Here is a 46,403-nt window from a genome sequence, read left to right on the forward strand (position 1 = left end):
GTGCGTGGCGTCCAGCCAGACGTGGTCCAGGCCGTGCTTTTTCATCTCGAAGTCGATCGCACGGGCCACGATGTCACGTGGGGCCAGCTCGCCGCGCTCGTCATGCGAAGGCATGAAGCGCGTGCCATCGGGCAGGCGCAGGATGGCGCCCTCGCCGCGCATGGCTTCGGTGATCAAAAAGCTGCGCTCTTGCGGGTGATACAGACAGGTCGGGTGGAACTGAATGAATTCCATGTTGCCGACGCGGCATCCCGCGCGCCAGGCCATGGCGATGCCATCGCCGGTGGCCGTGTCGGGGTTGCTGGTGTAGCGGTAGACCTTGCCGACGCCGCCAGTGGCCAGCACCACGGCCGAGGCCGCCAGGGTTTCAACGCGGTGGGTTTCAATGTCGAGCGCGTAGACGCCGTGGCAGCGCTGGGTGTTGGCCGAGGTGGCGCCGCCCTTGCGCAAATGACGGTCGGTGATCAGGTCCACGGCCATCCAGCGCTCGCGCATGCTGATGTTGGGGTGGCGCTTGACCTCGTCCAGCAGCACATCGTGGATGGCTTTGCCGGTGGCGTCGGCCGCATGGGCGATGCGCCGCACAGCGTGGCCGCCTTCACGGGTGAGGTGCAAACCGAGCGGGCCATCAGGATCGGGCGAGAAAGGCACACCACGCTCGACCAACCATTGCACCGCGCGGGCGCTGTGGCGGGCAATGAACTCGGCCGTGTGCTCATCGACCAAACCCGCACCCGCTTCCTGGGTATCGCGCACGTGGGACCCGATGCTGTCATCGTTGCCCAGCACGCCGACGATGCCGCCCTGTGCCCAGGCGGTGGCGGCTTCTTCCAGCTGGCGCTTGGCCAGCACGATGACGGGTTGTGTCTCGGCCAGGTGCAGCGCCACCGTGAGACCGGCCAGGCCCGCGCCGATGATGACGACGGGGAGTTGTGAGGCCGAAAGTTGGTCTGGCATGCAAATGGGCGACGGGGTCGCAAAGGCGGGCAATCAGCCATTTTAGTCACTGCTACCATTCCCCCGCACCGTCCTTCCTGACGGCTTCACTTTCGGAGTTCACCATGCGCTGGAAAGGCAACCGCCAAAGCGACAACGTCGAAGACGCACGAGATGAAGCCTCGGGCGGTGGTGGAGGCCGGCAAGGCTTCTCGCTGGGTGGCGGCGGCCTGAGCCTGGGCACCGTGGCCATCGCGCTGGTGGCCAGCTACTTTCTGGGCATCAACCCCATGACGGTGCTCAACATGCTGAGTGGTGGCGGCGGTGTGGTGAGCAGCCCCGCCCCCTCGCAAGTCAGCGACCCCACGGCCTCCACCCAGCCGCCGCAGCCCAGCCAGGATCCGCAAGTGCAGTTCGTGGCCACCGTGCTGGCCGACACCGAAGACGTCTGGGGCGAGATTTTCAAACAGGCTGGCGGCACCTATGAGAACCCCAAGCTGAAGATTTTTCGCGGGGCCACCAGCACGGCATGCGGCCGAGGTGAATCGGCCATGGGCCCCTTCTACTGCCCGGCCGACCACAAGGTCTACGTCGACCTGGCGTTTTACGACACGCTGCGCGACCGCCTTGGGGCGCCCGGCGACTTTGCCCAAGCCTACGTGATCGCCCATGAAGTGGGCCACCACGTGCAGAACTTGCTGGGCACCTCGGCCAAGCTGGACGAGGCGCGTGGCCGCATCAGCAAGGCGCAGTACAACGCCTTGAGCGTGCGCCTCGAGCTGCAAGCCGATTGCTTTGCCGGCGTGTGGGCCAACCACGCGCAGCGCTCGCGCCAGATCATTGAAGCCGGCGACATCGAGGAAGCGCTGAATGCCGCCTCGCAGATTGGCGACGACACGCTGCAACGCAAATCGCAAGGCCAGGTGGTGCCCGAGAGCTTCACCCATGGCAGCAGCCAACAGCGCGTGAGCTGGTTCAAACGCGGCTTTGAAAGCGGCGACATCAACCAGTGCAACACTTTCACCAAACAGCCTGTTTGAGCAGGCATTGACCGAGGAGACACCCCAAATGCAAGCCTGGATCTGCGACAACCCCACCGGCATCGATGCCCTGACCTGGAAAGAAACCCCCACGCCCGAGCCTGGCAAAGGCGAAGTGCGCGTGGCCATCAAGGCCGCCAGCCTGAACTTTCCCGACATCTTGATCGTGCAGGGCAAGTACCAGATGAAGCCCAACCCGCCTTTCGTGCCTGGCGCCGAGTTCGCGGGCGTGGTGGAGGCGGTGGGCGAAGGCGTCAAGCACCTGGCGGTGGGCACCTCGGTGGCGGGCTTCGCAGGCACGGGCGGTTTTGGCACCCACACCGTGGCACCTGCCGCCATGCTGATGCCGCTGCCCCCAGCGTTTTCATTTGAAGATGGCGCAGCGTTTCTGTGCACCTATGGCACGTCGTACCACGCGCTGATGGACCGCGCTGCCCTCAAGGCTGGCGAGACCGTGCTGGTGCTGGGCGCTGCCGGAGGCGTGGGCACGGCGGCGATCCAGATCGCCAAAGCGGCTGGTGCCAAGGTGATCGCGGCCGCGTCCAGCGACGACAAGTGCGCGCTGTGCAAGCAGTTGGGGGCCGACGAGACCATCAACTACAGCACGGGCAACCTGCGCGAGGAGCTGAAGACCTTGACTGGTGGCAAAGGCCCGGACGTGGTCTATGACCCGGTGGGTGGCGATCTGACCGAGGCGGCCTTCCGTTCGATCGGCTGGCGCGGCCGCTACCTGGTCATCGGCTTTGCCAACGGCACCATCCCGGCCCTGCCCTTGAACCTGGCCTTGCTGAAGGGCGCGTCGATCATGGGCGTGTTCTGGGGCGAGTTCGCCAAGCGCGAACCGCAGAACAACGCGGCTTGCTTGATGCAACTGGCGGCCTGGTACATGGAGGGCAAGATCAAGCCCTTGATCGAGCACAAGCTGCCGATGTCGCAACTCAAGGAAGCGTTCGCGCTGATGGGTGCACGCCAGGTGCGCGGCAAGGTTGTGCTGGTGAACAGCTGAACCCAGATCGCAGGCAAAGAAAAGCCCACCCCCGCCTCTCAGGACAACCAGCCGCATGCGCGGGGGAGTGCGCATGAGAGAGAGCGGCTGCCGCGTCAAGCGGGGCCCTGAGTTTGGTGGGTCCGTCGGGGGTGGGAAGAAACGTGATCAACTTCGCAACACCCACCAATCGACGAGTGGATTGAGGTCTTCGCAGCGCACTTCTTTTTTGACGATGCGCTCGATCGCCGGGCAGTGTTCGGCCGGGACGACCGGGGCCTTCGTCATCCAGTAGTGCACATGCGCCTGGGTGATGCCTCCACCGATTTCGCGGGCCAAGCGGCTTTGGGAGCCGACGATGGTCACGGCCTTTTTGAGAGCTTCCTGAGGTGTCATTGATTAATTTCCAGTCTGCAGATGTATTTGTAGCTCATTCAAGATATTTTTGCAATGAATGCCACAAAGAGCTTTGTAGCATTCGCGCATGAATGAATGGAAAACCTTCACTGGTCGCCTGTTGTGGGCCATGAACCGCGCGGGCAAGACCAACCAGAGCGAGTTGGCGCGGGCCGTGGGAGTCAAACCGCAATCCATCCAGTACCTGTGCCGGCCCGATTCGGGGGCGCAAGGCAGCACGCACACGCCCGCCCTGGCGCATGAATTGCGCGTGGCGGCCCATTGGCTGGCCAGTGGCGAAGGCCAACCCGCCAGCCTCGAACACACCGGGTGGCGGCTGGACGAGTCGGCATCGCCAGCCTACACATCAAGCCCTGCCACGCGGGCCCTGGTCACCTGCACCTACCGGCTCACGGGCACCGGGGACATCGAAGTGCTGGCGCTGGACACCGGGCTGGACGCGGGCCATGTGCTCACCCCCATCGTGGCCGCAGGGGTGCATGCCGTGCGGGTCAAAGGCAATGCCTTGTCGCCGTACGTGAAAGACGGCCAGTACCTGCTGCTGCAATCGGCGCCCGACAAGCTGCCTGTGGAAGAAAACATCGTCATCACCCTGGTCGGCGGACGAAGGCTGCTCAGGGAGTTGATGCACCAGCGCGATGGCAGCCTGGTGGTCTTGCCGGTGCAGGGTGGTCAGCCGGAGGCCATTGAGGTCAGCGACATCGGTCAGATTGAATCGGTGGTGTGCGTGGTCAGCCGCCGCTTTTGGCAGGCCGACACGATGTCTTGAGGGCGTTGCTTGGCGCCCTCAGAAAGCTGACTCAACGCTGCTGCAAAGCCCAGCGCACGTGCTCGCCCACCAGGTCCAGGTCCGTGCCTTGGGGTGGTCGCTCAAGCCACTGCTGCAAGGCCGCGCTGACGGCCTCATCGCCCGTGTCGCGCCAGGCATTGCCCAGCGCCACCGCGATGTTGCGCTGCCACTTGGCAAAGCCGATGCGGCGGATGGGGCTGCCCTCCATGGTCCGCAGAAAGGTGGCTTCATCCCAGGCCCACAGTTGCAGCAAGGTGGGCGCGTCGAACACGGTGCGGGCATCGAAATCGGGCACCTGCGCGCGTTGGGCAAACTTGTTCCAGGGGCAGATCAGCTGGCAATCGTCACACCCGTAGATGCGGTTGCCCATCAAGGCCCGCAGCTCCAGCGGGATCGGGCCGCCATGCTCAATCGTCAGGTAAGAGATGCAGCGGCGGGCATCCACCTGGCGCTCGCCGACGATGGCCTGCGTGGGGCACACATCCATGCAGGCCTGGCAAGCGCCGCAATGCGCGGTCTCCGGTGCCGTCAAAGGCAAAGCCAGGTCCACGTAAATCTCACCCAGGAAGAAGGTCGAGCCCGCATCGCGTGACAACAGCAGCGTGTGCTTGCCCCGCCAACCCAGGCCGCTGCGGCTGGCCAGCTCCACCTCCATCACCGGCGCCGAATCGGTGAACACGCGGTGACCAAAGGGCCCCAGGTGCACAGCCAACTGGTCGGACAGGCTTTGCAGCCGTGCGCGCAGCACCTTGTGATAGTCGCGGCCCCGCGCATAGACCGACACGGTGGCATCCAGAGGCCGTTCCATGCGCGCCCATTCGATGGCCTGCCAACCATCAAGCGTGCCCTGCGGCAGGTAATCCATGCGCGCCGTGATCACCCGCACGGTGCCCGGCACCAGCTCGGCAGGACGCGCCCTTTTGAGGCCATGGGCGGCCATGTAGTGCATCTCACCGTGGAAACCACGCGCCAACCAGGCTAATAAACCGGCCTCGGCACTTGACAAGTCCACGTCCGCGACCCCAATCTGCGAAAATCCCAACTCCGAGGCCCAACCCCGCAAGCGTGTCAGCACCTCATCCAGGTCCAAAACCGATGATGAAGTGCCTTCCGACAAGCTTGGCCGCAGTTCCTGACGCATGTGACGATCCTAACAAGCACCCTGCCCCAACCCACGAGTCCATCGGTGACGCGCGGCGACTTTGTCTGGCCTGACGAAGACGCGTGCAGCGCCATGGCGGGCCAATGGGCAGACCTCTTGAAGCCGTCGCTGCAGGAAGGCGAGTCCGCGATCATCGAATTGCGGGGCACCTTGGGCGCTGGCAAAACCACCTTCACGCGCCACCTGCTGCGCGCCCTGGGCGTGGAAGGCCGCATCAAGAGCCCCAGCTACGCGGTGGTTGAACCGCACGAAGCGCCGGGCATGGCCATCTGGCATTTTGATTTCTACCGCTTCAACGACCCGCAGGAATGGGAAGACGCGGGCTTTCGCGACCTGTTCGCCAGTGCAGGCCTCAAGCTGGTGGAATGGCCCGACAAGGCCGCTGGCCTGCTGCCCGTGGCCGACCTGCTGCTGAACCTGACCCCGCTGGATGAAGACCGGCGCCAGGTGCGCGTGGAAGCAGGCACGGCGCAAGGTGCGCAATGGTTGTCGCGGTTGATTCAGGAGGGCGTGCCCCATGGATGACCTGAACCGACGTCAATTGCTGACACGCGGTGCGCAGGGCGCGCTGGTGTTGCTGCTCGGCCCGATGGAGCTGGCGCACGGCGCGCAGCTCATGGCCGTGCGCGTGTGGCCCGCCTCCGACTACACCCGCGTCACGCTGGAATCCGACACGCCCCTGCAGGCCAAGCACTTCCTGGTGGTCAACCCCATGCGCCTGGTGGTCGACATCGAAGGCCTGGAGTTGAACATGCAGCTGCGCGAGCTGGTCAGCAAGGTGCGCGCCGACGATCCCTACATCGCCAAAGTGCGCGTCGGCCAGTTCAAGCCCAACATCGTGCGTTTGGTGTTCGACCTGAAACAAGCAGCCAAGCCGCAGGTGTTCAGCCTGCAGCCGGTGGCCGCTTATCAGCACCGCCTGGTGTTCGATCTGTATTCTGTGGTGGATGCCGACCCGCGCCTGGCCTTGCAATCCGCCGCAGCGCAGAACGCGGCCAGCGCGCCCACGGCCGCCAGCCAGGCCGGTGCCTCGGCGCCTGCCAGCACGCCCTTGCCAGGCAGCAGCGCTTCCGCCCCCATCAACCTGGCGGGCGTGGGCAAGGGCAGCGCGTCGGACCAGGCCGCCAACGCCGTCAATGACGCACTGGGCGACTTCATTGGTGACTTGCGGCAACGCAGCACCGACAAGGCCGTGGTCCGCGCCACACCCCCGTCCAAAAGCATTGACAAAAACGCCGACAAGGCGGCCGAGAGCTCAGCCCCCGAGCTGGCGAGCCTGGATGCCCGCAAATCCACCCAGCGCCTGGTCATCATCGCGCTGGACGCGGGCCATGGCGGCGAAGACCCGGGCGCCGTCGGCCCCAGCGGCCTGTATGAAAAAGACGTGGTCCTGTCGATCGCCAAGTTGCTGCGCGCGCGCATCAATGCCCAACCCGGCATGCGCGCCATGCTCACGCGCGAGTCCGACTACTTCGTGCCCTTGAACGAGCGCGTGACCAAGGCCCGGCGCGTGCAGGCCGACCTGTTCATGTCCATCCACGCCGATGCCTTCTTGAACCCACAGGCCCGGGGTGCTTCGGTGTTCGCCTTGTCAGAGAACGGCGCCTCGAGCGCCGCCGCGCGCTGGATGGCCAAGAAGGAGAACTCGTCCGACCTGGTCGGCGGGGTCAACATCAAGGCCAAGGACGCCACGGTGATGCGCGCCTTGCTGGACATGTCCACCACCGCGCAGATCAAGGACAGCCTGAAGCTGGGCAGCGTCATTTTGGGCAACCTGGGCAAGATCGGGCGTCTGCACAAGGGCAAGGTCGAACAGGCCGGCTTCGCCGTGCTGAAGGCCCCTGACATCCCTTCCGTGCTGGTGGAAACCGGCTTCATCTCCAACCCGGAAGAAGAAGCCAAGCTGCGCGACGAGGACTACCAGGCCAAGATGGCCGATGCCCTGCTGGCCGGCATTCAGCGCTACTTCGCCAAGAACCCGCCCATGGCGCGCAACCGGGCCCTGTGACGCTTCTTCAATCGTGCTTGCGCTCGCGTTCGCGCTGCCGCAGCACGTCGATCAGCACATTGAAGGTGCGCGCCAGGTGGCCGATCTCGTCCTGGGTTTTGACCGTGAGGTTGGCGGCCTCGTAGTCGCCGTTCTTCAGGGCATGGGCGGCGCGCGTCAGGGCGCGGATGGGCTGCACGATGGTGCGGGCGAACATCAAGGCCAGGGCCGTGAACAGCAGGCCCACCAGGCCCACGCTCCACAGCAACTGCGTGAACAGGCGCTTGAGCGGCGCCTCGAACAAGGCCTGTGATTCGCCCACGCCCACCACCCAGTTGTGCCCCTTGACCGGCGCGTAGCCCGCGATCTCCTGGCTGTTCGACACGGTGGAGTGGTAATCCACGTGGCCCACGTCTTGCGCGCCCACCATCACCTTGGCCAACTCGGGCATGTTCAGGCTGTCGATGTGGTCCCGCGCAAAGCGTTGGTCGGCGCGGATCTCGGCGGCCTTGGCGGCGGGCAAGGTGTCCAGACTGCTGTACAGCAAGGTGGCGTTGGGGTGGTACAGCAAGATGCCATCGCCATCGACCAGGAAGGGCTCGCGCACCGAATCCTCTTGCGCCTCGTTGAGGATGGACACCACCGAGGTGGCCTTCAGGCGCAACACCACCGCGCCGATCACCTCGCGGCTTTCGTCAAACACCGGGTAGGCGAAGAACATGCCCGCCGTGCCCGTCACCGCGCCGACGACGATGCCGGTGATGTGTGGGCGCCCCGCCATGGCCGCCTTGAAGTACTCGCGGAACTTGAAGTTCTTGCCCATGACCGTGGCGTCGCTGGACACCACAGCCGTGCCCGCGGTGTCCATCACCATGATCAGGTGGATGTCGGGGTTGGAGCGCACCAGCGAATCCACCTTGGCCTTGATGGCGGGTTGGCGGGCCTCCAGCGGCTGGGCCAGGAAATCGACAAAGTCGGCGTCGTTGCCCATGGCACGCGCCTGGTTCTGGCTGTCGGTGATCAACTGCGACAAGCGCCCGGCCGTGCTTCGGGCCAGGTGCTCCAGGTTCTGCAGTTCACTGGCAGACACCGTGGCCAGGCTGGCGTGGTGGTTGTAGTAGGCCGTGATCATCATCGGCATGAGCGCGGTCAGCACCATGGCCAGCGTCATCTTGAGCGCCAGGGGCCACGACGAGGGCGAGGCCGCCCCACGCAGGTACACGCCCAGCCGCGCTTTCAAAAGATGGGGGGATTTCTTGATCAGGGCCCAGCCGGGCAGGTCCAGGTGATGCGCAGCGTCACCGGCGCGCAAGGCCTCCTGCAGGCCCATGCTGGACGCGTGGGCGGCGAACAGGGCACGGCGCCACGATTGGATATCTTGTGGCCGCTGCGTCGGGTCCATTTGCAGCGCCCAATCGATGGCGCCCAGGAACTGCGGGCTGAAGCGCCCCTCGCCGGCTTGCACCGCAGGCACCAGTGGATCTTGCGGCGCCATCTGGCGGTCCAGCGCATCGGGCGGCTTCTTGCCCGTGACCAGCCAGTACAGCGTGGCTCCGAAGGCGTAGATGTCGGTCCAGGCACCCTGGTGGCCATCTTCGTATTGCTCGATGGGCGCGTAGCCGGGCGTGACGGCGATGTCGGACTGATCGGACGCGCCCACCGCCTGCCGGGCCGAGCCGAAATCCAGCAGCACCAGCGAGCCGTCGCCACGGCGGACCTGGATGTTGTCGGGCTTGATGTCGCGGTGCAGGAAGCCCGCCGCGTGCACCACCGACAGGCCGTCCAGCAAAGGCTGCAGCAGGAGCGACAGGGCCTTCTCGCCTTTGTTGGCGTGCTTGGGCCACCAGGCCTTGAGCGGGCTGCCGCGCTCGTATTCCAGCACCATGTAGGCGGTCTGGTGGGCCTCAAAAAAGCGGGCCACACGCACGATGTTGGGGTGGCGGAAGGTGGCCAGGGTGCGGCCTTCGATCAGGAAGCTGTCGAGCCCATTCTGGTAGCGCTCGCGGTGGCGCGTGGAGTGGGCGGACACGGTTTTGCCCGAGGTGCGAAAGGCGATCTCCTCAGGCAGGTACTCCTTGATGGCCACGCGCGAGTTCAGGTTGACGTCGGTGGCCAGGTAGGTGATGCCGAAGCCGCCTTGGCCCAGCACCCGGTCGATGCGGTATTCGTGCAGGCGAAAGCCTGCTGGCAAGGCCAGGGCGGTGCTCCCGGTCTGCGCGGGGCGTGGTGGGGCGGGTGCTTGGGCTTGAACCGCTGGCGCGGTGTTGCCCTGGGGCCAATGGGGATCAATGATGGTCTGGTCATCGTCCTTCGGGCAGGCTGGCGCCACGACTGTCTTGTCGGGATCGTCCAGTTGGCTGTCCGCCGTGTTCATGCCGTGCCGTGCTCCAAATCGCCAAGCAGGCAGTGTCCCTCAGTTCGTGCGCCTGCATCCGCGCCAGCGTGGTTGCATCTGCGATTCAGCAGCAAAGATGCACACGAAACCTGATCCCCGACAATGGCCCATGCCCATCACTTTTGCATTGCTCGCCTGCGCCATCGCTTCGGCATGGTGGCCCACCAAGGCATTTCCTGGCAGCAAGGGATTGCTGCTTGCGCCCTGGATGATCTTGTTCGCGGCCGCCATGGTGGCGGCTTGCTTCGCTGGGGTGTTGACCGCCACTGCCGTCGTGGCGCTCCTTGTGATGACAGGCATTTGCTTGAAGGCCGCGAGCCTGGAGACGCGCCAGCAGCAAGCCGGGGCATGGACTTGGGCTGCAGGAGGGCTGGGCTTGGCCTTGGCAGTGCATGCGCTGCCCGGCTTTCACAACCCCTTGCTGGTCAACGCCGTGCGCACGACCCCGGATGCGGTGCCATTCACGCTGTACGCCAATTTCGACAAGGGCAGCGTCGGCCTGTTGCTACTGGCCTGTTTGGCGCCCCGCCTGGCCTCCTGGCAAGATGCGCGCGCTGCCGTGGCGCCGACGCTTGTCGCCGTCTTGGCCACCGCAGCCGCGGCGATTGGGGCGGCTTGGCTGGCCGGCCATGTGCGCTTCGAACCCAAGCTGGGCGCCGCACTGCCGCCGTTTGCGCCGACCTTCCTGTTCGTCAACTTGTTCTTCACCTGCGTGGCTGAAGAGGCGTTCTTTCGTGGGCTGATTCAGGAGCGGCTGACGCGCGCCCTGGCGCACCGACCCGGGCTGATTTTCTTGCCCATCCTCTTGTCTGCCGCCTTGTTCGGATTGGCGCATCTGGGGGGCGGGCCGCTTTACATGGCGTTTGCCACACTCGCCGGGCTGGGTTATGCGGGGGTGTACGCCAAGACCCGTCGCGTGGAGGCTGCGGTGGTGACGCACTTTGCGGTCAATGCGACGCACTTCATTTTCTTTACTTATCCTGCTTTGGGCAGATGACAGTGTTGGGGAGGGTGACTGGTACCTCATGACATTCGTCGGCCGCTTGAGCCTGCGAGCATGATCTCTGCAGGCGCGCGCGCTCATACCTTGGCGAGGAAGGACGCCGCATCACCCGCTTCACATTTCCAGTCTGCGAAGACCCCAACCAGATTGCATTCCACGCAGTGGCAAGCAATGTAGTACCAGCGCACGTCATGTGTGCCCTCGTACACGGAGACGCCGGACATCAGCTCGAACACCTCGTTCTCGCACACGCACTCGTGCGCCTCGGGGGCGGCCTCATCAACGTAGTCCGCGCTGTCGCCCATCAGGTGTTCCTGCCCGCAGTCGGTGCAGGTGCGGATTGCCACGCCGGCTTCTTCATCGGTCTGCAGCGCAAAAGTCCGGCACCCGCAATCGCATTTGGACGAGGCAAACCGGACGGCCTCATGGCGATTCGCAACGCTGTAGCTGCGCAGCTCGGCTTGGGTGTCGCCGGACGTCGTCCCGTACCAGAACTCGCCCTTCTTCGTCAGTGCCATTGATGCTGTTCCATTCTTCAAGGTGGGCTTCCCGGCAGAATGACGCCAGGCTTGCCCCGATCATCTGGATTTTGCCTGGAGGCACGGTGAATCGTCGTCAAGGGCCCGGGTCGGGGTGATCGCCGACAAGGGCTGCGGACATCCTTGAATGCCGATTCTTGGAGGTCGCAACCATCCGGCGGCCTCTCCGGTTCGAATGGCTCCTATCGGCCTGGAGCCGAAACGCATAGGCGACCGGCAGGTGTGCAGCGGTTGCTGGCAGTGGTGGCCACACGCTGAACTCACGGCCTAAGCAACATTGCAGTCAATGGGCCAACGCGCCTGAAGCCACAGGAATGACCGGTTTCGACGGCACTGCTGACATGGTCACTGTCGTCACTTAGGCAGCGTCACTTCGGCATAGATCATGCAGCCTCTCAAGGTACCGAACTCACCCGCCCGACTCAGAGGAGTCTGGGGCACTTGTGGGCGCCTCTTCGCTTGCCGCTGAATCTCCGTTGAAGAAGCGCGCGAAGCCACTGATTGGCGGCAATGGCTTGTACACCAATGCAACGGACTCCTCCGGCGAGATCCCGAGTACACGCAGAATCAGTGCGGTTGTCCGCCTTGGCAGGTCCATGTCGTCTTTCGCAGCCGCTCTATCGGCAGCGTGGCCCTGCGCGAGGTTACCCAGCGCCATCTGCAGCTCCCCGCGCTCGACGCGGAGCATGGCATGAAGCGTGCCGACAATCGCCACCACGCTCATCGGCACGTCGTCTACCTTGAAGCGCTTTTGCGCGAGCCCGTCAAAAACGTCCCGCAAAAAGAATTTGCCCAGACCGTTGGCGGCAGATGCCGGCCGCATCAACGAGCTGGACAAGAACTTGCCCCATAGCGGATCCGCACGCGCCTGAAGCAAGGTGTATTGCAGGCCCGCACTCAATCGCTCAGCAGGGTCGATCAGGTGCCGGGTTGCGGCGTCCACGACCTTGCCTGATGCCTCCAGCACCTCTTCGACCAAGGCGTTGTAGATCGCCTCCTTCGAAGCGAAATAAGTATAGAAGGTCCCAAAACCGACATCTGCCGCCGTGGTGATTTCTTGAATCGAAACCTCGGGGCCGCCGGTCTCCGCCATCAAGGCATAGGCCGCTTCCATCAGGCGCAGACGGGTAGCCTGCTTGCGCTTTTCTACGCGGGGACGTCTGGTGGCAGTCACGGTTACTCCTAGTCGCACCCATTCTAACCGCCGCCCTCATGGAAATCGATTAACTGTCATACTCGATTTGAAATCGACTTGTGTTTATACTGCGTCCATTTCACCCATTCATCACGATGACGGAGCCATCACATGGCAAAACCTTCCGATCAAAGCGGCGCTGCCGCGAAGCCCATTCCGCAGTACATCGCACATTGGGTGTGCAAGACCGCCCGGCGCGAGGAGGTGATCGCGTGGTACCAGCAAGCGTTCGATGCGGAGATCGTTCACATCGACAAGACCATCGCCTTCCTGACGTGGGATGGCGAGAGCCATCGACTCGCTTTGGTGAACTTGCCATCGTGGCTGCGGTTTCTCTTTCCCTTGTCGAAGATTCGCCGCAAGCTCTATGGCTTTGACCACATCGCGCTGGCCTTTCGTTCACTGGAAGACCTGCTTGGCACCTATGTGCGCATGCGTGATAGAGGCATCCAGCCGGTCTGGTGCATCAACCACGGCCTGACGACGTCCATCTATTACGAAGATCCGGATGGCATCAGGCTGGAGTTCCAAGTCGAAAACTTCGATACCCCCGAGGAGACAAAACGCTACTTCAGCAGCGAGGCCTTCGCCAAGAACCCCATCGGCGTGAACTTCGATCCCGAGTACCTGCTCAAGCAATTCCGCGCCGGCGTACCGGTCAAGGAACTCATGCGGCAAGGGGCGGGCACGCCGCCGGGCCAAAAGCAAGTGGGCAACATGAAGGCCATCAACTGGAGGACACTGTGATGAGCACGCAAAAGGCAAGCGCGCCCGTGATCATCGTTGGCGCAGGCGCCACGGGCTGCACCTTGGCACTCCTGCTGGCTGGCTACGGCATCCCAAGCATCCTGCTTGAGCGACGCAAGGCGCCCATGCAACATCCGGCTGCGCATGTCGTCAATGGCCGCAGCTTTGAAATTTGGGCCGGCTACTCCGAGGACATGGCCCAAGACCTCTTGGCGCTGTGCCCACCCATCGAAGACATCGGCGAGATTCGCTGGTGCACCAGCTTGGCCGAGCCATCGCTGGGCGGCTTGAACGTCCTGGGTGACCAGAAGCGGGTCGACGAGGTCTTGACGCACTGCCACTATCACATCTCCCACATCGGCCAGCATCAACTCATGCCCGCCTTGTGGGCTTGGGTGGAGAAAGAACCGCTCATTTCGTTTGTCAAGGGCGCGAACGTTCAGGCGTTCACGACCAGCCACGTTGGCGTGACAGTGAAGGTCGATCAGCAGGATGGCAGCGCATCAACACTTGAGGCCGACTGGCTGGTCGGTGCGGATGGTGCCAACAGCGCCGTCCGGGAAGCGCTTGGCATTGAGTTGAAAGGGCCTGTCCTGGCACACATGGCCAGCGTCTTCTTCAGGGCCAACCTGGATGCGATCCTGCCCAAGCCTTACCCGCTTTTGACGTGGCTCTACAACCCCGACTTCTGCGGCGTGTTGATCAAACATGCCGATGACCACTACATCCTGATGGGACCGTTCGTCTGCCGAGATCAGGAAATGGTCCGCGATCCGCAAGCCTACTGGGCACGAATCATTCCAACGGTCATTGGTGAGCAAACGCCCTTTGAGATCAAGACGCAAGGCAACTGGAGCATGACCGCCCAGCAAGCGAGCCGCTATCGAGATGGTCGAGCCTTGCTCGCGGGTGACGCCGCGCACCGCTTTCCACACACCGGTGGCTTTGGCCTCAATGGCGGCGTGCAGGATGCCCAGAACATCGCATGGAAGCTGGCTGCAGTCCTTGAAGGGCGCGCGAAGGACACCTTGCTGGACTCGTATGAAGTCGAGCGAAAGGCTGTCATTCAGCTCTTCCTGGCGCAAAGTGTTGGCAATCACTTCAAGCTTGACGAAGTGACCACCTACCTCAACATCACCAATCGGAGCCTGATGGGGGTCACCCGGGCTTTTGCATCCGCGCCGCTCAAGTGGTTGCCAGGACGACTCAAGGGGCGCTTGGCCGATGGGATGATGAAGCTGGCATTCAGCAAGACCAAGCTGCTTAGCCGAAAGACCAAGCAGGCTGACAAGCTGCGCAAGCAGATCGCCGATGCGATCCCAGGCCAAATCGAGCACTTTGTGTCGACGGGCCTGGAGTTTGGCTACGCCTACAAAGCTGGCTTGGTGATCCCGGAAGCTTTGCCTCAACCCAAAATTGGCGCCGGTGTGGTGGACTACAAGCCCACGACATGGCCTGGCGCTCGTCTGCCCCATGTCCCTGTCCTTCATGAAGGGCAGACCAAGCCGCTGATCCATCTGGTGGACAAGCGCAAGTTCACCCTGATCGTGCACGATGCCGATGCGTGGACACAGGCCTTGAGCCAGTCGACAGGTCTGGCGCGCTGCCGTCACTTAACGGTCGTGTTGGCCCAATCGAGCCTGTCTTCTGATCCGCAATGGCCTGTGCGGCAGTTGGAGGTCGGTCAGCACGGTGCGGTCCTTGTGCGCCCAGATGGGCACGTCGCCTGGAGAACGCACAAGCATGCGGCTTCATCCATAGAAGCATTGAACCAAGCGATGACCAGTTTGACGACATGCTTTGTCTCGGACCAGCGCCCTGTGCCCATGCCCAGTCCATCGCACCAATTGTCAGTACGCAGAACAGCCTGAACAAGCTCCGGTGGGCCCCTCTACGCAACTGCCAAGTCGGGCACCCGCGCCTTCCTGTCACTTCACGAGTTTTCTCCACCATGGCCGTACAAGTCATCAGATACCAGTCCTCCGGCAGCCAGGCATCACACGAGCCTCAATGGGGTGTCGTCTTTGGCGACAAGGTAGCCCCCCTGGCGGGTTCTTTCTCCACAACCGGTGAGTTCGTCAAGCACGGGCTGCAAGCGGCCAAAGCGGCCACGGCGGGCGATGCAACCTTGGCGCTGTCAGGTCTGGCGCTGATGTCGCCAGTGACATCCAATCAGCAGCTTGTCTGCCAAGGCATCAACTACCCGAGCCACATCCGTGAATCGGGCCTGGACCCAGACAACCTGCCGTTCAACAGCATCTTCACCAAGGCTTCTTCATGCATCTCGGGCCCGTTCGACGACGTGGTCCGGCCGCGCCATGTGAAGCTGCTGGACTACGAGATTGAACTGGGCCTGGTCTTGAAGACGGACCTGCTAGGCGAGGTGAGTGTGCGTGCGGACAAGCTGCATGAGTACCTCGCGGGCATCACCATCGTGAACGATGTGTCGGCGCGCGATGTGCAATTGCCGCAAGGGCAGTTCTACAAAGGCAAGAGCTACCGCACATTCGGTCCTGTCGGCCCCTATCTGCTGTTGCTGGAGCCCGCAGAATGGCAGCAGTTGTCGGCCTTGCGGATGACGCTGGAGGTCAATGGTGAAGTCAGACAGCAGGATGTGTGTGGCAGCATGGTGAACAAGCCCCACACGACCCTCACTGAGCTGTCCGGCTTGCAAAACCTGTATGCCGGTGACCTGATCGCCACGGGCACGCCAGCGGGTTGCGCGGCGCAATCGCCTGGCAGGTTGGCGATGCTGGCTGCCAAGGTGCTCCTGAGTGATGCGCAGAAGTGGCGCATCTTCATCAAGGGCGGCTTGAAGAACCCAAAGTACCTGCAGCCCAATGACGTCATGACCTTGTCCATCCGCACGGTGGACGGCGTGCTGGACCTCGGCACGCAAAGAACCAAGATCGTCGCCCAAGCGTGAAGCCATCGGCGGCCGCCTGGCTCCTCGCATGACGACGCCTCAGCCATGAGGCAGGGGGAGCGCCGTTTTGTAGCGCACCTGTTTGAGCGCAAAGCTTGAGCGGATCTTTTCGATCTGAGGCATGGGTGACAACTGCTCGATGATGAAGCGTTCCAGCGTCGGCATGTCGGGTACCGCAACCCGAAGCAGGTAGTCCTCATCGCCGGTCATCAGGTAGCACTCCATGACCTCCTCACGCAGGCATATCTCGCGCTCGAACAATTCCAGTGCGGCACGTGTCTGCTGCTTGAGGCTGATCGAGATGAACACGTTGAGGTGCAGCCCTAGCGCCTGTGGATCAAGCAAGGCGACATAGCTGCGTATCAGCCCTGAAGCCTCCATCGTCTTCACGCGGGCGAGGCAGGGTGAGGGCGACAAGTGCACGCGGCGAGCCAACTCGACGTTGGACAGGCTGCTGTCTTGCTGAAGCTCATCCAATATTCTGAGATCGACGGCATCCATGCTCATTGCTGCTTTGAATCATTGATTTCACAGCATTTTGTGCCGCACAGATCCCCCCATGTCAAGCAATTCAGCACCATCTGTTTTGCCATTTTTTCTACAGTCTCTCCCCAAGAGGAGACTTCAATGAGCAACCTGTCAGATCAAAAAGCATGTTCACAAGCTGTGGACGCCGACCCCGTTGAAACCGAGGAATGGCTGGCCGCGCTTCAGTCGCTGCTTGCCCATGGCGGGCCTGAGCGCGTGCGGGCCATCTTGGATCAGCTGGCCCTTCAGGCACGAGAACCAGGCATTGGGTGGCAGCCCGTGCGCGGCACCCCGTACACCAACACCATCACGGTGGCCAATCAGCCGAGCTTTCCAGGTGACCTGGCCATTGAGGAGCGCCTGGCATCCCTGATGCGCTGGAATGCCCTGGCCATGGTGGTCAGGGCCAACAAGGCCTATGGCGAACTGGGCGGCCACATCGCCAGCTATGCCAGCGCGGCTGATTTGTTCGAAGTGGGCTTCAACCACTTCTTCCGTGCCAGCGAGCAGCCGGGCGCCGGAGACCTCGTCTTCTACCAACCCCATTCCGCACCGGGGGTCTATGCCCGCGCGTTTCTGGAAGGGCGCCTGGGCGAGGAATCATTGGCCCACTACCGCCAGGAGATCACCGCGGCGTCTCATGGCGTGCAGGGCCTGTGCAGCTACCCCCACCCCTGGTTGATGCCGCAGTTCTGGCAGTTCCCGACAGGCTCCATGGGTTTGGGGCCGATCAGCGCAATCTACCAGGCCAGGTTCATGCGCTACCTCGCGCACCGTGGGCTGCTGCAAAGCAGCGAGCGCAAAGTCTGGGGCGTCTTTGGCGATGGCGAGATGGACGAGCCCGAGAGCATGAGCGCGCTCACCTTGGCCGCCCGAGAAAAGCTCGACAACCTGATCTGGGTGGTCAACTGCAACCTCCAGCGCCTGGACGGCCCTGTGCGGGGCAACGGTCGCATCATCGATGAACTGGAGGCGCTCTTTGAGGGCGCAGGCTGGCGCGTCATCAAGCTGGTCTGGGGCTCGGACTGGGATGGCTTGTTTGCCCGCGACAAGGACGGCGCATTGGCCAAGGCCTTTGCCCAGACCGTGGACGGGCAACTCCAGACTTTCGCCGCCAAGGATGGCCGCTACAACCGCGAGCACTTCTTCGGCCAGAATCCGCAGCTCGCGGCCCTGGCCCAAGGCCTGACGGACGAGCAGATCGACCGCCTCAAGCGGGGTGGGCACGATCTGGTCAAGATCCACGCGGCCTACCACGCCGCCATGCAAACCCAAGGGCAACCCTGCGTGATTCTGGCGCAGACCAAGAAGGGCTACGGCATGGGCGACGCTGGTCAGGGCCGGATGACCACGCACCAGCAAAAGAAGCTGGAACCACAGGATTTGATCGCGTTCCGCAACCGCTTCAACCTGCCACTGAGCGATGAGCAGGCCGCCAACATCGAGTTCTACAGGCCCGCCGACGACAGCCCCGAGATGCGCTACCTGCATGCGCGCCGGCAAGCACTCGGCGGCTACATGCCACAACGCCATGCACGCGCCCAGGCGTTGGCGGTGCCGGCTTTGAGCCAATACGGTGAGTTCGCGGTTCAGGCAGACGGCAAGGAGATGAGCACCACAATGGCGTTTGTCCGCATGCTGGGCACCTTGCTCAAGGACAAGGAGCTCGGGCCGCGCGTGGTCCCCATCGTTGCGGACGAAGCGCGAACCTTCGGCATGGCCAACCTCTTCAAGCAGGTGGGCATCTACTCCAGCAATGGCCAGAACTACGAGCCTGAAGACATTGGCTCGTTGATGAGCTACCGCGAGGCCACCAACGGCCAGATCCTCGAAGAAGGCATCAACGAGGCAGGCGCCCTGAGCAGTTGGACTGCTGCCGCGACCAGCTATTCGGTGCACGGCCAGCCCATGCTGCCTTTCTACATCTACTACTCGATGTTCGGCTTCCAGCGGGTCGGTGACCTGATCTGGGCAGCGGCTGACCAACGTTCACGGGGATTTTTGATCGGTGCCACGGCCGGTCGCACCACGCTGGGGGGTGAAGGGCTGCAGCACCAGGATGGCAGCAGCTTGGTGCAAGCGGCCATGGTGCCCAACTGCCGAGCTTACGACCCATGTTTCGCAGGCGAGTTGGCCGTGATTCTGGATCATGGCATGCGCGAAATGCTGGAGCAAGAGCGCGATGTTTTCTACTACATCACCCTGATGAACGAGAACTACAGCCAGCCCACGTTGCCGAGCTCGGTCGAAGGCGATGTGGTCAAGGGCATGTACAAGTTTGACGAACACAAGGCAGGCGCTGGCCGCCCACTAGTGCGCCTTGTCGGCTCAGGCACCATCTTGCGCGAAGTGATCGAAGCGGCCCAGTTGCTGGCGCAAGACTGGCAAATCGACACCGAGATTTGGAGTGCCACCAGCTTCAGCGAGCTGGCCCGCGATGCGCGGGAAGCCGAGCGCTGGAATCGCCTGCACCCTGATGCGGCACCACGCCCGAGCCATGTGGCGCGCTGCCTGGCAGGAGATGCCCCGATCGTGGCGGCCAGCGACTACGTTCGCGCCTGGCCTGAGTTGATGGCTTGCCATGTGGATGCCCCATTCCTTGCGCTGGGCACCGACGGGTTCGGGCGCAGTGACACGCGTGCGGCGTTGAGACAGTTCTTCGAAGTGGACAAGCACCAGGTCGCGCTGGCCGCGCTGACCGCGCTGCGCAAGCAGGGGGCGCTTGATGCGTCCATCTGCGCACAAGCCATCGAGCGCTACCAAATCAATGCCTCATGCCCTTCGTCGTGGTCCTGCTGACCATCGCTCAATCCATTATTTAGCCTATGTCTGAAACCATCGAACTAAAGGTCCCTGACATCGGGGACTATCGCGACGTCAGTGTCATTGAACTGCTGGTCAAACCTGGTGATGTGATTGTCAAGGAGCAAAGCCTGCTCACCGTCGAAAGCGACAAGGCGGCCATTGAGATCCCCTCGTCGCACTGCGGCGTGTTCAAACAGTTCCTCGTGAAATTGGGTGACAAGGTCTCCCAAGACTCACTGATCGCAGTGGTCGACGTGCCGCCAGCAGCCTCAGCCCCACCACCCGTGGCGGTCAATGTGGTGCCCTCTCCGGTTGCCAGCGCTGCGCCAGCGCCGGCAACCGCCCAAGGGGTGCCGCACGCTTCGCCCTCCATCCGAAAGCTGGCCAGAGAACTCGAGGTTCAACTGGCCGATGTGAGAGGAACTGGGCCCAAAGCGCGCATCACCCGTGAAGATGTCCTGGGCTTTGTCAAACAGGTCATGACGGGCCAGGTGCTGACCAGCGCGCAGCGCGCCCATCCCACAGCGGGCGCGGCGGGCAATCCAGGCCCGTTGGCTGGGCTCTCGCCCTGGCCTCAGATTGATTTCGCCAAGTTCGGCCCGATCGAGCGCCAGGAACGCTCTCGCATCAAGAAGATCTCCGGTGCCAACCTGCATCGGAACTGGCTCGTGATTCCCCATGTCACCAACCATGAGGAAGCCGACATCACCGAGCTGGAGGCGCTGCGCGTACAGCTCAACAAGGAGCACAGCGCTGCGGGCGTCAAGGTCACGCTGCTGGCCTTCCTCGTCAAGGTGGCCGCGGCGGCCTTGAAGCGCTTTCCCGAGTTCAATGCCAGCCTGGACGGCGAGCACCTGATCCTCAAGCACTACTGTCACATCGGGTTCGCGGCCGATACGCCCAATGGGCTGGTGGTACCGGTGATCAAAGACGTGGACAAGAAGGGCATCTTGGAGATCAGCCGAGAAATGGGCGAGTTGGCCAGCAAGGCGCGCGAAGTCAAGTTGACGCCAGCGGACATGAGCGGCGGCTGCTTCAGCATCAGCTCGCTGGGCGGCATTGGCGGCACGGGGTTCACGCCCATCATCAATGCCCCAGAGGTGGCCATCATGGGGGTTTGCCGCAGCCAGATGAAGCCGGTATGGGACGGCCAGCAGTTCGTGCCCAGGTTGATTTTGCCGATGTCCCTGTCATGGGATCACCGCGTGATCGATGGCGCGGCCGCAGGGCGTTTCAATGCGCATGTGGCATCTTTGCTGGCCGACTTGCGTCGCATCTCGCTGTGAGTGGGGCTGACATGACGCACAAGCATTTCGCCTCTGACAGGCCCGCGACAGGGAATCTCTATGACGGCCCCGTGGACATCTCCTGCGATGTGGCCGTGCTCGGCGGCGGCCCCGGCGGCTACTCAGCAGCGTTCAGGGCGGCTGATCTGGGGCTCGACACCGTGATCATCGAGCGCTATGGCACCCTCGGTGGCGTGTGCCTGAACGTTGGCTGCATCCCGTCGAAAGCGCTGCTGCACGTGGCCTCCGTCATGAGCGAGGTGTCGCATCTGACCCGTGCGGGCATTGGGTACGGTACGCCGAGCATCGATCTCGATGCGCTTCGACAGCACAAAGACCAAGTCATCGGAAAGCTGAACAGCGGGCTGGCCACGATGGCGCAGGCCCGCAAAGTCCAGACCTTGCGCGGCCTGGGCGAGTTCCTGGACCCCTGGCACATCCGGGTCGACGAGACCACCGGTGAGGGGCAGGCGCGGACCGGCCACAGCACGGTGTTGCGGTTCAAGCGCGCTATCGTGGCCGTCGGCTCCAAAGTGGTCAGGCTGCCATTTCTGACCGTGGATGAGCGCATCGTTGATTCGACCGAGGCCCTCAACCTACCCTTCGTGCCCAAGCGCATGTTGATCATTGGTGGGGGCATCATTGGCCTGGAGATGGCCACGGTGTACGCCGGTCTGGGCGCGCGCATCGACGTGGTGGAGGCCTCGAGCGAGCTCATGCCCGGCGCTGATCGGGATCTGGTGGGTGTCTGGCAGAAGGTGAATGCCGCCAGGTTCGACCACATCTGGGTGAACACCAAAACCGTTGATGCACAGGCCACTGAGCACGGGATACAGGTCACGCTGGCCGCAAGCGATGGCACTCTGTCAGAGCATCTGTATGACCTGGTGTTGTGCTCAGTGGGCCGCACGCCCAACTCAGGCGGCATCGGGCTCGATCGTTGTGGATTGGTGGCCGATGAGCGGGGCTTCATCCCGGTGGATGCCCAACGTCGCACGCAGGCTGCCCACCTCTTTGCCATTGGCGATGTGGTGGGGCAGCCCATGCTCGCGCACAAGGCCGTGCATGAGGGGCATGTGGCCGCTGAGGTCATCGCTGGTGAACTGCGCGATGTGGCCCACCTTGCCCAGTCCAGCTTTGATGCCCAGGTCATCCCCAGTGTGGCCTATACCGACCCGGAAATCGCCTGGGTTGGCATCACCGAAGCGCAAGCGCGTTCACAAGGCGTGGCGGTGAAGAAGGGGGTGTTTCCTTGGGCAGCATCAGGCCGAGCGATCGCCAATGGGCGCGATGAGGGGTTCACCAAGCTGCTCTTTGAAGTGACGCCTGATGGCAGCGTGGGCCGCATCCTGGGCGGCGGGATCGTGGGCCAGCACGCTGGCGATCTCATCGGCGAAGTGGCATTGGCCATCGAGATGGGCGCGGATGCCTTTGACATCGGGAAGACGATTCACCCTCATCCCACGCTCGGCGAAAGCATAGGCCTTTGCGCCGAAGCAGCACAAGGCACCTGCACAGATTTGCCACCTGCGAGGGGCTCTAAAAATTGACCTGTGATGTGGAACCCCAGGTGAAGTTAAATTTCGCAACTGCTCGCATGAATGCACTCTCGCCAATCACCACCCATGGCCTCCGTGCTGGAGCTTGTAGCGCTGGGCATGGGCGTCAGCATCGTACCGCTGCTCCTGGCAGCGGGCCGCAAGGATGTGCTGCGACTAACGGAGCCACTGGACGAGTGCGAGACCGAGTTGTAGCTGCTTGCCCACCCGGAGTCGCGCCATTTGCGCCGGGTGGGCGTGGTCTATTCGCACCTGTCTCAGGCGTTGACCATGCCGTGAATGCCCCTTGGCCCCGTCGAGGTCATTTTGGGGGCGATAGTTCACGTTGGCTGCTATAGGGTGCAGTCATTTGGGGCTACACGCGCGCCATGGCATGCCCATAGTGATCGCCACCAGTCAATGTCAGGTTCCATCGTAGACCTGTCATACGCCAGTGGAAGCCATCAATGTCAGCTTTAGTCCGGCGCAGACATCCGGTAGCTCATTTCGTGCAGCAGCAACCAGCCTTGAGCAGTCCTTGCTTGGTGAGCGGCTGTTCTGCAGCGGTTGCTGCCGGTGGCTGCCGCCAGTCGTATTCACGCTACCTGGCCCCAAGCTGTCGTGGGTGTGGGCGACAGGCGCTGGCCCGAGTGGCGGCTCCATGAAGTACAGCAGCCATAGAGCTTTCACAAAACGGTTCGCGCTGCGCCAGTGACTGCTTCGCTGCTGTTCGAACTCGCGGTCCCGACCCTAAGCGGAAGGTCGGTCGCCGTTACCTGAGCGACCCTCAGCGTATAGAAGCGGTCGCGGATTACCTGCGCCTGGTTGGCATTAAGGGCCGAGACTCACGCCTTGTTCATGTCCCTAATGTGCTGTTGAATCGTTCAACACTGGCAACCTGACTTCTCGCAGCGTTGGCAAGAACCTGATTTCTACGCCATCTCGCTTCGCTAGAGACTGAAGCCTTTCAAGCGTCACGGTCATGTTGTCCATGAAACGCGGTAACGGTACAAGTGGTTCCCGCAGGGAGCGCGCAAAGTCGTCCCAATGAACCGGCAATACCAGCTTGGCGCCTGTCTTGCGCACAACTTCGTCCCAGTAGCGCTCGGTAAACTCCACGGACTGCTTTCCCAGCACGCCGATGCCGAGCACCACCACAGATGCACGCACGCCATCGAAGGCATGCATCTTGTAGTTGGAGCTAGGCACAATCAGTACGTTGCCAAGACGATGCTCCGCCAGGAACGAAAAGTTCTCTCCCAACTTGTACTCCGACAGTTTCGCTGGAGCATGAAGAGGGTGGTCGATGGACCCGACGTTAACGGGCTCAGGCGAGTGCGGCGTTTCGTAAGCAGTGACCTTGAAATTGCCTATCAACAGCGACTGTCCAGGCCTCAGTAGCTGCAATTGGCTTTCCGGCGTTTTCTGGCCCCTCGCAATGTTGAGGGTTGACTCCGACCCGTAGACCGTCGCACCCGTCTTTTGAGCTACAAGCCCGGAGTCCATGGCATGGTCGTGATGAGAGTGAGCAACCAAAATCGCGTCCACCTTCTTGACGTTGGCTTGGCCAAGCGCGAACTCAATCTCATCCACGTTTGACTCGAACCTGGTAAGGAGCAATTGCAGCCATGAAGGTCGAGAGAGGAATCCATCTGTCATGATGGCGTTGCTCCCATCAGAAAGAAGAACGGTGCTTGTTCCGAAGAATGTCAGGGACAAGCTAGGCGTCCTTACCTTTTCCTGTTGATACACCAGGCCTTGCGATGAGGGGTCGAAGTTGGGTCTGAGCACGCCAGAGCAGCCCATCAGGGCCAAAGCGGCCATAGCAACTGCAACAAAGGCGTAGATTTTCTTCATATTGGCTCTACAAGATGAATGTATGGGGCAACCATTGTGCCAACCGTTCCCGAGGTCGGCTTCTGGCCGTTAACTGACTGATCTAAAAACAAAACGCCCCACGTAGGCCAGTCGTAACTCTGCGGCACGAGTCGCCACCAATTTGGCGCCCGAAGATGGAATGAACGCGTCAAAAAAAACCACTCATGACCGCAGCATCAGGGCCTGCTGACTGGTGAACTGCCGAGCTTGGCCGGTGACGGGGTCGGTGAACTCGATGGCCTTGGCCAGCAGTTGCAGTGGCTTGGCATGGTCGTCGCTGTCGGCCGCGAACAGCCGCGGGTAGATCAGGTCGTTCACGATGGGCAGCCCCAAGGCCGCGCAGTGCACGCGCAACTGGTGCTTGCGGCCGGTGACGGGGCTCAAGGCATAAAGGGCCAGGTCGCCTTGCACCTTCAGCACGTCGATGCGCGTCTCGGTGTTGGGCTCGCCCGGCACCTCGCGCATCTGCATGAAGTGCTCGTCTTCTTCCAGGCGGCTTTGGCGGGTCAGTGGCCAGGCCATGTCAGGGCGCCAGGGGGCCACGGCTTGGTAGTGCTTGGTGGCGGTCCTTTGCGAGAACACGCCTTGGTAAGGGCCCCGCGTGGACGGCTGGATCGAGAACAGCACGATGCCCGCCGTTTCGCGGTCCAGGCGGTGGATGGGGGTCAGGGTGTCGATGCCCAGCTTGCGCTTCAGGCGCACCAGCAATGTCTCTTGCAGGTAACGGCCACCGGGGGTCACGGGCATGAAATGCGGCTTGTCGGCGACCACGATGTGCTCGTCCTGGAACAGCACCACTTCGTCGAACGGCAGGCGCGGTTCGGACTCGATGGCTCGGTAGTAGTACAGGCGGAGGTGGGGCTGGTAGCTTCGCTCAGGCGTGACCGGCACGCCGTGCTCATCGACCACTTCCCCAGCTTGCATGCGCGCCTGCCAGGTCGCGGCGGAGACGGCAGGAAACTGCTGCACCAGGAACTCGGCCATGGTGCGCCAAGGGCCCGCTGGCAAGGCCACACAGCTGGGGCCGACGCCGTCCTTGGTGGGCAGGGGGCGCGGCCTGGAAGACACCTACTTACTGCCCTTGGCCAGGCGCTTGGCACGCTGCAGGCGCCACGCTTCGTCCGGGTCGCCCGCGTACACGTCTTCCGCGGTGGTGTCGGTTTGCTGCAAGTGCGTGTCGAGCGCGATGCGGTTGTCGAAGACGAAGCACTCGCCTTCCCAGTCCTTGTCGGCATCGGGCATCTCGGCGAAGTAGCTCAGGATGCCACCTTCCAACTGGTAGACGGGGATGTCCATGTCCAGCATCCAGGCGCTGGTCTTTTCGCAGCGGATGCCGCCAGTGCAGTACATGGCCACGCGCTTGCCTTCGGCCTTCCATTCATCAACGTGCGCTTCGATGTAGCGAGGCAGGTCGCGGAAGGTGTGCACCTGCGGATCCACCGCATTTTTGAAGCGGCCCAGCTTGAACTCGAAACTGTTGCGGTTGTCGATCAGGACCACGTCGTCTTGCGTGATCAGCTCGCGCCATTCCTGGGGGCTGAGGTTGATGCCAGTGCGGCCGATCGCATCCACGCCCTCAACGCCCAGAGGCAGAATCTCAGGCTTGTGGTGCACCTTCATCTTGAAGAAAGGCCTCGTCTTGCAGGGGCTACGCTTGAAGTTCATGCCCGCGAACAGGCCCGTCAGGCGCGGGTCAGCCAGCAATGCCGCATGAAACGCTTCCAAAGCATCGGGCTCGGCGGCCACCATGCCGTTGATGCCTTCGGTGGCCACCAGGATGCTGCCGGTCAGGCCTTGCGTGATCTCACGCAGGGCGAGGGTGCAGGCCTCAGGGTCCGCGATGTGCACGAACTTGTAGAAGGACTCGTGGACGATGTCCAGCATGTCGGGGCTCACTGGCGGCTGGCCATCGCGTCGCCCAGGCGAACCGAACCGGACGGCACCCAGGCGGGGTTGAACTGCAAGGGACCTTTGGGGAACAGCATCACCACGGTCGAGCCCAGCAAGAAGCGGCCCATCTCGTCGCCTTTTTTCAACACAATGGATTGGTCGGTGTAACGCCATTCACGCACATCCTTGCTGCGCGGCGGGTTGACCACGCCGTGCCACACCGTGGCCATGCTGCCCACGATGGTGGCGCCCACCAGGGTCAGCACGAAGGGGCCGTGCTCGGTCTCGAACACACAGACCACGCGCTCATTGCGGGCGAACAGGCCCGGCACGCCGCGCGCCGTGGCGGGGTTGACCGAGAACAGCTCGCCCGGCACATAGATCATGCGGGTGAGGCGGCCATCGCAGGGCATGTGGATGCGGTGGTAATCCTTGGGGCTGAGGTAGATGGTGGCGAAGTGCCCGTCCTGGAACTGAGCCGCCAGCAAGGCATCGCCCCCCACCAGCGCCTGGGTCGAATAGTGGTGGCCCTTGGCCTGGAAGATCTGGTCACGCTGAATGGGGCCAATCTGGCTGATGGCGCCATCGACCGGGCAGATCAGATCGGCATCCGCCAAGGGGCGGGCGCCCGGCTTCAAGGGCCGGGTGAAAAACTCATTGAAGGTGGGATAACTGGCCAGGTCCGGGTTGGCGGCCTCGGCCATGTTCACCCCATAGCGGCCCACGAACCAGCGGATGAAGCGGGTGGTCAGCGCCCCGCCCTTGACCCACGCCATGCGCCCGGCAAAGGCGGTCAGGGCCTGCTTGGGCAGGACATACTGCAGCATGACGAAGAGACGGTCTGACACGGTGGCTACCAATGCAATGGTGAGGGGCCGCCATTGTATCGACCGGACTCTCAGGCCAGGGCTTTGCCCTTGCGGCTCGCGCGCCAGCCACCGTACAGTGCCACCACACCGGGGATCAGGATCATCGCCCAGATGATCTTGCTCAGATGCTGCTGCACGATGGGGATGTTGCCGAAGAAGTAACCCACCACGGTCAGGCCCACCACCCAGATCACGGCGCCGACCACGTTGTAGGCGGTGAAAGTGGCGCGGTTCATCTCGGCCACGCCGGCCACAAAGGGCGCGAAAGTGCGGATGAAGGGCATGAAGCGCGCGATGATGATGGTGATGCCGCCGTGCTTCTCGTAAAAGCTGTGGGCCGCCTCGAACGCCCGGCGGTTGAACCAGCGGGAGTTTTCCCACTGGAAAACCTTCGGGCCGATGGCGCGGCCGATGGTGTAGTTGACCTGGTCACCCAGGATGGCCGCCACCAGCAGCACGGCGATGGCCACCGGCAGGCTCATCGCACCCGCACCGGCCAGGGCGCCCACGATGAACAGCAGCGAGTCACCCGGTAGGAAAGGCATCACCACCAGCCCGGTCTCCACGAACACGATCACGAACAACAGGGCATAGACCCAGGCGCCGTAGGTTTGAACGAAATTCGCCAGGTGCTGGTCGACGTGAAGGATGAAATCCAGGAGGAAATGAGCGATGTCCATGCGCCCATTATCGGGGGGCTTCGTACAATCCTTTGATGACGACCTCCTCCGCCCGCCGAAACATCCGCGAATTGCCCGACGAACTCATCAGCCAGATCGCGGCTGGCGAGGTGGTCGAACGCCCTGCGTCCGTGGTGCGCGAACTGGTGGACAACGCCCTGGACGCGGGCGCGCGCCAGATCACCGTCAAGCTGCTGGCCGGTGGCATCCGCCAGATCCTGGTCGAGGACGACGGCAGCGGCATCCCCATTGACGAGCTGCCCTTGGCTTTGAAGCGCCACGCCACCAGCAAGATCGGCTCCTTGCACGATCTGGAAAGCGTGGCGACCATGGGTTTTCGGGGTGAGGCATTGGCGGCGATCGCATCCGTGTCGGACATGGCGATCGCCAGCCGCACGGCAGACGATGCCCATGCCCACCGCCTGGACGCCCGATCCGGCGAGTTGAGCCCGGCCGCGCGCGGTGTGGGCACCAGCGTCGAGGTGCGCGAGCTGTTTTTCAGCACCCCGGCGCGCCGCAAGTTTTTGAAGACCGAAGGCACCGAACTGGCCCATTGCCTGGAAGCCGTGCGCCGCCACGCCCTGGCCCGACCCGATGTGGGCTTTGCCGTGTGGCACGAAGGCAAGCTGGTGGAGCAATGGCGCGCCGGATCGCCCGACCAGCGCGTGGTGGATGTTCTGGGTGATGACTTCATGAGCACGTCGCGGGCGGTTGAACTGAGCATGGGCCCGATGCGCGTGTACGGCTACACCGGCCTGCCCGACGCGGCCCGCTCCCGCGCAGATCAGCAGTACTTCTACGTCAATGGTCGGCATGTGCGCGACAAGCTGCTGAGCCATGGCGTGCGTGCCGCTTACGAAGACGTGCTGCATGGCTCGCGCCAGCCCACCTATGTGCTGTTCATCGAGATCGCGCCTGACCGGGTTGATGTCAATGTGCATCCCACGAAGATTGAAGTGCGCTTCCGCGATTCGCGCGAGGTGCACCAGGCGGTGCGCAAATCGGTGGAAGCGGCGCTGGCCTTGTCACGCGCCACGCTGGCGGCGGGCGAGGCGGGCTCGACTTCGCCCACCACGGCTGGCGGCGCGTGGCCGACATCGCCCGCAGACAGTGCTGCAACGCCCTCCTCCGTCCAGGCGCCTTTGTCGGTGAACCAGCAAAGCCCGTTGGCCTGGCAACGCCCGGCCGATGGCGCGCCCGAGCGCCGCTGGGCAGGTTGGCCCCAAGCTGACGCAGGGGGCTCTTTCCTGGCGTCGGAACGCATGCCCGCGTCCAACTTCGGCCGCGCGGCCTCCGAGCAGGACCAGCCCACCTCTTTCGGGTTCGCGCCCGAATCGCTCAGGCCTGCGTCAGCTTCCAATGGCATCGCGCCAAGCGCACAGCAAGCCGAGCCTTCGCACGAATGGCCCCTGGGCCGAGCCCTGGCCCAGGTCGGTGGCGTCTTCGTGCTGGCCGAAAACGCCCAGGGCCTGGTCATCGTGGACATGCACGCCGCCCACGAGCGCATCGTCTACGAACGCTTGAAAGCCCAACTGGCACACGAGCGCCTGGAAAGCCAGCCCCTGCTGATCCCGCAAAGTTTTGCCGCCACGCCGCAAGAGATCGCCACCGCCGAGTCACAACGCGAAGCCCTGGTCAGCCTGGGCCTGGACATCGACGCGTTGGGCCCCACCACCCTGGCCTTGCGCTCGGTGCCACTGGCTTTGACCCAGGCCGATGGCGTGGACCTGGCCCGCTCGGTGCTGGCCGAACTGGCGCAGCTGGATGCCAGCGACGTGATCCGCCGCGCGCAACACGAACTGCTGGCCACCATGGCCTGCCATGGCGCCGTGCGCGCCAACCGGCAACTCACCCTGACCGAGATGAACGCCTTGCTGCGCGACATGGAAGCCACCGACCGCGCCGACCAATGCAACCACGGCCGCCCCACCTGGCGGCAACTCTCCATGCGTGAACTCGACGCCCTGTTCATGCGCGGCCGCTGAACCAATACGAAGGCCCCCATGACCGAACGCAAAAAAATCATCCTGGCCAACAAGCCAGCGACACCCGATGCCGAGCGCGATGCTTTTGCACCCCGGCGCCCGCCTGTGCGCGGCTCCGGTTCCGCCCCGCGCAAACGCATGACCGTGGAAGAGGCCGAGCAAGCCGCCAAGGCCCGCGAAGAGGCGGCCAAATTGGCGGCACAAGCACCGGCATCCACGCCGAGGGATGAATCGCGCTGGCCCGGTGAGCGCCCGCGTGCTCCCGCGCCACGCCGTGATGACAGGGATCGGCCTGCTGCATCGCGGCCTCGGGATGATCGCCCTCGCGAGTCGGCCCCTCCGCGTTTCGACGACCGCCGCCCTGACCCACGCAACGATCCGCGCCCGCAACGCCAGGATCCTCGCAGCCAGGCGCCGCGCGGCCCTCACCAGGACACTCGCCAAGCCTCGCCGCCTTCAGCACCGCAGCAGGACTTCCGCAAAGACGGCCGCCGCGCCCAAGGCCCGCGCCCTGTCCAAGCCCCGGCCCCCACCGAAGGCAGCGTCGAACACGACGGGCGCATCCGCCTGTCCAAGCTGATGAGCGAACGCGGACTGTCATCGCGCCGCGAAGCCGACGAGTGGATCGAGCATGGCTGGGTGCTGGTCGACGGCGAAGTGGTCAGCGAGCTGGGCTCGCGCGTCTACCCGCACCAGGACATCACGATTGATGCCGCCGCCAAGACCCAGCAGGCCCAACGCGTCACCATCCTGATCAACAAGCCCATCGGCTACGTCAGTGGCCAGGCCGAAGATGGCTACGAGCCCGCCTTCGTCCTGATCCGCCCGGAGAACCACTGGAAGGAAGGCGAGCGCAACAAGATGCTGCTGACACGCGGCCACCTCAAGCACCTGGCACCTGCGGGCCGCCTCGACATCGACTCCACCGGCCTGCTGGTGCTGACGCAGGATGGCCGCATCGCGCGCGAACTCATCGGCGAAGACTCGAACATCGAGAAGGAATACCTGGTGCGGGTCGAGCTGCCCGACAACCCTGATGAGAAAAACATCTCGGGCGTGTTCCCCGGCGAGTTGATGGACAAGCTGCGCCACGGCCTGATGCTGGACGGCATTGAGCTCAAGCCCGCCAAGGTCTCGTGGCAGAACGAGCAGCAACTGCGCTTCGTGCTGCGCGAAGGCCGCAAGCGCCAGATCCGCCGCATGTGCGAACAGGTCGGCCTGAAGGTGGTGGGCCTCAAGCGCGTGCGCATGGGCCGCATCGTGCTGGGCAACCTGCCCTTGGGCCAATGGCGCTTCCTGCAGCCTGATGAGCGATTCTGAAGCGACACGTCCGCCCGCCACCTGGGTGGTCGTGGTGGCGCTGTCCCTGCTGCTGGGCCTGCAGCCCATCACCACCGACCTGTACCTGCCCGGCTTGCCGCAGATGCAGCGCGGGCTGGGCGTGAGCCCGTCGGCCTCGCAGCTCACCCTGTCGGTGCTGGTGCTGGCTTTTGGCATCGGCCAACTGGTGTGGGGGCCGGTGGCCGACCGCGTGGGGCGCCGCCCCGTGCTGCGCTGGGGCCTGAGCCTGTTCGTGTTCGCCAGCGGCCTGACCGTCATCGCCGACAGCCTGAGCCTGATGGTGGTGGCGCGCGCCGCGCAAGGCGCCTGCCTGTCAGCGGCGGTGGTCTGCGGCCGCGCCATGGTCCGTGACCTGTACGCGCCCGTTGATGGCGCCCGCATGATGGCTCATGGCATGGGCGGCCTGGGCATCATCGCCCTCGCCGGCCCGGTCACTGGCGGCTTTCTGGCCACGCAATGGGGCTGGCGTTACCCGTTGGCGGCAGTTGGCGTGTTTGGCGCCATCACCCTGCTTTTCGTGGCCTGGCGCCTGCCTGAGACCTTGCCCCTGGAGCGCCGCACGCGCTCGATGCGCCCCGCCACCTTGCTGCGTGACTGGTGGGACATCGCCCGCCATCCCACTTTCCGCGCGCACGCCCTGCTGACCTCGGCCACCTTTGGCGGCCTGTTCGTCTGCCTGGCCAGTGGGCCGTTTGTCTTCATCGATGTGCTCGGTTGCAGCCGCCAGGCCTTTGGCTTCGTGATGGCCTCGTGGTCGGTCGCTTACCTGATCGGCGTGGCCCTGTGCCGCCGCATGCTGGTCAGCCGGGGCTTGATCGGCAGCGTGCGCGTGGCAGGCTTGCTGACGCTGACAGGTGGCCTGTGGACGGCGGGGGTGTCGGCCTACGCCGCGCTCGCCGGTACGGTGCCCGGCATGTACTGGATCCTGCCGGGTTTGTGGGTCTACGCTTGTGCCCACGGCATCCACCAGCCTTGCGGCCAGACCGGCGTGGTGGCAAGCTTTCCGCGCCACGCGGGAGCCGCTTCGGCCTTGTCCGGCTTCGTGCTGGCCTCCATCGCCTTTGGCGTGGGCGCGCTGCTGGCCGCCGCCATGAAGCTGCCCCTGTGGGCGGGCACCATCTACCCGATGACGCTGGGCGTCTGTGTGGGCGCGGCCTGCACGGCGTGGGTGGCACTGCACCTGGTGCAACGCGACGGACTCGCCCTTGCCCCGATCTGAGCCGCCATGAACCTCGACACCCCCACCACCACCTTGATCCTGGCCGGCCCCACCGCCAGCGGCAAAACCGCCATCGCGCTCGGCCTGGCCGCGCACGCCCCCATCGAGATCATCAGCGTGGACTCGGCCCTGGTCTACCGCGGCATGGACATCGGCACCGCCAAGCCCACGCCCGACGAGCTGGCCGCCGTGCCCCATCACCTGATCGACATCATCGACCCGCTTGAAAGCTACAGCGCCGCGCGCTTCGTGCGCGACACACAACGCCTGATGGCCGAGATCCGCGCGCGTGGCCGCCACCCCGTGCTGGTGGGCGGCACCATGCTCTACATCAAGTCCCTGCTGGACGGTCTGGACGAGATGCCACCCGCCGACCCCACCGTGCGTGCCATGCTGGATGCCCGCGCGCAAACCGAAGGCTGGAGCGCATTGCACGCCGAGCTGGCCCAGGTTGATCCTGTCACAGCCGCGCGCCTGCCGCCTGGCGACACCCAACGCATCCAGCGCGCGCTGGAGGTCTGGCACAGCACCGGCAAGCCCCTGTCCAGCTTCCACCTGCGCGCGCCATCGCATGGTGAGCAAGGCCCAGCCCACACGGTGCTGGTGTCACTGGAGCCCACTGAGCGCCCTTGGCTGCACCAACGCATCGCACTGCGCTTTGAACAGATGATGCAAGCAGGCTTCATCGACGAGGTGCGCGGCCTGCGCGCTCGCAACGATCTGCACCCGGACCTGCCTTCCATGCGCTGCGTGGGCTACCGGCAGGTGTGGGAGGCGCTGGACGAGGGCTTGGACCTGAGCGATGCCAAACACCTGGCCGCCGTGACCGAGCGCGGCATCGCCGCCACCCGGCAATTGGCCAAGCGCCAGCTGACCTGGTTGCGCGGCATGCCTTGGCGGCACGTGGTCGCGGCCGATGCGCCAGATGCGATGGCACAGGCGCACGCCCTGCTGCGGCCGCACTGCTGATCAATCAAGCTTTGGATTGATGAACGTCATGCGGGCCACCGCTGACCTCGCGGACCAGTTCGGCGTTGTGGGCCATGCGGCGCAGAAAATCGAGCAAGGTCTGCCACTCATCGTGGCTGAAGCCGCTCAGGAAAGCGTTGAGCGTTTCGCACAACACCTTGGGCACGTGGGCCGAAGCAGCCAGGCCTTCTTCGGTCAAAGCCAGGTGCACTACCCGGCGGTCTTGCGTTGAACGCTCACGTGTGCACAGCCCTTTGGCCTCCAGGCGGTCCAGCGTGCGTGTCAGGGCGCCCGCGTCAAGCTGCAACTCGCGCGACAGTTCTGCCAAGGTGTTGACGCGCCCTTGCCGCAGCAAAAACAAAGGCGTCCACTGCGCGTGCGTCAGGCCATGGGCTTCCAGCTGGCGGTCCACATCGGTCACCAAGGCCAGCATGACGCGCTTCATCAGGAAGCCCACGCTGTCGTGGCTGGAAAATCGCTCCGGCGTGTAGAAATTCGCGCCGTGGATGGCGGCCGACACCGGGTCCGGTTTCTTGTTCGTCATGGCAAGAATTTAATTGCCTATACAAATATTGTCAAGGCACCATAATCACGCCTTACCCCTCCACGCTTTGCACGCCATGCCCGATTCAGCATCACCTCAGGCCGCACCCAGTGCATCGCCCCAGTCCTTGAAAGGGCTGGCGCCGTTCCTGCGCCCACACCGAGGCCGCATCCTGCTTGCCATGCTGTTCCTGACAATGGCCGCCATCACCACGCTGGTGCTGCCCATCACCTTGCGCACCCTGATCGACAACGGCTTCATGCCCGGCGACCCGGATCAACGCGTGATGGCGCTGCGTGGCCATTTCCTGGCCCTGTTTGGCGTGGGCCTGGCGCTGGGCGTGTTTTCGGCCTTGCGCTATTACTCGGTGACCTGGCTGGGCGAGCGCATCACCACCGACCTCAAGCGCGCGGTTTACAGCCACGTGCTGCGACAAAGCCCCGAGTTCTTTGAGCGCACGCAGACCGGCGAAGTGCTGTCCCGCCTGACTGGTGACACCACGCTGATCCAGACCGTGGTGGGCTCCAGCCTGTCGATCGGACTGCGCAACGTGATCATGGGCCTGGGCGCCCTGACCATGCTGGTCATCACCAACCCGTATGTGATGGCACAGGTGCTGGGCATCCTGATCCTGGTGGTGCTGCCGGCCATCGTCTACGGCCGCCGGGTGCGCAAGCTGTCGCGCACCAGCCAGGACCGCCTGGCCGACGCCAGCGCCATCGCCGCCGAAGTGCTCAACGCCATCCCCGTGGTGCAAAGCCACACCGCCGAAGGCCGCGAAGCCACGCGCTTTGGCCAATCGGCCGAAGAGGCGTTCAGCACCGGCGTGCGCCGCATCCGCGCCCGCGCCGTGCTGGTCGCCTTCATCATCAGCGCCACCGCGGGCGCGCTGCTGTTCGGCCTGTACCAGGGCACCCAGTCGGTCATTGAAGGGCGCATCACCGCTGGCCACATGAGCCAGACCGTCGTCTATGTGATCCTGCTGATCACCTCGGTGGCGGCCTTGTCAGAGGTCTATGGCGAAGTGCTGCGCGCCGCCGGGGCCACCGAGCGACTGATGGAGTTGCTGTCCACCCGCTCGGTCATCCAGGCGCCGACCATCGCCCGCACCCTGCCCGCGCGCCAGGGTGGCGCCAGCGTCAAGCTCGACCACATCGGCTTCAACTACCCATCACGCCCCAACCAGGCCGCGCTGCGCGATGTGAGCTTGAGCGTCAACCCCGGCGAGACCGTGGCCCTGGTCGGCCCCAGCGGTGCCGGCAAAACCACCGTGTTCCAACTGCTGCTGCGCTTTTACGACGTGCAATCAGGCCGCATCGAGCTGGATGGCGTCGCCATCCAGGACCTGAGCCTGGACAGCTTGCGCGACCGCATCGGCATCGTCCCGCAAGACAGCACGGTGTTCTCGTCCAGCGCCATTGAAAACATCCGCTACGGCCGCCCCGAGGCCACCGACGACGAGGTGATCGCCGCCGCCAAGGCCGCCCACGCCCACGATTTCATCAGCCAGTTGCCCGAGGGCTACCAGACCTTCCTGGGCGAACGCGGCGTGCGCCTGTCGGGTGGCCAACGCCAGCGCATCAGCATCGCCCGCGCCATCCTGAAAGACGCGCCCTTGCTGTTGCTGGACGAAGCCACCAGCGCCCTGGACACCGAGAGCGAACGCGCCGTGCAGGCCGCCCTGGAAGCCGCCATGCAGCACCGCACTACCCTGGTCATCGCCCACCGGCTGAGCACCGTCATCAACGCGGACCGCATCGCCGTCATGGACAAGGGCCATTTGATCGACGTGGGCACGCACGCCCAGTTGATGGCACGCTGTGCCCTCTACGCCCGCCTGGCTTCGGCGCAATTCGACGACCAGGCCGCCTGAAATAAAATCTCTGCCATGAGCACGCACATGCCCCACAGCCGCCCCATCCGAAGCCAGTACGAAGACTTCATGCGGCACGTTTTCACGCAAGGCGTGAGCAAGACCGACCGCACCGGCACCGGCACGCGCAGCGTGTTCGGCCACCAGATGCGTTTTGACCTGAGCGAAGGCTTCCCGCTGGTCACCACCAAGAAGGTGCACCTCAAATCCATCATCGTCGAGCTGCTGTGGTTTCTGCGTGGCGACGACAACGTCAAGTACCTGAAAGACCACGGCGTCACCATCTGGGACGAGTGGGCGCGTGAAGATGGTTCGCTGGGCCCGGTCTATGGCGTGCAATGGCGCAACTGGCCCAAGCCCGATGGCGGCCACGTGGACCAGATCAGTGAAGTGGTCAAGCAACTCAAGACCAGCCCCGATTCGCGCCGCATCATCGTCAGTGCCTGGAACGTGGGCCTGATCGATCAGATGGCCTTGCCACCTTGCCACGCTTTTTTCCAGTTTTACGTGGCGCCGCCCACGGTGGCAGGCGGCAAGGGCAAGCTCAGCTGCCAGCTGTACCAGCGCAGTGCCGACATCTTTCTGGGCGTGCCCTTCAACATCGCCAGCTACGCGCTGCTGACCCACATGCTGGCCCAGCAATGCGACCTGGACGTGGGCGACTTTGTCTGGACCGGTGGTGATTGCCACATCTACAGCAACCACACCGAGCAGGTCGAGCTGCAACTCAGCCGCCTGCCCCACCCTTACCCGCTGCTGAACATCAAGCGCAAGCCCGATTCGATCTTCGACTACGCGCTGGAGGATTTTGAAGTGCTGGAGTACCAGCACCACCCGGCCATCAAGGGCGCTGTGGCCGTATGAAGTTGTCATTGATCGCCGCCGTGGCCCGCAACGGCGCCATTGGCCGGGACAACGCCCTGCTGTGGCACCTGCCCGGCGACCTGCCGCGATTCAAGCAGCTCACCATGGGCTCGCCGCTCATCATGGGCCGCAAAACCTACGACTCGATCGGTCGGCCGCTGCCAGGTCGGCGCAACATCGTCATCACCCGCAACGCGGATTGGTCGGTGCCCGGCGTGGAGGTGGCGCGCTCACTGGACGAAGCCTTGGCCCTGGTGGCCGATGCACCACAGGCCTTCGTGATGGGCGGTGGCCAGATCTACACCCAAGCCCTGCCGCATGCTGACGAGCTGGTGTTGACCGAGGTGGACCAGGACGTGCCGGACGCCGACACCTTCTTCCCCGACTGGCCTCGCGCGGCCTTTGAAGAGACCGCGCGCGAGGCTCGCTTGGTGACTGAACCCCAGCCCCTGGCGTTTGCCTACGTCACCTACCAACGCCGTCACTGATTCAAGTACTCGCGCTTGTAGAGGCGGGGCAGGAAGTACGGCAGCATCTGGAACTCCCGCAGCGCGTGCGAGCCCAGGTCGTCAAAGAAGTCTTTGTTGAGAATGCGCGCCAGCACGGTGTTCACAAAGGTGCTGGTCAGGATCACGCCATCGCCACTGGCATTGGGGCGCCACTGGTGCGTCAGCGAATTGCTGGGCAAGATGCCCGCCAGCAAGGTCAGGTCGGTCTTGGCGTAGAAGAAGCCGGGATCGGTCAGAGGCACGGGTGGCGGCACCACGTGCGGATCAGCGCCGGCGATGTTGAGCGTCAAGGCGATCTTGCCAATGTACTCCTTGGCCTTTTGCACCGCGCCCACGTCGTACTGCAGATCGGGGCTGTTGGGTGGCACCGTCCACTCAAAGGCCAGGTGATCAATCGGCTGCCACAGGCGGTAGCGCTCGGTCGTGCCGATGTGGTCCCACCACCAGGCCAGCATCTCGGGGGTGATGCCTTTGATCTCCTGCACGATGGTCAGCGTCACGTTCCAGTTCTTGTCCACGGGGCCAAAGGCGTAATGGCCACGGGTCTTCAGCACCGCGTTGAAGTAGCGCTCGTTCAGGGCCTCCGTCAAGGTGGGCTTGAGCCCGCACAAGGTCTTTCGCAGGTGGTCCACATAGGCCTGGGCCAGTCGCGGATCAGACGCCAGCGTGGCCTGGATGCGGAACTGGCTGTCGCTGAAGGTGCTGCCCGTGGGCGTGTACTGGATCAGCACCGTGAAAGGTGGCTTGCCATCCACCGACACGCTCTGCGCCACGAAGCTGTAGGGCTTGCTGCCCAGGAAATTGTCGGATGCCACGCGGCCATGCATGGTGGCAGGGTCAAGGTAGCTGACGTCCACGGTGTGCCTGGCGCCGCCAAAGGTGCTGGTGGCCTGGTAGCGGGCACCCGCCGAGTAACCCAGGTGCTGCGGGCTGGCCGGTGCCTGGGTCCATCGGAAGGCGGTGTTGTCTCGGTTGGCCCCGGTGAACAGGCCCTGGTCCACGTTGTCCCAGTACCAGCTGAAGGCTTCCGGGCGGGTGTCTGGCACCACGAACTGCGCCGAGGCGCTGACCACCTGGGCTTGGGCGGCACCGGGCAAGCCCTGCGCAAAGTACACAGGCTGAATCAGGCTGATGGCGCCCGCTAAGATGAATGAACGCAGGGGTTGTGACACGATCGACCTCCAAAGGTTTATCTACAGGTGTAGAGAATACCTCAAACTCTACTGATGTAGAGTTGATGCCGCCATGCCGTAAACCCTCAGCCTGTTTGTCATTGCCCCGATGGAAAAAGAAGACCGCAAGACCTTGATCGCCGACGCCGCCATCGAACTGCTCGGCACCGTTGGCGCGCGCGGCCTGACGCACCGCGCGGTGGACACCCAGGCTGATCTGCCCGCCGGATCCACCTCGTTTTACTGCCGCACCCGGCTTGATCTGCTGACCCTGACCTTGAAGCGGCATGCCGCGCTGGACCTGGCCGATCTGCAGGTCGATGCGCAGCGCATGGCCAAGGCGCCGCTGTCGGTCGACGGCCTCATCGACCTGCTGATTGCGCGGTTGGCGGACTGGTTGTCGCCGCCCAAGCGCCCTCGCCTGGTGGCCCGCTTCGAGCTGTTCCTGATGGCCTCCCGGGAGCCTGAGCTGGCCGAGATACTCACCCAACAGCGTGCGTACTTTCTGCAAGCCACCGAAGCCGCCCTGGGGCATGCCGGGGTGCCCAAGCCGCGCCAGATGGCCCCCGTCCTGGTGGTGCTGGTGGACGGCATGCTGCTGGACCAGGTGCGCGCGAACGGCCCGGTGGCCACGGTGGCGCAGCAAAAGGCCGCATTCAAGAAGCTGCTGGGGTGAGCTGAAAACGGTGCATGCGCCTGGGCGTGGCCTGCGGCAACTCGAAAGCCAGCATGGCTTGCTGCCGCAACTGATCCATCACGCCCAGTTTGCCTGGCAGTCGTCCAGGCCGGGCGCCCCAACCGCGGTACAGCGTGCAAGTGCTGGTCAGCAATCGCTCGGGCGAGTCCCACTGCAAAAAGCCCTGCGCCGCGAAGGCCGGGCTGAACATCAGGTCCCTGGCCGCTTCGAAAGCCGACATGCCTTGGCGGAAACGCAGGTACACGCCTTCCTGCACCAAATCCCAATAGTCGATCAGCCGCTGCACGTCGTGCGGCGAAGCCAGCGGCCCATGGCCCGGCACGATCACGTCCGCCTTCAAGGCCAACAAACGCTGGAGCGCGGCCACGATGTTGCCCACCGGGCCCGACCAGGCCACGGGCGTCACGCCCACGAACACGATGTCGCCGGCATAGGCCACCCGCTGGTCGGGCACATGCACGATGCAATCGCCATCGGTGTGGCCGGGGCCCACTTCGGTTATCACGATGTCGAGGCCATTGACCGTCAAGGTTCGCTGCACCGAAAAGCCCTCGGTAGGATCGGTGATCACCACCTGGTCAAAGCCATAGGGTTTGAACATGTGGTGCATGTAGTGCCCGAACTGGTCGATGCCTGCCCAAGGCACGTGGCGCAGCCACTGCCCACCCACCTTCAAAGCCTGCAACTGCCGCGGATGCTGGTGGTGCATCTGGCGGATGCAGGCCTGCGAGGCGATGATTGGTTTGTCCTTGAAGAGCTGGTTGCCCCAGCAGTGATCGCCATCGGCGTGCGTGTTGATGACGTGCTCGATGGGCGATCGCTTCAAGATGTCGGCGGCAAAGTCCAAGGCCTCTTGCGTGAAGCGCACATCCCAGCAGGTGTCCACCAGCACGCTTTGGCCGCCGCAATCGATCAGGCCCACGTTGGTCTCGCCCCAGGAGCCATTGGGCACCATCCAGGCGTGAGTGCGGGTGCCCAAGCGGTACAGCCCCTCCTTGAAGCGCGCGGGCTCACCAAAGCGCGTGAAGGTGCGCTGAGGCCCACCCAGCCAGGTCGCGTTCATCATGGTTCTTCGAGTCAGCGGATCGGGTGGACGATCTCGCCCACCGACTCGATGCCCATGCGAAGCACATCGCCAGGCTTGACCCAGTGGCCGTTTTCCATGCCGCAGCCGCTGGGCAAGGTGCCGGTGGCGATCAACTCGCCGGGGTGAAGGTGCTCGTCTTTCGACAAGTGCGCCAGCAAATCGCCCAGGCTGAACAGCATGTCTTGTGTGGACGTGCGCGACACCACTTGGCCATTGATTTCAACGAATGCCGACAGGGTATCGATGCGGTGCAAGACCTCGTCGGCGGTGACCAGGGTCCCCGACATCGAGCTGAGGAAGTGCTTGGATTTCTGCGGGCCCATGCCGCTTTGCATCTCGGGCCGCTGCACATCCCTGGCCGTCCAATCATTGACCACGACAAAACCGCCAATGGCACGCCAAGCCTCGTCGGCGGTGGCGTTGAACAGGGGCTTTGACAACACCAGGCCCAGTTCCAGCTCGTAGTCCAGTGCCTTGGAGTAAGACGGCGCACTCACCGGCGTTCCGCTGGGCACAAAGCTCAGGTGGTTGCCAAAGTAGTAGATGGGCTGGCGGCGTGCCAAGGCATGCGGCCGAAATGCCGGGAACGGGCGGCCCGTCAACACCTCGCACGCGCGGGCCAAGCGGTAGGCCACCGGCATGAAGCGGCGGGCATAGCCCCGCGACGATTGGATCCAGTGCCGCTCGAACAGCATGCAATCCCTGAAAGAGCGGGGGCTCACGGGCAAAGGCTCAACACCTGCGTCGGGCCCCAGCGGCACCAGCCAGGCCAGGGAAGCCTGCACCGCGTCAGGCATCTGGCTCAATGCCTGCCATTGACCGCCCTGCTCCACCTCCAGCCCAGCCGCGCAACGACGCACCTTCATGCCAACCCTTCCAAGTTAAAGTATCCAACCGGCTGCAATGTATCCATCTGGATACCTCATGTCAACACCACACGGTCAAAAATCTGGGCCATGATCGAGGCCATGAGCAAGACCGCCCCCTCCGACCCATCTCAACCGCGCATGGCGCAGGGCAAACGCCTGCTGATGGACACCGCCACCAGGCTGCTTGCGCGGCAAACCCTGCAAAGCACACTGGCCTTGCGTGAACTGGCGAGAGAAGCCGGCCTCAACCACAACACCTTTTACCGGCACTTCAGCAGCCTGGAAGAAATGCAGGCGGCCATCATCGAAGAGTTCGTCTCAAACCTGCGCTCCGGCCTGACCGAAGCCCGCCAGCAAATCCCCCCCGGGCAGTCGGTTTCACAGGTGGCCATTGGCCTGCTTTTTGACTTCGCCCGGCAGAACAGCGATCCCTTCATCCTGGCTTACCGCGTCTGGCACGGCCCGCCGTCTGAAAGCCGCGATCTCGTCCAGAAGGCGATGGACCAGTTGTGCGACGACATGTTCCGAGACCTGCAGGCTCTGGGCATCCTGCCCAAGCTGGACGAAGCCCGGCTGCGTCGGCTGCTGGCCATCGACATCCAGCAGGTCTTCAGGCTGTGCATCGCCTACCTGGAGTCGCCACGGTCGCGCACGCGCCTGATCGATGCCGGCGACGAATTGCTCAGAACACTGATCGCCGGGGCCGTGGTACTTCAAAGTCCATAGCCACCCGCCAAGGGCAGCACGCCCTTGCTCAGGACCCGCGAGCTTCTTGCGGCGCCGACAACGCCAAGATCATGCGGTTCAGCACCTGCTTGATGCCGACCATCGTCGCTTCAGGCTCGGGCGACGACGCGATGATCTGCGCCGACTCCACGAGCACCGCCAGCAGCATCTTGGACAGCGCATCGATGCCGGTGCTCACCAGCAGGTCCGGTGACACCTGGCTTTCGATCAGGTGGTTCAACAGGCCCAGCGAATAGCGCGTGTCGATGGCGCGGCATTCAGCAGCGCCCAGCACCATCGGCCCATCCATGAACAAGACCCGTTGACAGGCCGCCTCGCCTGCATGAACCAGGAAGGCGTGCAAAGCCACGTCCCCAGATGAGGCCGCCAAGCCCGGGGTGGCAGCGATGGCGGCGATCAGTTCCTGGGAGACTTCTTCATAGACCGCCCGGAACAGCGCCTTCTTGTCCTTGAAGTGGTGATAAACAGCGCCCTTGGTCGTGCCCGCATCGCTGGCCACGTCGTCCAGGCTGGTGCCCGCGAACCCCATCTGCGAAAAGCGCCGCCGCGCCGCCGCCGTCAGCGCAACACGCGTGGCTTCTGCATGGACATCCCGCAGTCGTTTGACAGGTTTCTTTTCAGTTGACATACTCACAGTATATTAAATTTCATTGGTATGCAAAATGGCGCGACAGCCCGAGTCAAAGTTGGTGGACTACATCGTGGTGGGCGGCGGCTCCGCGGGCTGCGTGCTGGCCAACCGCCTCAGCGAAGATGCTGGGGTGACAGTTTGCCTGCTGGAAGCCGGGCCGGCCGACGCCAATCCCACCATCCACGTGCCCGCCGGCATGTTGTGGCTGATGCGCAGCAAGGTGTTGAACTGGCAGTTCAACACCGAGCCCGAGTCGCAATTGGCCGGGCGCCGCTTGTTCTGGCCACGCGGACGCATGCTGGGCGGCAGCAGTTCCATGAACGCCATGTGCTACACCCGCGGCCACCCGAACGACTACGACGGCTGGGCCGCCGAAGGCAATGCGGGTTGGGGCTTTGACGACGTGCTGCCTTATTTCAAGCGGTCCGAAGACCAGGCACGGGGTGCATCGACTTACCACGGCGCCGGTGGCCCGCTGCATGTTTCCGACTTCCGCGCCCCCTCTCCCCTCACCCGCACCTACATCGACGCGGGCGTGCAAGCTGGCTTCCCTGAGAACGATGACTTCAACGACGGCGCCAACCAGGAAGGCGTCGGCTACTTCCAGGTCACGCAAAAGAATGGGCTGCGTTGGAGCGCCGCCAAGGGCTACCTCGATCCTGTCCGTGACCGCCCCAACCTGCGCATCATCACTGCGGCCATGGCGCACCGCGTGCTGCTCGAAGGCACGGGTGGTGCGTGCCGCGCCGTGGGCGTCGAATACCAGCACCAAGGCCAGTTGCACAGCCTCAAGGCACGGCACGAGGTCATCCTCTGCGCCGGGGCCTTGCAAAGCCCGCAATTGCTGATGCTCTCGGGCATTGGTCCGGGCCAGCACCTGCAATCGCACGGCATCGACACGCAGGTGGACCTGCCCGGCGTGGGCCAGAACCTGCAGGATCACCTGGACGTGATGGTGATCCACCAGGGCAGGCGCGCCCTGTCGCGGGGCCTCACCCCCCACAACATCCTGGGCGGGCCCTGGGCCTTTTTCCAATTGATGGCGCATGGCCAGGGCATGTTCACCAGCAACGGCGCCGAGGGTTGCGGCTTCCTCAAAAGCAGCCCGTCCGAGCCCATCCCCGACCTGCAACTGCATTTCATGCCGGCACGCATGCGCAACCATGGCCGGGACCTGCGCTTCCTGATGGGCCAGGGCTTTTCAATGCACGTCTGCGACCTGCACCCCAAGAGCCGGGGCCAGATCACCTTGAAAGACAAGAACCCCGCCAGCCACCCCGCCATCCAGGCCAACTACCTGTCCCACCCGGACGATCTGGCCAAGCTGGTGCTGGGTGTCAAGCAGGTGCGCCGCATCTTCGCTGCGCCGGCCTTCGATGACGACCGCGGCAATGAGCTGGCGCCCGGCAAGGCCGTGTTCACCGATGAACAGCTGGCGGACTACATCCGCCAACACGCCGAAACGATCTACCACCCGGTGGGCACCTGCAAGATGGGCACGTTCGCGAGCGACCCGATGGCGGTGGTGGACGATCAGTTGCGGGTGCGCGGCGTTCAGGGTCTGCGCGTGGTCGATGCGTCCATCATGCCAACACTGGTCGGCGGCAACACCAACGCGCCGACCATCATGATTGGCGAGAAGGCGTCAGACCTGATCAAGGCGGCCAGAACCTGAGGCGCAGGGTCGGCATGGCGGGCCGCGATGACGGCGGCTCCTCAATGCCCGCCGAGCCTCAGCCCCAACAACACCAGCACCGCCAAGGCCAGCAGCACCGTCAATGTTTGCCAGAACACCACCGGGTTGCGATCGATCAGCGGTGCCGAACGGTGGCCTTGGTATTGAGCGCCGGGGGTCGACAGATCATGGACAAACTCGGAGAGCGCCTCCTGTCGTTTGCCGACCTGCGGGTGCAATGCACGGCGCAGCACGGCATCAATCCACGGCGGCAGATCCGCGCGTCGCTCGCGCGCCGGGATGTAGCGCAGCCGCTGCAGGTCACCGGGCGAGCGCAGTTGGGTCACTTGCAAGCCGTAGGGCAAATGCCCTGTGAGCATCTGGTAGGCGATCACGGCCAGCGAGAACAACTCCGACTGCGGGCTGCCCATGCCCCCAATGAAGTACTCGGGCGCCGTGTACTGCAATGACCCGGCGATGGCCTGTGGGCGCGCGTCCAGGGTGCCTTCGGTCAGGCCGGCCACGTGCGTGGAAGCAAAATCGATGATCTTGACGGTGCCAGTTCGGTCGATCATCAGGTTCTCAGGCCGCAGGTCCTGGTGCAGCATCTCTTTGCGATGAAAGGCCCGCAGCCCCTTGGCCACCTGCTCGATGATGCTGCGCACGCTGCCCAGATCCGGCCGTGGATGATCGATCATCCACTGCGCCAGTGACTGGCCATCGATGTACTCCATGGCCACGAACAGGTGCTCACGCGGGCGATCGGCCGCGCTGGCTTTGAGCACGTGGGCGCTGTCGATCCGGCGCGCGATCCACTCCTCCAGGATGAAGCGGTCCAGGTACACGGGGTCATCGCGCAAATCCACAGAGGGGGTTTTCAGCACCACGTGCTGCCCGCTGTGCTGGTCGATGGCCAGGTGCACATGGCTGCGCGAACTGGCGTGCAACTCGCGCACGATGGTGTAGCCCTCGAAATCCATCCGTGGCAGCAAAGGCGGCGGCAAGCGCAAGCCCTCGCGCTGGGCGTGCAATTGCGAGGCCTGGGCATCCGGCAGCGCGTCGATGCGCACCAGTTGCACCGTCAGGTTGTCGGCACTGCCGCGCGCCAGGGCCACGGCCGTGAGCGCAGCTGCAGCCGCGTCGAAATCGCCAGGGTGTTCGGCCAACGCCGCGTGCACGGCGGCGGCGTCCAGGTGCTCGTAGACCCCATCGGTGGCCAGCACATACACCTCGCCCACTTCGGTGAGCCAGCTTCGGTAATCAATGTCGACCGAGGGCCCGGCGCCGAGCGCACGCCCCAGGTAAGTCTCGACCGAAGAGACGCGAACGCGGTGATCATCGCTGAGCTGCTCCAGGGCTTGCGCATGCAGCCTGTAAACCCTCGTGTCCCCCACGTGCAGCAGGTGGGCCTCGCAGCCCTTGAAGATCAAGGCGCTGAAGGTGCAGACGTAGCCTCGGTCCGCGTCAAAGCGGGCATCGCTTTTTTGCGTCTGGGCATGCAACCATGAGTTGGTGGCGTCCAGCACGCGCTGCGCCGCCCGCGAGACCGACCAGGCCTCGGAGGTGCAGTAGTAGTCATCCAGGAACCCACGCACTGCGGCGGCACTGGCCACCTGGCTGACAGCGCTGCTGCTGATGCCGTCGGCCAGGGCGATGACGATGCCCTTGGCGCTCAAGTGCGGCTCGGCCGGTATAGCCGCGCCATGGAAGTCCTGGTTGACAGGCTTGCGCCCGGCCTGCGAATGCTGGCCGAGCGTGACACGAAGTGCTGCGATCAAGCCGCGACGCGCTTGGCGCCGGTCTTGTAATGCGTGGAGTACAGCGTGGCGCCCACGAAGGTCAAGCCGCCCACCAGGTTGCCGATCACGGTGGGGATCTCGTTCCAGATCAGGTAATCCATGAGCGTGAAGTTGCCCCCCAGCAGCAAGCCCGAGGGGAACAGGAACATGTTGACAATGCTGTGCTCAAAACCCATGTAGAAGAACAGCGCGATCGGCATCCACATGCCGATGGCCTTGCCCGACACCGTGGTGGACATCATGGCCGCGACCACGCCGGTGGACACCATCCAGTTGCACATCACGCCACGGATGAACAGGGTCAGCATACCGGCAGCGCCGTGCGCGGCGTAGCCCACCGTGCGGCCCTCACCGATGTGGCCGATCTTCTGGCCGACCGCGTTGGGCGCCTCGCTGAATCCGAAGGTGAAGATGATGGCCATGAACACGGCCACCATGAAGGCGCCACCGAAGTTGCCCACGAACACCAGGCTCCAGTTGCGCATGACGCCGCCCCAGGTGGCACCGGGGCGCTTGTCGAACACGGCCAGCGGGGCCAAGGTGAACACACCGGTCAGCAGGTCGAAGCCCAGCAGGTAAAGCATGATGAAGCCGACCGGGAAGAGCAAGGCGCCCAGCAGCGCGTTGCCCGTGTTCACCGTGATGGTGACCGCGAAAGCGGCGCCCAGCGCCAGGATGGCCCCGGCCATGAAAGAGCGGATGAGGGTGTCCCGCGTGGACATCAGGAGTTTGGATTCACCGGCGTCAACCATCTTGGTCACGAACTCGGCAGGAGCGAGGTAAGCCATCTGACTTCCTTTGAAAATAAAAGCGGAAAAACAAAAAA

42 protein-coding genes are annotated in these 46,403 nt (G+C 63.8%); 23 read left to right on the top strand and 19 right to left on the bottom strand.

The genetic code is table 11. From position 1 onward, the window contains the following. On the bottom strand, positions 1-957 hold a 957-nt coding region (locus tag Q7V20_RS05435; RefSeq protein ID WP_304788002.1), incomplete at its 3' end, for an FAD-binding protein. A 104-nt stretch (positions 958-1,061) separates the two neighbouring features. Between Q7V20_RS05435 and Q7V20_RS05440 the strand changes: the two genes are divergently transcribed. Further along, positions 1,062-1,976, top strand: a complete 915-nt coding sequence (locus tag Q7V20_RS05440; protein ID WP_304788004.1) for a neutral zinc metallopeptidase — start codon at positions 1,062-1,064, stop codon at positions 1,974-1,976. 28 nt (positions 1,977-2,004) lie between these two features. Continuing rightward, positions 2,005-2,982, top strand: a complete 978-nt coding sequence (locus Q7V20_RS05445; protein WP_304788006.1) for an NADPH:quinone oxidoreductase family protein — start codon at positions 2,005-2,007, stop codon at positions 2,980-2,982. 147 nt (positions 2,983-3,129) lie between these two features. Here Q7V20_RS05445 and Q7V20_RS05450 read toward each other — a convergent pair whose 3' ends face one another. Further along, a complete protein-coding gene (locus Q7V20_RS05450) occupies positions 3,130-3,357 on the bottom strand; it encodes a YdaS family helix-turn-helix protein (protein ID WP_304788007.1) in 228 nt (75 codons plus the stop codon). A gap of 88 nt (positions 3,358-3,445) precedes the next feature. Between Q7V20_RS05450 and Q7V20_RS05455 the strand changes: the two genes are divergently transcribed. Further along, on the top strand, positions 3,446-4,147 hold the full coding sequence (locus Q7V20_RS05455; RefSeq protein WP_304788008.1) for a hypothetical protein: 702 nt from the start codon (positions 3,446-3,448) through the stop codon (positions 4,145-4,147). Between the two features lie 31 nt (positions 4,148-4,178). On the opposite strand, the gene queG is transcribed toward Q7V20_RS05455, so the two are convergent. After that, positions 4,179-5,231 carry a tRNA epoxyqueuosine(34) reductase QueG gene (gene queG, locus Q7V20_RS05460; RefSeq protein ID WP_304788078.1) on the bottom strand — a complete coding sequence of 351 codons (1,053 nt, stop codon included), beginning with the start codon at positions 5,229-5,231 and terminating at the stop codon, positions 4,179-4,181. Positions 5,232-5,354: 123 nt separating this feature from the next. On the opposite strand from queG, the gene tsaE reads away from it, so the two are divergent. Together tsaE and Q7V20_RS05470 are read left to right on the top strand one after the other, a co-directional pair. Further along, positions 5,355-5,855, top strand: a complete 501-nt coding sequence (gene tsaE / locus Q7V20_RS05465; protein WP_304788009.1) for a tRNA (adenosine(37)-N6)-threonylcarbamoyltransferase complex ATPase subunit type 1 TsaE — start codon at positions 5,355-5,357, stop codon at positions 5,853-5,855. Further along, positions 5,848-7,338, top strand: a complete 1,491-nt coding sequence (locus tag Q7V20_RS05470) for an N-acetylmuramoyl-L-alanine amidase (protein WP_304788011.1) — start codon at positions 5,848-5,850, stop codon at positions 7,336-7,338. Before tsaE ends, Q7V20_RS05470 begins: the two co-directional genes overlap by 8 nt. 7 nt (positions 7,339-7,345) lie before the next feature. Here Q7V20_RS05470 and Q7V20_RS05475 read toward each other — a convergent pair whose 3' ends face one another. Further along, a complete protein-coding gene (locus Q7V20_RS05475; protein ID WP_304788013.1) occupies positions 7,346-9,691 on the bottom strand; it encodes a cache domain-containing protein in 2,346 nt (781 codons plus the stop codon). 97 nt (positions 9,692-9,788) lie between these two features. Here Q7V20_RS05475 and Q7V20_RS05480 point away from each other — a divergent pair, with 97 nt between their 5' ends. Beyond that, a complete protein-coding gene (locus tag Q7V20_RS05480) occupies positions 9,789-10,709 on the top strand; it encodes a CPBP family intramembrane glutamic endopeptidase (protein ID WP_304788015.1) in 921 nt (306 codons plus the stop codon). 83 nt (positions 10,710-10,792) lie between these two features. Here the strand turns inward: Q7V20_RS05480 and Q7V20_RS05485 are convergent, their stop codons facing one another. Both Q7V20_RS05485 and Q7V20_RS05490 read right to left on the bottom strand, forming a co-directional pair. Next, a complete protein-coding gene (locus Q7V20_RS05485) occupies positions 10,793-11,233 on the bottom strand; it encodes a hypothetical protein (RefSeq protein WP_304788017.1) in 441 nt (146 codons plus the stop codon). Between the two features lie 430 nt (positions 11,234-11,663). Next, positions 11,664-12,428, bottom strand: a complete 765-nt coding sequence (locus tag Q7V20_RS05490; protein WP_304788019.1) for a TetR/AcrR family transcriptional regulator — start codon at positions 12,426-12,428, stop codon at positions 11,664-11,666. Between the two features lie 132 nt (positions 12,429-12,560). Between Q7V20_RS05490 and Q7V20_RS05495 the strand changes: the two genes are divergently transcribed. From Q7V20_RS05495 to Q7V20_RS05505, 3 genes are all read left to right on the top strand, one after another. Beyond that, a complete protein-coding gene (locus Q7V20_RS05495; RefSeq protein WP_304788021.1) occupies positions 12,561-13,196 on the top strand; it encodes a VOC family protein in 636 nt (211 codons plus the stop codon). After that, positions 13,196-15,067 carry an FAD-dependent monooxygenase gene (locus tag Q7V20_RS05500; protein WP_304788023.1) on the top strand — a complete coding sequence of 624 codons (1,872 nt, stop codon included), beginning with the start codon at positions 13,196-13,198 and terminating at the stop codon, positions 15,065-15,067. Before Q7V20_RS05495 ends, Q7V20_RS05500 begins: the two co-directional genes overlap by 1 nt. An 80-nt stretch (positions 15,068-15,147) precedes the next feature. Beyond that, on the top strand, positions 15,148-16,122 hold the full coding sequence (locus Q7V20_RS05505) for a fumarylacetoacetate hydrolase family protein (protein WP_304788025.1): 975 nt from the start codon (positions 15,148-15,150) through the stop codon (positions 16,120-16,122). Between the two features lie 39 nt (positions 16,123-16,161). On the opposite strand, the gene Q7V20_RS05510 is transcribed toward Q7V20_RS05505, so the two are convergent. Then, the gene (locus Q7V20_RS05510) at positions 16,162-16,629 is read right to left on the bottom strand and encodes an Lrp/AsnC family transcriptional regulator (RefSeq protein ID WP_304788027.1); all 468 of its coding nucleotides are present in this window, start codon (positions 16,627-16,629) and stop codon (positions 16,162-16,164) included. A gap of 120 nt (positions 16,630-16,749) precedes the next feature. Here Q7V20_RS05510 and mdeB point away from each other — a divergent pair, with 120 nt between their 5' ends. From mdeB to Q7V20_RS05530, 4 genes are all read left to right on the top strand, one after another. Beyond that, the gene (gene mdeB / locus Q7V20_RS05515; RefSeq protein WP_304788029.1) at positions 16,750-19,449 is read left to right on the top strand and encodes an alpha-ketoglutarate dehydrogenase; all 2,700 of its coding nucleotides are present in this window, start codon (positions 16,750-16,752) and stop codon (positions 19,447-19,449) included. A 26-nt stretch (positions 19,450-19,475) separates the two neighbouring features. Beyond that, complete coding sequence (locus tag Q7V20_RS05520; protein WP_304788032.1) at positions 19,476-20,741, top strand: dihydrolipoyllysine-residue acetyltransferase; 1,266 nt, start codon at positions 19,476-19,478, stop codon at positions 20,739-20,741. An 11-nt stretch (positions 20,742-20,752) separates the two neighbouring features. Continuing rightward, positions 20,753-22,291: a dihydrolipoyl dehydrogenase gene (gene lpdA, locus Q7V20_RS05525; protein WP_304788034.1), complete on the top strand. Its 1,539-nt coding sequence runs from the start codon at positions 20,753-20,755 to the stop codon at positions 22,289-22,291. A gap of 75 nt (positions 22,292-22,366) precedes the next feature. After that, positions 22,367-22,495 (top strand): hypothetical protein, encoded by a 129-nt coding sequence (locus Q7V20_RS05530; RefSeq protein WP_304788036.1) that lies wholly within the window; start codon positions 22,367-22,369, stop codon positions 22,493-22,495. A gap of 648 nt (positions 22,496-23,143) precedes the next feature. Here the strand turns inward: Q7V20_RS05530 and Q7V20_RS05535 are convergent. The 5 genes from Q7V20_RS05535 to Q7V20_RS05555 form a co-directional block, all read right to left on the bottom strand. Next, positions 23,144-24,136, bottom strand: a complete 993-nt coding sequence (locus Q7V20_RS05535) for an MBL fold metallo-hydrolase (protein WP_304788038.1) — start codon at positions 24,134-24,136, stop codon at positions 23,144-23,146. A gap of 183 nt (positions 24,137-24,319) precedes the next feature. Further along, positions 24,320-25,225 (bottom strand): pseudouridine synthase, encoded by a 906-nt coding sequence (locus tag Q7V20_RS05540; protein ID WP_304788040.1) that lies wholly within the window; start codon positions 25,223-25,225, stop codon positions 24,320-24,322. After that, positions 25,226-26,041, bottom strand: coding sequence for a rhodanese domain-containing protein (locus Q7V20_RS05545; protein WP_304788042.1), 816 nt, complete (start codon positions 26,039-26,041; stop codon positions 25,226-25,228). It abuts the gene before it with no gap. 8 nt (positions 26,042-26,049) lie between these two features. Further along, positions 26,050-26,895 carry an archaetidylserine decarboxylase gene (gene asd, locus Q7V20_RS05550; protein WP_304788044.1) on the bottom strand — a complete coding sequence of 282 codons (846 nt, stop codon included), beginning with the start codon at positions 26,893-26,895 and terminating at the stop codon, positions 26,050-26,052. A gap of 50 nt (positions 26,896-26,945) precedes the next feature. Further along, positions 26,946-27,596 carry a DedA family protein gene (locus tag Q7V20_RS05555; RefSeq protein WP_304788046.1) on the bottom strand — a complete coding sequence of 217 codons (651 nt, stop codon included), beginning with the start codon at positions 27,594-27,596 and terminating at the stop codon, positions 26,946-26,948. Between the two features lie 35 nt (positions 27,597-27,631). Here Q7V20_RS05555 and mutL point away from each other — a divergent pair, with 35 nt between their 5' ends. The 4 genes from mutL to miaA are packed head-to-tail and all read left to right on the top strand — an operon-like array spanning position 27,632 to position 33,110. Continuing rightward, on the top strand, positions 27,632-29,581 hold the full coding sequence (gene mutL, locus Q7V20_RS05560; RefSeq protein WP_304788047.1) for a DNA mismatch repair endonuclease MutL: 1,950 nt from the start codon (positions 27,632-27,634) through the stop codon (positions 29,579-29,581). Positions 29,582-29,599: 18 nt separating this feature from the next. Beyond that, complete coding sequence (locus tag Q7V20_RS24310; protein WP_370652408.1) at positions 29,600-30,901, top strand: pseudouridine synthase; 1,302 nt, start codon at positions 29,600-29,602, stop codon at positions 30,899-30,901. Beyond that, positions 30,888-32,141, top strand: coding sequence for a multidrug effflux MFS transporter (locus Q7V20_RS05570; protein WP_304788049.1), 1,254 nt, complete (start codon positions 30,888-30,890; stop codon positions 32,139-32,141). Before Q7V20_RS24310 ends, Q7V20_RS05570 begins: the two co-directional genes overlap by 14 nt. Before the next feature lie 6 nt (positions 32,142-32,147). Further along, positions 32,148-33,110 (top strand): tRNA (adenosine(37)-N6)-dimethylallyltransferase MiaA, encoded by a 963-nt coding sequence (miaA, locus tag Q7V20_RS05575; protein WP_304788051.1) that lies wholly within the window; start codon positions 32,148-32,150, stop codon positions 33,108-33,110. Between the two features lie 4 nt (positions 33,111-33,114). Here the strand turns inward: miaA and Q7V20_RS05580 are convergent, their stop codons facing one another. Continuing rightward, positions 33,115-33,654, bottom strand: a complete 540-nt coding sequence (locus Q7V20_RS05580; RefSeq protein WP_304788053.1) for a MarR family winged helix-turn-helix transcriptional regulator — start codon at positions 33,652-33,654, stop codon at positions 33,115-33,117. A 76-nt stretch (positions 33,655-33,730) separates the two neighbouring features. Between Q7V20_RS05580 and Q7V20_RS05585 the strand changes: the two genes are divergently transcribed. The 3 genes from Q7V20_RS05585 to Q7V20_RS05595 are packed head-to-tail and all read left to right on the top strand — an operon-like array spanning position 33,731 to position 36,879. Beyond that, positions 33,731-35,527 (top strand): ABC transporter transmembrane domain-containing protein, encoded by a 1,797-nt coding sequence (locus tag Q7V20_RS05585; RefSeq protein ID WP_304788055.1) that lies wholly within the window; start codon positions 33,731-33,733, stop codon positions 35,525-35,527. A gap of 27 nt (positions 35,528-35,554) precedes the next feature. Then, positions 35,555-36,391: a thymidylate synthase gene (locus Q7V20_RS05590; RefSeq protein WP_304788057.1), complete on the top strand. Its 837-nt coding sequence runs from the start codon at positions 35,555-35,557 to the stop codon at positions 36,389-36,391. Further along, positions 36,388-36,879: a dihydrofolate reductase gene (locus Q7V20_RS05595; protein WP_304788059.1), complete on the top strand. Its 492-nt coding sequence runs from the start codon at positions 36,388-36,390 to the stop codon at positions 36,877-36,879. Before Q7V20_RS05590 ends, Q7V20_RS05595 begins: the two co-directional genes overlap by 4 nt. Here Q7V20_RS05595 and Q7V20_RS05600 read toward each other — a convergent pair. Continuing rightward, complete coding sequence (locus Q7V20_RS05600) at positions 36,873-38,072, bottom strand: DAPG hydrolase family protein (protein WP_304788061.1); 1,200 nt, start codon at positions 38,070-38,072, stop codon at positions 36,873-36,875. The genes Q7V20_RS05595 and Q7V20_RS05600 overlap by 7 nt on opposite strands. A gap of 109 nt (positions 38,073-38,181) precedes the next feature. Here Q7V20_RS05600 and Q7V20_RS05605 point away from each other — a divergent pair, with 109 nt between their 5' ends. Then, a complete protein-coding gene (locus Q7V20_RS05605; protein WP_304788063.1) occupies positions 38,182-38,748 on the top strand; it encodes a TetR/AcrR family transcriptional regulator in 567 nt (188 codons plus the stop codon). Here Q7V20_RS05605 and Q7V20_RS05610 read toward each other — a convergent pair. Together Q7V20_RS05610 and Q7V20_RS05615 are read right to left on the bottom strand one after the other, a co-directional pair. Further along, on the bottom strand, positions 38,729-39,835 hold the full coding sequence (locus Q7V20_RS05610; protein ID WP_304788064.1) for an MBL fold metallo-hydrolase: 1,107 nt from the start codon (positions 39,833-39,835) through the stop codon (positions 38,729-38,731). The genes Q7V20_RS05605 and Q7V20_RS05610 overlap by 20 nt on opposite strands. Positions 39,836-39,846: 11 nt before the next feature. Continuing rightward, complete coding sequence (locus tag Q7V20_RS05615) at positions 39,847-40,722, bottom strand: fumarylacetoacetate hydrolase family protein (protein ID WP_304788066.1); 876 nt, start codon at positions 40,720-40,722, stop codon at positions 39,847-39,849. 102 nt (positions 40,723-40,824) lie between these two features. Here Q7V20_RS05615 and Q7V20_RS05620 point away from each other — a divergent pair, with 102 nt between their 5' ends. After that, a complete protein-coding gene (locus tag Q7V20_RS05620) occupies positions 40,825-41,451 on the top strand; it encodes a TetR/AcrR family transcriptional regulator (protein ID WP_304788068.1) in 627 nt (208 codons plus the stop codon). 28 nt (positions 41,452-41,479) lie between these two features. Here Q7V20_RS05620 and Q7V20_RS05625 read toward each other — a convergent pair whose 3' ends face one another. Continuing rightward, positions 41,480-42,100 (bottom strand): TetR/AcrR family transcriptional regulator, encoded by a 621-nt coding sequence (locus Q7V20_RS05625; protein ID WP_304788070.1) that lies wholly within the window; start codon positions 42,098-42,100, stop codon positions 41,480-41,482. A 34-nt stretch (positions 42,101-42,134) separates the two neighbouring features. Between Q7V20_RS05625 and Q7V20_RS05630 the strand changes: the two genes are divergently transcribed. Further along, positions 42,135-43,778 carry a GMC family oxidoreductase gene (locus Q7V20_RS05630; protein WP_304788072.1) on the top strand — a complete coding sequence of 548 codons (1,644 nt, stop codon included), beginning with the start codon at positions 42,135-42,137 and terminating at the stop codon, positions 43,776-43,778. 41 nt (positions 43,779-43,819) lie between these two features. Here Q7V20_RS05630 and Q7V20_RS05635 read toward each other — a convergent pair whose 3' ends face one another. Both Q7V20_RS05635 and Q7V20_RS05640 read right to left on the bottom strand, forming a co-directional pair. Continuing rightward, complete coding sequence (locus Q7V20_RS05635) at positions 43,820-45,556, bottom strand: bifunctional protein-serine/threonine kinase/phosphatase (RefSeq protein WP_304788074.1); 1,737 nt, start codon at positions 45,554-45,556, stop codon at positions 43,820-43,822. Further along, complete coding sequence (locus Q7V20_RS05640) at positions 45,553-46,365, bottom strand: formate/nitrite transporter family protein (RefSeq protein ID WP_304788076.1); 813 nt, start codon at positions 46,363-46,365, stop codon at positions 45,553-45,555. The genes Q7V20_RS05635 and Q7V20_RS05640 overlap by 4 nt, the downstream gene beginning before the upstream one ends. Between the last annotated feature and the right edge of the window lie 38 nt (positions 46,366-46,403).

The organism is Aquabacterium sp. (assembly GCF_030652515.1).
In the GTDB taxonomy this organism is placed as follows: Bacteria; Pseudomonadota; Gammaproteobacteria; order Burkholderiales; family Burkholderiaceae_C; genus Aquabacterium.

Coding starts and splice junctions, on each gene's coding strand:
- Q7V20_RS05440 (WP_304788004.1), top strand. CDS start 1,062: ATGCGCTGGAAAGGCAACCGCCAAAGCGACAACGTCGAAGACGCACGA.
- Q7V20_RS05445 (WP_304788006.1), top strand. CDS start 2,005: ATGCAAGCCTGGATCTGCGACAACCCCACCGGCATCGATGCCCTGACC.
- Q7V20_RS05450 (WP_304788007.1), bottom strand. CDS start 3,357: ATGACACCTCAGGAAGCTCTCAAAAAGGCCGTGACCATCGTCGGCTCC.
- Q7V20_RS05455 (WP_304788008.1), top strand. CDS start 3,446: ATGAATGAATGGAAAACCTTCACTGGTCGCCTGTTGTGGGCCATGAAC.
- Q7V20_RS05470 (WP_304788011.1), top strand. CDS start 5,848: ATGGATGACCTGAACCGACGTCAATTGCTGACACGCGGTGCGCAGGGC.
- Q7V20_RS05475 (WP_304788013.1), bottom strand. CDS start 9,691: ATGAACACGGCGGACAGCCAACTGGACGATCCCGACAAGACAGTCGTG.
- Q7V20_RS05480 (WP_304788015.1), top strand. CDS start 9,789: ATGCACACGAAACCTGATCCCCGACAATGGCCCATGCCCATCACTTTT.
- Q7V20_RS05485 (WP_304788017.1), bottom strand. CDS start 11,233: ATGGCACTGACGAAGAAGGGCGAGTTCTGGTACGGGACGACGTCCGGC.
- Q7V20_RS05495 (WP_304788021.1), top strand. CDS start 12,561: ATGGCAAAACCTTCCGATCAAAGCGGCGCTGCCGCGAAGCCCATTCCG.
- Q7V20_RS05500 (WP_304788023.1), top strand. CDS start 13,196: ATGAGCACGCAAAAGGCAAGCGCGCCCGTGATCATCGTTGGCGCAGGC.
- Q7V20_RS05505 (WP_304788025.1), top strand. CDS start 15,148: ATGGCCGTACAAGTCATCAGATACCAGTCCTCCGGCAGCCAGGCATCA.
- Q7V20_RS05510 (WP_304788027.1), bottom strand. CDS start 16,629: ATGAGCATGGATGCCGTCGATCTCAGAATATTGGATGAGCTTCAGCAA.
- mdeB (WP_304788029.1), top strand. CDS start 16,750: ATGAGCAACCTGTCAGATCAAAAAGCATGTTCACAAGCTGTGGACGCC.
- Q7V20_RS05520 (WP_304788032.1), top strand. CDS start 19,476: ATGTCTGAAACCATCGAACTAAAGGTCCCTGACATCGGGGACTATCGC.
- lpdA (WP_304788034.1), top strand. CDS start 20,753: ATGACGCACAAGCATTTCGCCTCTGACAGGCCCGCGACAGGGAATCTC.
- Q7V20_RS05530 (WP_304788036.1), top strand. CDS start 22,367: ATGGCCTCCGTGCTGGAGCTTGTAGCGCTGGGCATGGGCGTCAGCATC.
- Q7V20_RS05535 (WP_304788038.1), bottom strand. CDS start 24,136: ATGAAGAAAATCTACGCCTTTGTTGCAGTTGCTATGGCCGCTTTGGCC.
- Q7V20_RS05545 (WP_304788042.1), bottom strand. CDS start 26,041: ATGCTGGACATCGTCCACGAGTCCTTCTACAAGTTCGTGCACATCGCG.
- Q7V20_RS05555 (WP_304788046.1), bottom strand. CDS start 27,596: ATGGACATCGCTCATTTCCTCCTGGATTTCATCCTTCACGTCGACCAG.
- mutL (WP_304788047.1), top strand. CDS start 27,632: ATGACGACCTCCTCCGCCCGCCGAAACATCCGCGAATTGCCCGACGAA.
- Q7V20_RS24310 (WP_370652408.1), top strand. CDS start 29,600: ATGACCGAACGCAAAAAAATCATCCTGGCCAACAAGCCAGCGACACCC.
- Q7V20_RS05570 (WP_304788049.1), top strand. CDS start 30,888: ATGAGCGATTCTGAAGCGACACGTCCGCCCGCCACCTGGGTGGTCGTG.
- miaA (WP_304788051.1), top strand. CDS start 32,148: ATGAACCTCGACACCCCCACCACCACCTTGATCCTGGCCGGCCCCACC.
- Q7V20_RS05580 (WP_304788053.1), bottom strand. CDS start 33,654: ATGACGAACAAGAAACCGGACCCGGTGTCGGCCGCCATCCACGGCGCG.
- Q7V20_RS05585 (WP_304788055.1), top strand. CDS start 33,731: ATGCCCGATTCAGCATCACCTCAGGCCGCACCCAGTGCATCGCCCCAG.
- Q7V20_RS05590 (WP_304788057.1), top strand. CDS start 35,555: ATGCCCCACAGCCGCCCCATCCGAAGCCAGTACGAAGACTTCATGCGG.
- Q7V20_RS05595 (WP_304788059.1), top strand. CDS start 36,388: ATGAAGTTGTCATTGATCGCCGCCGTGGCCCGCAACGGCGCCATTGGC.
- Q7V20_RS05605 (WP_304788063.1), top strand. CDS start 38,182: ATGGAAAAAGAAGACCGCAAGACCTTGATCGCCGACGCCGCCATCGAA.
- Q7V20_RS05610 (WP_304788064.1), bottom strand. CDS start 39,835: ATGATGAACGCGACCTGGCTGGGTGGGCCTCAGCGCACCTTCACGCGC.
- Q7V20_RS05615 (WP_304788066.1), bottom strand. CDS start 40,722: ATGAAGGTGCGTCGTTGCGCGGCTGGGCTGGAGGTGGAGCAGGGCGGT.
- Q7V20_RS05620 (WP_304788068.1), top strand. CDS start 40,825: ATGAGCAAGACCGCCCCCTCCGACCCATCTCAACCGCGCATGGCGCAG.
- Q7V20_RS05625 (WP_304788070.1), bottom strand. CDS start 42,100: ATGTCAACTGAAAAGAAACCTGTCAAACGACTGCGGGATGTCCATGCA.
- Q7V20_RS05630 (WP_304788072.1), top strand. CDS start 42,135: ATGGCGCGACAGCCCGAGTCAAAGTTGGTGGACTACATCGTGGTGGGC.
- Q7V20_RS05640 (WP_304788076.1), bottom strand. CDS start 46,365: ATGGCTTACCTCGCTCCTGCCGAGTTCGTGACCAAGATGGTTGACGCC.